Genomic DNA, 56476 nt, shown 5'->3' with positions numbered 1-56476 from the left:
GGGCGGGTGAGCCGGTGTCGTAGCGGTCCACCGCGAGGTAGTTGGGCTTCTTGCGGGCCGCGGGGGTGCAGAAGCTCTGGGCCCGGTTCTGGAGCTTGCCGTTGTCGGTGGCGGCCGTGGAGGCGATCGGGTAGTCCCGGAACTGGTTCATGACGAACAGCGGGTGGAAGGCGGCCGAGTCGGTGGTGAGGGGTCTGTCGGTGCCCCAGCGGCTGTAGCAGGACCAGTCGGAGTCGGCTATCCCGCCGCCCATGGACCAGTAGTTCTCCACGGTCCATTCGCGCTGGTACATCACGCCGAAGCCGTCCCGGGCGGCCCAGCCGTTCGCCGCGTCGCCCGCCCGGGTGCGGTCGCTGAAGATCAGCAGCTGCTTGCCGCGGGCGGCGAGGTCGGCCATCGTGGGCCACCCCTTGGCGGCGACGCCCTCCTGGTCCGGCCGGAACAGCACGTCGGAGAGGCCGTTGACCGAGGCCAGGGAGGACTTCAGCACGTCGGAGGAGGCGTAGTCCTCCAGGAAGACCGTGGCGAACTGGCCGGGACGGGCCTTGAGGAAGTCGACCATGCGCTGGAGGTCGGTGGCGAGCGGCACGGGGTTGCTCACGCCGTCGCAGCTGTTGTGGCAGAGCACGGCCCGGCCGGACACGGTGTAGTCGTCGAGCATGAAGCCGCGGACGCCGTCGGACAGCTGCCGGGCGATCCCGTAGTTCTGGTTGGGGAACAGGTTGACGGGGAACGAGGCGAAGTTGCCGTCCGAGCCGTTGGCGAACGCGTTGTGCGCGGTCAGGAAGGTGACCTGGTCCAGGGTGCGGGTGTCGGCGGAGGGCATCGCCGTGGTGGCGTAGGAGACCGGTGTCAGGTACCAGCGGGCGAGGTCGCCCGCGGAGCCGACCTGGACGGCTGCGGAGTCCGAGGCGGAACCGGTCAGGTACTGCGAGGTGCCGGGGACCGCCACGGTGTAGGTGCCGTCGGCGCCGGCCGTGATGCTCCAGGTGGTGCCGTCCGCACCGCACGCGGCGGTCACCGCGGCGCTGCCGTTGCGTCCCAGGCAGGTGCCGGACTCGTCGGCGTTCCTGAGCTGGTAGCCGCCGCCGGTCGCGACGGCCGTCCACTGCTGGTGGTCTTCGTTGCCCTTGGGGTTGTGGGCGGCCACGGTGCCGCCGCCGTCGGCCGCGTTCAGGCCGGTGACGGCGTTCTGCAGGTAGACCGAGGCGGCGGGCACGGCCGCCGAGGCGGTGCCCGGCAGCAGGGCGGGCACCGACACGGCGAGGACGGCGGAACAGCACAGGACGCGCAGGGGGCGCAGTCGCACGGGAATTCCCTTCACTCTGACACGAGGTACCGAAGCTGTCAGAGGCATGAGATATCCGGTGGGACCCGTGCCGCGCCAGAGGTTCCTGCTGAATTCCCCTCTAGGTGACCGGATATGACGAATAGTCAACGACCGATCGAGTGGTTTCGGGTCAACGGTCCGCGGCGCCCAGGATCCGTTCGGCGAGGGGGTCGCCCGCGAGGAACGCGGCCAGCTCCCCGCGGTCCGGCGCCGTGGCCGGGCCGCGCCGGGTCACCGCCACGGCCGCCGCCGCGTTGGCGCCGCGCGCCGCGCCCAGCGGGTCGAGCCCCTGGCTCAGCAGCGCGAGGAACGCCCCGACATGCGCGTCACCGGCGCCGTTGCTGTCGACCGCCGTGACCGGGAAACCCGGCACGCGCACGGCCGGACGGCCGGCGGCGGCCAGCCAGCAGCCGTCCTTGTCGGCCCGCACCAGCACACCCGCCCCGGGCGCGAGCCGCTCCCGCAGGGCCGCCGCCGCGGAGCGCGGATCCGCCAGGCCGCTCATCAGCCGCGCCTCACGGGCGTTGGCGCTGAGCCAGTCGGTCCTGGCCAGAACCGGTGCCAGCACGTCCTCGGGGATGTCGGCGACCAGCGGGCCCGGGTCGAGGCACAGGGTGATCCCGGCGGGCGCCGCGGCGGCGAGGCCGGACAGCAGCGGGCCGTTGCCGGGCAGCGCGAGCCCGTATCCGGAGAGCTGGAGCAGGTCACCGGGGCGCAGCTGGGCCGCGACGGCAGCCGTGTCGGCCGCCGCCAGCGTCGCCTCGGCCCCGAAACTGGTCACGAAGGTGCGCTCGCCGCCGGCGTCGACCAGGGCCACCGTGAAACCGGTGTCGTGGTCGGTGCGGGCGGGCAGCAGCGTCCCGACGTCCTCGGCGGCCAGCGCCGCGCGGACGAGGTCGCCGTGCGGCCCGGTGCCGTGCAGACCGGCGTACACGGCCTCGGTGCCGAGCCGGCGGGCCGCCACCAGCGCGTTGAAACCGCCGCCCGCGGTCGTCCAGGTCCGGGTGCCGACGACGTCGCCGCCGCGCTCGGGCAGCGCGGGCACCTCGATCACGAGATCGGCGATCACGTTCCCGGCGAGGACCACCCGCCCGCTCATCGGCCGGCTCCCTGCAGGCGCGTGGCGGCGGGTTCGCCTCCGCCGTGCGGAGCGGGGGAGCCCTTGCGGCCGAAGAGCGCGTACACCGCGGCGGCGACGGCCATGGAGACCGCCCAGCCCAGGCCGTTGACGCCGAGCCAGGTGCCGGAGAGCGGGCCCGCGAACCAGACGTCGCTCGCGCTGGTGGAGGCCTTGGTGAAGAGCAGGCCGGCCACGATGGCGAGGGCCCAGCCGAGCACGGCGGGCAGACGCACGCCGCCCGTGTACCAGTAGGCGCTGGAGCGGGTGGTGTCCATCAGGGCCCGCGGGTCGTACGTCCGCCCGCGCAGCGAGTCCACCACGACCACCCCGATCCAGGCCGAGATGGGCACGGCCAGCAGCGTCAGGAAGGTCGAGAACGGGCCGTAGAAGTCGTCGGCGATCAGCATGAAGTAGATGCCGCCGGCGAACATGACCACCACGTCGACGGCGACCGCCCAGGCGCGCGGCACCCGCAGCCCGAGGGTGATCATCGTGAGGCCCGCGGAGTACGTGGAGAGGTGGTTGGACATCAGCAGCCCGCCGAAGGCCGCGACGAGGTAGGGGATCGCCATCCAGGACGGCAGCATGGCGTTGATCGCCGCGACCGGGTCGGAGGACGTGGCCAGCGTGGGGTCGCCCGCGGAGAGCAGCGAGCCGAGCGAGATCAGCAGTACCAGCGGGATGCCGGCGCCGAAGGCCGAGGCCACCACGAGCCGCCGGCCCGGGATCGCACGCGGCAGGTAACGGGCGTAGTCCGCACCGGCGTTGGCCCAGCCGATGCCGGTGCCCGAGGCGATGAACCCGACACCGGCGACCACCGCGCTGGCCGGTCCGGCCGGGGCGTCGAGGACCTTGCTCCAGTCGACGGTGGAGATCAGGAAGCCCATCACGACGAGGTTGAGGATGCCGAAGACGACCGTGGCCCACTTGTTGATCCACATGATGGTGGCGTGGCCGAGGCCGCTGATGAGCAGCGTGCAGGCGATGAAGACCAGCAGGCACAGGAGGGTGAGGACGGTGTTCCTGCGGATGCCGAACGCCGCGTCGAGCAGGGCCAGCAGCGCGTAGGCCGCGGTGGTCGTGGAGATGGTCTCCCAGCCGACCCGGCTCAGCCAGGTGATCAGGGTCGGACCCGCGTTGCCGCGCTGTCCGAAGACCGCGCGGGACAGCGTGAGGGCCGGGGCACCGCCCTTCTTGCCCGCCAGACTCAGGGCTCCCACCAGGGCGAAGGAGCCGAACGATCCGAGGACGGCGACGAGCACCGACTGCCAGATGTCCAGGCCGCGGAAGGCCACCAGGGTGGCACCGAGCGGCAGTCCGAGGATGCTGATGTTGGCGGCGAACCAGGTCCAGAACATCTGGCCTGCGTGGCCGTGCCGTTCACTGTCGGGGACCGGTTCGATCCCGCGGGTCTCGATGGCACCGACGCGATCGTTCGTCTTCGAAACGGCCATGACGGAACCTCCTTGCAGGGTGCGGTGCGGAAGGGCGGGCGGGTCGGCCTCCGGGGCGGCGCGTACGGCGCTGTGCCCTGGCGGCCGTGGACGTCGGGGCGTCGGGCGGGTCAGCGGTGGGCGAGCAGGCGGGCCGTCAGGGGCTCCAGCTCCAGGGAGTTGACGGTGCGCAGGGTCCGTACGGCGTCGGCGGGCAGCGCGGCCAGACCGGCGACCGAGCCGGCCACCGCCGCGGCGATCGCGCCGATGGTGTCGCTGTCGCCGCCGAGGTTGGCGGCGAGCAGCGCGGTCCGCCAGGGATCGCCGTCCGCCAGGGTCAGCACCGCGAACGCGGCGGGCACCGACTCCTGGCTGGCCACGCTGGTGCCGACGAGCGCGACCACCCGGTCCAGGGCCTGCGCCTCCGGAAGGCCCCGCACCAGCCGGCACGCCCACTCGATCCGGGCGGCGATGTCGGCGCCGGCGATCCAGTGCCCGCGCCGGGCACCGGCGCGGGCGGCGGTCACGGCGGCGGCGACGGCCTCGTCGAGCGAACCGCCGTCCACGCCGGTGCTGACCGCGGCGGCCACCGCGGCGGCGCCCGCGATGCCGATCGTCGTGTCGTGGGTGACCTGGCAGGACTCCACGACCCGGTCGACGAAGGCATCGAGCGGGTCGGCGGCGAAGGCGATCCCCACCGGGGTGACGCGCATGGCCGCGCCGTTCGTCGTGCCGGTGCGGCCCGCCTCCGCCGGGGAGGCGCCGCGGGCCACCGCGTCCAGCGCGGCCTTGGTGGAGGGGCCGAGGAGGTCGAAGGACCCCTTGGCCTTCATCTCCTTCTCCCAGTCGAGCAGTTCGTGGGCCAGGCGCAGCGGGTCGATCCGTCCGCGGCCCTCGTCGATGAGCCGGGCGACGATGACGGCCTGCTCGGTGTCGTCGGTGACGGACCCGGCGGGCATGCCCGCGCTCACCGGGTTGTCGGGCCGGGCGGCCTCGAAGCCGGTGAGGGTGCCGTAGACGCGGACGACGTCCTCCCGCGACATCACCTGGGTGGGCATGCCGAGGGCGTCGCCGAGGGCGAGTCCGTAGAAGGCGCCGAGGGCGCGGTCGAGTCGGTCGGTCACGAGCGGCCTCCCTGGCCCGAGCGGACGTGCAGTTCGAAGTGGGCGGGATCGAGCAGGCTGGTGACCTGCTCGACCACCGAGCCGTCGGCGGCCCGGTACACCTGGTCCAGGCGGAGGAAGGACTCGCCGGGGGAGCGGTGCAGGACCTCGGCCTCGGCCGCGGTCAGCCCGCGCACCGAGACGACTCCCTCGCCGGAGTCGGTGACCCGGCCCGCCGCGATGAGCGCCCGGCTGAGCGAACCGCCGTCGAGGCCGCGCGCGGGGAGCCCGGCCAGGTCGCCGGTGGCCGGCACCCGACTGCGCTCCAGCGACACGCCGGATCCGCCCGGCAACCGTCTGACGCGGTCCAGCGCGACGAACGCGGGGGAGGCGAGCGCCAGCCGGGCGGCCAGCTCCTGGTCGGTCACCTCCTCGAAGCGGAGCGTCTCGGTGGTGAGTTCCGTGCCCTGCTCGGCCAGCGACCGGGTCCAGCCGAGCCGGTTGTCCATCGGTGTCCCGTCGAAGGTGACGAACGAGCCGATCCCGGCATGGGTGGCGATCAGGCCCTCTTCGCCGAGGGCCTGGAGGGCTTGCCGAAGGGTGGTCCGGCTGACGCCGAACCGCTCGGTGAGCGCGTGCTCCCCGGGGAGCCGGCTGCCGTCGGTGTGGACCCCGGCCCGGATCTCGTCGGCGAGGACGCGGGCGATGCGATGGTGCTTGTGAACCTGTCCAGGCATGTCTAGACAGTAGGTGAACAAGTTGCGGCGGTCCATACCCGCCGAACTATTTCTCCGCGTGGCGTGCCGGTCTAGATTTGACTCTGTCAAAACTGGCTGCCTAGGGTCGAAGGGCGTCAGGGGCCCGGCGACCACCGCGCACCCGGCCGTCCACCCCGCCTCGCGCGCCGAGGCGGGCCGTACTCCCCGGGAAGGCACCATGCACTGTTACGACTGCGCCCAGGACGGGCGCCAGGAGACCGCCGGGATCGGCGCCTGCACCCGCTGCGGCCTCTTCACCTGCGCCGATCACGCACAGATCCTCCGGGCGACCGTCCAGCGGCCGATCGGCGTGATCCCCATGACGAGCGTGCGCCCCGCCCGGCGGCTGGTCTGCGGCGCCTGCCGTACCGCGGAAGCGTCCTAGAACGGACCGAGTCAACTCTGGGTTGTATCGTGGGCCGCGCCGGAACCGCCGCCGCGTGCGCGCGGCGCCCGGAGGCGTGGAGGGAGTGACCGTGGAGACGCCGGTGGGCGACCTGCTCAAGGGCAAGGGGCTGCGCAGTACGGCTCAGCGCCGTGCGGTGCTGACCGCGCTGCGAGGCCGTCCGCACTCCACCGCCGCCGACCTGGAGACCCGCGTCGGCGCCGCGGGCGGACTCTCCCGGCAGGGCCTGTACAACGTCCTGGACGACCTGACGAAGGCGGAACTCGTCCGCTGCATCGAACCCGCCGGTTCGCCGGCCCGGTACGAACTGCGGGTCGGCGACAACCACCACCACCTCGTGTGCCGGAGCTGCGGCCGGATCGAGGACGTCGACTGCAGCGTCGGCGCGGCGCCGTGCCTCACGCCCGGCGACGACCGGGGTTTCGCCGTCGACGAGGCCGAGATCACCTGGTGGGGCCTGTGCGCGGAGTGCCGGCAGGCCACCGGCGCCTGACCCCGCCCGCCTCCCGCCGCCGTCCGTGACCCCGGCCGCGGCCGCCGTGACACAGCTCACCCCGCGGATCCGGCCGATCGCGGAATGCGCGACCGGTCCGTCTCGCTGCAACGTTCTCGGGGGTGTGCTGGGCAAGGGCGCTCGGCGCGACGGCCCGCGGAGGCCGCACGACACCTCCCGGTCCCGTCCCGCTCCCCGTCCCCCGGACCGCCGTCCCCGAAAGGTTCGCTCTCCCACCATGCCTCTGGCCCTGCTTGCCCTTGCCGTCGTCACCTTCGGAATCGGCACCACCGAGTTCGCCACCATGGGCCTGCTGCCCCAGATCGCGGACGGCGTCGGCGTCTCCGTACCGCACGCCGGCAACCTCGTCTCCGCCTACGCCCTCGGCGTCGTCGTCGGCGCGCCCCTGCTGACGGCCATCGGCGCCCGGGTGCCCCACAAGCGGCTGCTGCTCCTGCTGACCGGGCTGTTCGTGGTCGGCAACACGGCCTCCGCGCTGGCCCCGGACTTCGGGCTGCTCTTCGCCGCCCGCTTCCTTGCCGGACTGCCGCACGGCGCGCTGTTCGGCGTGGGCGCCGTCGTCGCCTCCCGGCTGGTGGCGCCCGAACGGGCGGCGCGCGCGGTCTCCAGCGTCTTCCTCGGACTCACCGTCGCGAACATCGTCGGCGTCCCCGCCGGCACCGCCCTCGGCCAGCATCTGGGCTGGCGGTACGCCTACTGCGCGGTCGCCGTCATCGGCCTGGTGGCGCTCGCCGCGCTCGCCCTGCTCGTGCCCCACCAGCCGCGCGGCCCGCAGGCGGGCGTCGGCCGGGAGCTGCGGGCGATGGGCAACCGGCAGGTCTTCATCGGCCTGGGCACCGCCGTCGTCGGCTTCGGCGGCTTCTTCGCCGTCTACAGCTACCTCGTCCCCATGCTGACGCACCTGACCGGCATCTCCGACTCCGCGACCACCTGGGTCCTCGCCCTGTACGGCGTCGGCATGACGCTGGGCACGCTGGCCGCCGGACCCCTCACCGACCGGGCCCTGCGCCCGACGCTGTACTCCGGGATCGTCCTGCTGGCGGCCGCGCTGGTGACGTTCTACTTCACCGTCCACAGCACCGTTCCGGCGCTGGTCACGGTCGTCTTCATCGGCGCGATGGGCGCGCTCATCACCACCCCGGTCCAGATGCTGCTGATGATCAACGCGAAGGACGCGCCGACCATGGCGGCGGCCTCCAACCACTCCGCCTTCAACCTCGCCAACGCCTCCGGTGCCTGGCTCGGCGGCCTGGTCATCTCGGCGGGCTGGGGCTGGGCGGCCCCCAACCTGGTCGGCGCCGCCCTCGCCATGGCCGGTCTGGCGCTCGCCGTCACCGGCGGTGTGCTGGACCGCGGCGACCGTCCCTCGAAGGTGGTCACCTCGCAGGACGGCCACGCCTCCCTGGCCATGACCGAGGACACCGGCGTCGGCGCCGTCGAGGACCGCCCGGCGAGCTGAGCCACGCCACTGAGGCGGGGCCGGCGGGTGAGGACGGAGTCCGGCCGCCGGCCCGGCCGGCCGAAGGGCGCGCCGACCATGTCGGCGCGCCCTTCGGCCGTGGCGCCCTCGGCCCCGCCGGTGACCGCGGCGCCCGGCCTGGCGGCCCGCCCGCCGGCGCGGCCCCCGCCTGGCCGCGCGGCGCCCGCTGCGGTGAGGCCGTGGTGGGTGCGGGCGGCGGATCGGTCGAGGGGGCCGCGGCCCGGCCGGTGCGGCTCTCGTCAGGCCTTGCGGCGCCCGGTGCGGTGAGGCCGTGGTGGGTGGGGGCGGCGGGCCGCCGAGGGTGGCTGCACCCGGCTGGCGTGGCCTTCGTCAGGCTTTGTGGCGCCCGCTGCGGTGGGGGGCGGGCGGCGGGCCGCCGGGAGGGGCCCGGCTCGGTCGGCGGGGTCGCGGCCTCACCGCGGCGCCGGCGGCCGGTTCGCCGCCGCCCGGGTCAGGCCGGGGTGTCGCGGAGTTCGGCCAGTGCGGACGCGGTCAGCCGGCGCGGTGCGTCCGCCGGGTCGACGAGGACGACCGTGCAGGTCGCCGCATGTGCGAGCGCGGTGGTGAGACTGCCGTCGGCGAACTGCGCGAGCGGACCGCGCGGCGAACGGCCGACGGCGACCGCACGGGCGTGGACGTCGGCCGCGTGCCGGGCCAGCACCCGGCCGGCGGCCGCGTGGTCGCCGACGCTGTCCAGGACCTGACCGGTGGCCGCGAACCCCTGGGCCGCGAGCCGGTCCAGGTGCGCGGTCACGGCGGCCCGCGCCTCCTCGGCGGTCTCCGTGTCCGCGGCCTGCTCCTCGACCACGGCGGTCCGCTGGACGTGCACCACCTCCAGCGGGCTGCCGGTGTCCCGCGCCAGCCGGGCGGCCGCGTCCACCGTGGCGGCGGCCCCTTCGTGGCCGCCGACCGCCACGACTACCGGCCCGGCCCCGGCCGTGACCCGGCGTCCGACCGGGGTCAGCGTCGGCGCGACCGGCTCCCCGCCGCCGAGACGGGACTCGGCGTCGCGCAGCAGCCGGTGCCCGCTGGCCAGGACCGGGATCGCCAGCAGGAAGGTGCCGGCACCCAGGTAGAACGGCACGCTCAGATCGGTGGCGTCGGCGAGCTTCCCGGCGACGTACGGGGCCAGACCGCCGCCGATGAACCGCAGGAAGCCGTACGCGGAGGAGGCCACCGGCCGTTCCACCGGCGAGACGACCATCACCGCCTGCGTGGTCAGGGTGTTGTTCACGCCGATGAAGATCCCGCTCGCGATGACGGCGACGATCACCACCGCGGGCGTGTCGACCCCGGCGGCGATGACGGCCATCACCGCGCCGAGGCCGACGAGGTTGGCGTACAGCACGGGCGCTGTGCCGAAGCGGGCCTGCAGGCGCGGCGCGAAGAAGACACTGAACGCGGCGACCAGCAGCCCCCAGCCGGTGAACACGAGCCCCAGCCGGTGCGCGTCCAGCTCCATCGGGTACGGCGCGTAGCCGAGCATCGTGAAGAAGCCCCAGTTGTACAGCAGGGCCATGATGCCCATCGTGAGCAGGCCGCGGTGGCGCAGCGCGCTGATCGGCGCCAGGGGCGAGGTCCGGCGCTCCGGTGTGGGCAGCGCGGGCACGAACGCCAGCGTCGCCAGGAGCGCGATGGCCATCAGGACGGCGACCCCGAAGAACGGCCCCCGCCAGCTGATCGCGCCCAGCTCGCCGCCGAGCAGCGGGCCGACGGCTATGCCGAGGCCCAGGGCGGTCTCGTAGAGGATGATCGCGCCGCCGAACCCGCCGCTCGCCGAGGCGACGATGACGGCCAGCGAGGTCGCGATGAACAGGGCGTTGCCCAGTCCCCAGCCGGCGCGGAAGCCGACGATGCCGTTGATCGAGCCGGACGTCCCGGCGAGGGCGGCGAACACCACGATGATCGCCAGGCCGGTGACCAGGGTGCGTTTGGCGCCGATCCTGCTGGAGACCCAGCCGACGATCAGCATCGCGACCGCGGTCACGATGAGGTAGCTGCTGAACAGCAGCGACACCTGGCTGGGGGAGGCGTGCAGGCTGGTGGCGAGGGCGGGCAGGATCGGATCCACGAGGCCGATGCCCATGAAGGAGATCACGCAGGCGAAGGCCACGGCCCACACGGCCTTCGGCTGCCTGAACGGGCTCGCGGTCCTCGGGTGCGGTGCGCTCATCAACGGTCCTCTCTCCGGATGCGGACGGACGGGACGGCCCTGGGGGAGGCGTCGCGGGGTTCAGTCGCGGGCCCGGCGCTCCTCGATCGCACGGGCCAGGGCGGGCAGCGCGAGCCGGACGGCCCGCTGCTCGGGCTCGGTCAGCTCCTCGATCAACTCCCGCAGGGCGTCGGCGCGTTCGGCGCGCCGCTGCCGGAAGACGGCGAGGCCGGTCGGGGTGATCTCCACCAGGACGCCGCGGCCGTCGGTGCGGTCGGCGCCGCGCGCCACCAGCCCCGCGCGCTCCAGCCGGCCCACGAGTTGGGTCATGCCCGGCTGCGACACGCCTTCCGCGCGGGCCAGTTCGGTCAGCCGCAGCGGACCCTCCCGGCCGAGCCGGGCCAGCGCGGAGGAGGCGGCGGTGCTCAGCCCGCCGGCCGTGGCGCTGTGCCGCACATGGCGCACCAGCTGTTCCACGGCGATCATCAGCTGCTCGGACGACCCCGCCGCACTCTCCATAACGGCATTATGCATCTAGGTGTAGCGTGAAACAAAGGCTTCCGGGAAGGGGATTCCGGCGGAGGGCGAGGCAGCCGGAAAGCCCGTCACAGGTCCACGCGCACGCCCCAGCCCTGTTCGACTGCCACCTCGTAGGCCACCCGGACCGCCGCGACGTCGAGCGCCGCGTGGCCGGTGGACTTGAAGACGGTCAGGGCGTCGGTGTCGCCGTCCCGTCCTGGCCGGGTGCCGTCCAGGACCGACCCGAGGAGGGTCAACGGCCGCCCGGGAGCGAGGTCCTGGAGTTCATGGGCGCCCGCGGGCGGGGGTGAGCCGGCCGCGCCGGGCCACTCGGCGAACAGGAGCGCGTCCCGCACGGTCGCCGCGTCCAGTTCGGGTCCCTGGGAGCCGCCGACCGACGAGACATGGGTGCCGGGAGCGAGCCACTCCCGGCGGACGACGGGTGCGGTGGCGCCGGTGCAGCAGAACACCACGTCGGCCGCGCGCACCGCGTCCTCGATGCCGGGGGCGACCCGTGCGCCGGGAAACAGGGCGGCCGCCGCGCGGACCCGCTCCGGATCACGGCCCGCCACCGTCACCCGCGCCCCCGGCAGCACCGCGGCGAGCAACGCCAGCTGGGCGCGTGCCTGCGCGCCCGTCCCGACCACCGCCACCCGGCCGAGACCGGGACGCACGGCCAGCGCCAGCGCGGCGCGGGTCGCGACCGCCGCGGTGCGGACCTCGGTCAGCGGCTCGCCGTCCACGAGCGCCAGCGCGCGTCCGTCGTGCTCGTCGAACAGCGCCACCAGACCCCGGTGGAAGCCGCGTCCGGGGTGGCCGGGGTCGGCGGTCACGGTCACCAGCTTCGCGGCCGCCCCGAGCCCCGGCACCCAGCCGGGCATCGCGCCCAGCAGCCCGTTCGGGGTCAGCGCGGCGATCCGCGGCGGCACGGAGGCCTCCTCGCGGGCGACGGCGACCAGGGCCCGGCCCACCGCGTCCAGGACGGCGTCCGGGCGCAGCGCGGCGGCCGTCTGGCGGCGGTCCAGCACCAGCATGCCGCTCACCTGCCCGCCTCCGTCGCCCCGGCGGTCAGCGCCGTCACCAGCTCGTCCGTGGCGGTGCGCAACTCCCGCTCCACGCGGGCGAGTCCCGGCCCGTCGAACTCGGCGTCCGGCCCCACCACCGTCACCGCGCACACCGGAGCGCCGGGGTCGGGCACCACGGCACGGCTGACGGAGGCGACCAGCTTGTCGTTACGGCCGTGCTCCACGGCCACACCGGTCCGCTCCACCTCGGCCACCTCGCGCTCCAGCCCGTCGGCTTCCTCCCCGAGCCCGTCCAGCCAGCGCGTCCGCGCCCCGGGTTCGAGGGCCGCGACCAGGGCCAGCGGCCCGGCGAACCGCCCCACCGGCAGCAGCTCGCCGCGCAAGTGACTGATCATCGCGAGCCGTTCGGGCCTGACCACGTCGACCACCCGGGCGCCGCCCTCCTCCAGCACCTGGAGGTTGACCATCATCGAGGTCGCCGCGGAGAGCCGGACCAGCACCGGGCGGGCCAGCGCGGTCAGCGAACCGCCCGCGGCCGAGGCGGACATCCGGAGCACGGCGGCACCCGGCAGATAGCGGTCACCGGCCCGCAGCACCCAGCCCCGCCGGACCAGGTCCAGCAGGATCCGGTAGGCCGTGGCGCGGTGCAGGTCCACCTCGGCCGCCAGATCGGTCAGCCGCACCGGATGCGGTGCGCGCGAGACGGCCTCGACCAGGTCGAGCGCCTTGTCCACCGCCGACCTGGGCGGCGGCGCGGTACGGGGTGCGACGGGCATGGCGGCGGCTCTTCCCTCTCGTCCACGGCGGATCCGGCATCCGCGCCGCATCCGGCGCGCCACGGCGGGTCCGGCCGGCGTTCGCCGCGCGTCCGGCCTCCACGGCGGGTCGGGCGCCGTGTCCGGTCCGGGTCCTTGCGGCGGTCCGCAGGTCACGGAGTACAGTACCTGCGTTTTCATCACACGATACATCTGTTGCGCTCGCTGTAACAGCGCACCGTCTCGCGGACCGAAGGTGACCATGACCGAACTGCCCCCGGGTGCTCCGACCCCCTGGGCCGCACCGCCCGCCGGAACCGTCACGGTCTACCGCGGCGCGACCCTCTTCGACGGCACCGGCGACCGGCACCGCCCGGGCACCACGATCGTCACGGACGGCGCCCGGATCCACACCGTCACCGGCGACGGCGACCCGCTGCCCCGGCTCGCGGCCGACGCGCCCCGTGTCGACCTCGACGGGCGGTTCGTGGTCCCCGGCCTGATCGACACCCACCAGCACCTGGCCACGCCGCCCGACCGGCCGGTGGCGGAGGCGGTGCTCCGGCGGCTGGTGCACAGCGGCGTCACCGCCGTCCGTGACATGGCCGACGACCTGCGGCAGATCGGCGACCTCGCCCGGGCCACCCTGGTCGGCGAGATCCCGGGGCCGGACATCCGCTACGCCGCGCTCATGGCCGGGCCCTCCTTCTTCGACGACCCGCGCACCCACGAGGTCTCCCGGGGCGCGGTACCCGGCGCCGTCCCGTGGATGCAGGCCGTCACCCCGGACACCGACCTCACGATCGCCGTCGCCCTGGCACGGGGCACCCACGCCACCGCGATCAAGGTGTACGCCGACCTCGACGCCGCGACCGTAGCCGCCGTCACCGCCGAGGCGCACCGGCAGGGCATCGCCGTCTGGGCGCACGCCACCGTCTTCCCGGCCGCGCCCGGCGAGGTCGTCGCCGCGGGCGTGGACAGCGTCTCCCACGTCACGCTGCTCGCCTTCGAGAACTCCGGCGCACCGCTGAGCAGTTACAAGACCAAGCCCCCCGTGGACCACGACCGGTTCGCCGCCGGCGACGACCCGGAACTCGCCGCGCTCTTCGCCGAGATGCGCCGCCGGGGCACCGTCCTCGACGCCACCGCGTCCATGTGGACCAGCGACGAACTCCGCGGGGACACCGCCGAGTCCGCCGACCATGCCCGCCGCACCACCGAACTGGCCGCCGCCGTCACCGCGCAGGCGTACCGCGCCGGGGTCGCGGTCTCGACCGGCACGGACTTCGAGACCGACCCCCGCGACCCCTTCCCGGCCCTGTTCGGCGAACTCGCCTTCCTCGCGGGCCGGTGCGGCATCCCCGCGGCCGAGGTCCTGCGCTCGGCGACCCTGATCGGTGCCAGGGCCGCCGGTGCCGAGGCGGACATGGGCAGTGTCGAGGCCGGGAAACTCGCGAACTTCGCCGTCCTGGACGAGGACCCGCTCCAGGACGTGGCCAACCTGCGCACCCTGACCCTCACCGTGAAGCGCGGCCACCGCTTCGACCGCGCCGACTTCGAGAAGGACACCGCGTGACCGCCACCGACTTCGTGATCGTCAACGCGCTGGGGCAGCTGGACAACCCCAACACGCCCGCCGCGCTGGCCGCCGCAGCACAGCTCAACCCCGCGGGCGGCGAACTCAGCGTCGACGCCCGGGCGATCGCCGAGGCCCACGCCTCCGGCCTGACCGCCGTCAACATCACCCTCGGCTACACGATGGGCGACCTGCCCCCGTACGAGCACACGCTCGAGGAGATAGCCGTCTGGGACGGCATCCTCGACGCCCACCCGGACGACCTGCTGAAGGTCCGCACGGCCGCCGACATCCGGCGCGCCCACCGCGAGCGGCGGATCGGCGTCATCTACGGCTTCCAGAACGCCGTCGCCGTCGGCGAGGACCCCGCCCTCGTCGACTCCCGCGTCGCCGGCTTCGCCGCCGCCGGTGTCCGCGTCGTCCAGCTCACCTACAACCAGGCCAACCATCTCGGCGACGGCTCCATGGCCACCGCCAACCGGGGTCTGACGCCTTTCGGGCGCCGGGTGGTCGACGCCCTCAACGACCACCGCCTGATGGTCGACCTCTCGCACAGCGGCGAGAACACCTGCCTGGACGCGGCCCGTTACTCCCGGCAGCCGGTCTCCGTCAACCACACCGGCTGCCGCGCGCTGGCCGACCTGCCGCGCAACAAGACGGACGAGGAACTGCGCCTGGTCGCGGAGCGCGGCGGGTTCGTCGGCATCTACTTCATGCCCTTCCTCGACCCCGACGGCCACGCCACCGCCGCCGACGTCGTGGACCACATCGTGCACGCGGTCGACGTCTGCGGCGAGGACGCCGTCGGCATCGGCACCGACGGCGGCACCACCGCGGTGGACGACCTCGGCACCTACCGCGCGGCACTCGCCGAGCACGTCGCCGCCCGCCGGGCCGCCGGTGTCGGCGCGGCCGGCGAACGGGCCGACACCTACCCCTTCGTCGTGGACCTGCGCGGCGTCGACCAGTTCCGCGACCTGGCCCGGCTCCTGGAGAAGCGCGGCTTCAGCTCCGACCGCATCGAGAAGATCCTCGGGCGCAACTTCCTCGACTACGCCGACCGCGTCTGGGCCGCCTGAGGCCCGGCCCGGACCGGAGCGCCGGGCCGCGGAGCCCGTGGTCAGCCGCGCACCGGCTCCGCGTCCCGTGCCCCCCGCGGGGAGCGGGCCGCGGGCGTGGCGAACACGGCGGCCACCACCAGGACGAGCACCAGGATCAGGGCGTGCCGCAGCCCGAAGTGCTCACCGAGGTAGCCGAGGGAGGGCGGACCCACCAGGAAGGCGACGTAGCCGACGGTCGCCGCGAGGGCGACCCGGGCGGCCGGGTCGGGGCCGGAGTCGCCGGCCGCGGAGAGCGCGACGGGAAACCCGAGCGAGGCCCCGAGGCCCCACAGGACGGCGGCGGCCGCCGCCACGGCCTGGTCGTCGACGAAGATGACCAGGGCCAGCCCCGCCGCGCCGACCAGCGCGCTCCCGCACAGCGCCGCGGCCCGTCCGAACCGGTCCACGAACCGTCCGCCGACGAAGCGTCCGACGGTCATGGCGGCGGCGAACACGGCGTACACGGCGGAGCCCAGCGCGGCGTCGAAGCCGTGCCCGTCCACCATGACCAGCGGCAGCCAGTCGTTCGCGGTGCCCTCGGCCATGGCGAGCGCCAGGATGACGCAGCCGATGAGCAGCAGCACCGGGTCCCTCCACACCGCACCGGTCCGTGCCGCGCCCGGCTCCCGGCGCTCGGCGGCGGTCCGCCGGCCCACCTCGGCGGGCACGCTCCGGATCACCAGCGCGAGCGCCGCCAGGACCACCGCCGCGACCGTGACGAGATGGACGAGCACCGGGAAGCCGACCGCCGTCAGACACATGCCGGCGAGCGCGCCGACGACGGTGCCGAGGCTGAAGAAGCCGTGCATGGCGGGCATCGTGGAGCGGCCGAGCAGCCGCTCCACCTCCGCGCCCTCCACGTTGAGGGCCACCTCGCCGCCGCCCATGCCGAGGCCGAAGAGGCCGAGGCCGAGGGCGACGCCCAGGTCCGTGCCGGTGCCCGCCCCGACCCCGATGAGCGCGGCACCGGCGGCGATGGCCGCCGTACCGGCGAGGACGACGAGCCGGGCGCCCCAGCGGGCCACCAGCGTGCCCGAGCACAGGATCCCGGCCATCGAGCCGACCGAGAGCCCGAACAGGATCAGACCCATCTGCGCGGTGGAGGCGTGGAGCAGGTCCCGCACGTCCGGGGTGCGGGTGACCCAGGAGGAGATGGTCAGGCCCGGCACGAAGAAGAGGACGAAGACGGCGGTACGGCGCCGGGAGAGGTCGGCGGTCATGGCGGGTGGCTCCAGATGTGCCCGAGAGGTCCGTGCAGAGTCTGTACGAATGTACACACTGATCTGTACGCCTGTACACACTCGGTTCCGGCCCGCCCGTGGCAGATTGAGGGCGTGACCGGCACACGACGCGAGATCCCCAACGACCCCGGACGCAAGGAGCGCATTCTGGATGCGGCCCTCGACGTGATCGCCGAGGGCGGGGTGCACACGACCACCCACCGCAGGATCGCGGCGCGGGCACAGGTGCCGCTCGGCTCGCTGACGTACTACTTCGACGGCATGGCGGACCTGCTGGCACAGGCCTTCGCCCGCCTGTCCGACACCATGTCCCGGCTGTACCGGCAGACCCTGCTGTCCGCCGCCTCCACGGCCGACGCCGAGGCGGCCGTCGTCGAGCTGATCTGCGGACCGGCGTACGCCACGGAACGCGACATGACGCTGATCTTCGAGATGTACGCCTACGCCAACCACAACGAGGCGGTCTCCGCGACCACCCGCACCTGGCTCGAACGCAGCCGCGACAGCCTCGCCCTGCACTTCACGCCCGGAGTCTCCCGCGCGCTCGACGCGCTGATCGAGGGCTGGCCCATGCACCGAGCCTTCGACGAGGCCCCGCTGGACCGGCGTCTGGTCACCGAGACCGTGCACGCGATCGTCACCGCCGCGCCGAGACTCACCGCCGACGGCCCCTGAACCCGCTCCCCGCCGCGGCTCAGTGCACGACGTCCGCGAGATGCGGGACCACGCGGGTCAGCCACACCACGCCCCAGGCGATCAGCCCGGCCCCCAGCACCTCGGGCAGCAGCCACCAGCCGGTGCGCACCGACTCGCCGAACAGCGCGACGCCCAGCAGCAGGCTGACCGCCGCGTCGCCGATCGTCAGCGCGGGCTGGGACGCGACGAGCGGACCGGCCTGCAGCGCGTTCTCCAGAAGCATCAGCGCCGCGATCCCGGCGAGCGCGAACCCGTAGGTCTGCCAGGTGGTGAGGAAGGCCGGCAGGCCCGCGTCGGCGAGCCGGCCGGTGGCCGACTTCATCAGCGCGGCCGTCAGCGCGTTGCCGACCGCCGCACCCGAGGCCAGGGCCGCCGCGCGGAACAGCGGCGACGACGAGGACCGTTCCAGCAGCACGGTGCCGGCGATCGCCCCCACGGTCAGGGCCAGGGCCGGGATCCAGCGCTGCATGGAGGCCTGTTCCCGGCCGCCGGACGGGGCCGCCGAGCCGAGCAGGATGGCCAGGCCCGCCACCACCACCCCGATCGCCCACCAGCCCTCAGGGCCGGGCCGCCGGTGCAGCAGCGGCACGGCGATGAGCAGGGCGAACGGCAGCTCCAGCATGAACAGCGGCTGGACCAGCGCCATCGGGCCGTTCACCAGGGCCAGCGCCTGGAACACCGCGGCCCCCGCGACACCGGCGATGCCGACGGCCCAGGCGGGCCGCCTGGCCAGGGCGCGCAGCAGGCGCAACCCGCCGCCGCCCGGCAGGGTGGCCGCGGCCTTGCGCTGGAAGGCCGTGCCCGTCGCATTGCTGACGGCACCCAGGACGGCGAAGAGCACGGCGAGCACCATCATGTCTCCAGCATGCCGTGAGCGGGCCGCGCGCTCTCCTCGAAGACACGGCGACGGCGACGGCCGGCCGCGCCCCGTCCCCCTCGCTCAGGCCACCTGGCCACCGTGCAGCGCGGTGTAGGCGCCGCCGCGGTGCAGCAGCTCCTCGTGGGTGCCGATCTCGCGGATCCGGCCGTCGTCCATCACCACGATGCGGTCGGCACCGCGCACCGTGGACAGCCGGTGGGCCACCACGAAGGTGGTACGGCCGCGCAGCAGGCGCGTCAGGGCCTGCTGCACCAGCGCCTCCGAGCGGGTGTCCAGCGCCGAGGTGGCCTCGTCCAGCACCAGGACCCGTGGATCACGGATCAGCGCCCGGGCGATGGCGAGGCGCTGGCGCTGGCCGCCGGAGAGCCGGGCGCCGCGCTCGCCGACCACGGTGTCCAGACCCAGGGGCAGCTCGTCCACGAACTCCAGCGCGTTGGCGTCGCGCAGCGCCGCGCGCACGGCCTGCTCGTCGGCCTCGTCCTCCATGCCGTAGGCGACGTTCTCCCGGACCGTGCCGTCGAAGAGGATCGACTCCTGCGGGACCACCGAGACGAACCGCCGGTAGGTGCGCAGGTCCAGGCCGCTCATGTCGGTGCCGTCCAGGAGCAGCCGGCCGGAGGTGGGCCGGATGAACCCTATGACGAGGTTGAGCACGGTGGACTTCCCGGCGCCCGAGGCGCCCACCAGGGCGACGGTCTCGCCCGGCGTCACGTCGAGGGTGAAGTCGGTGACGGCGGCGCGGCCGCCGTCCTCGTAGCCGAAGCCGACCCGGTCGAAGACGACCGCGCCGCGGACCGCGGTGACCTCGGCCCGGCCCTCGTTGTCCTCCAGTTCGGGGGCCTGGAGCACCTCGCCGACCGACCGCACCGACTCCAGCCCCTTGGTGACGACCGGCGCCAGACTCGTCAGGGTCGTCGTGGAGTTGGTGAGCGTGGTCAGGAAGGCGCTGAGCATGACGACGTCACCGGCGGAGACACCCCACACGCCGTAGTACGACACCAGAGCGGCGGCGGCCAGTACGGCGACGCCGATCACGTTGAGGACCACCCAGGCCAGCGAGCCGAAACGGCCGTTGACGAGGTCCAGGCGCATCCCGGAGGTGAGCAGCCGGCTCAGGGTGCCGTCCATGCGGCGCAGCGCCTTGCGCTCCAGACCGTGCGCGCGGGTGACGGGGATGAGCCGCGTCATCTCCGTCACCCGGGAGGACAGGGTCTCCACCTCGTGCCGGAAGTGCTCGTTGTGGCTGCGCAGCCGGGACCGCAGGCGGGCCACGAGCACGGTCGCGCCCGGCACCACCACCAGGAAGACGGGCAGGAACTCCGGCGTGCGGACGCCGATGATCACCAGCCCGCCGGCCAGCACGGTGAGCGCGCCCAGTCCCTGCTCGGCGGTCTGCTGGACCATCTGCTCCACGGTCTCCACGTCCCGCACGACCTTGGCCTGGAGGACACCGGCGCTGACCCGGGAGTGGTAGCCGATCGACAGCTGCTGCATGCGGGTGCACAGGGCGGAGCGCAGCGTGGTGCCCATGCGGCGGACGCTGCCGTACAGGAGCCGCACATAGAGCACGTGCAGCGGGTAGTTGAACAGCAGGATCGTCATGATGAACGCCACGGCCGTCCAGAGCCGGGCGACCGGTCCGTGCTGCACCACCGTGTCGACGACCGACGCGGTGATCAGCGGCAGCAGCCAGATCGGGCTGTGCTTGACCGTGAAGACCAGGACGGCGGCCACCAGGCTGCGGCGGTCGGCCCGCAGCAGGTACAGGAGCGTGCGGACGGGGTGTTCGCCCCGGTAACGGTGGTCGAGCGGTCGTTCCGACGTCGACGCCATCGGTGGTGGTCCTCCCTGCGCGCCCGGCTTGCGGCAACCGCTTTCCGCGGGTCACCGTACACACCCCGCGCCCCACGCCGACAGGGGGACGGCCGGACGGGCGATGCGTGCGGGGGCCGAGTGGGAGAAGGTGGGGGAGAGGGGCGACGGAACGGCGGGCGCCCCGGCACAGACGTGATCCACTCCGTCGTCCGGAAAGAGGCAGCCATGACGGGATCAGAGGCCGAGGCCGAGAAGCGGATACTCGGCCGCATCACGGAAATGATCAGCGAGGAGAAGGACCTCCGCGAGCGCCTGGCGCAGGAGGAGATCGACGGGACGACCGAGCACGCCCTGCTGGCGCACCTGGAGACCGAACTCGACCAGTGCTGGGACCTGCTCCGGCAGCGCCGGGCCAGGATCGCGGCGGGACAGGACCCCACGGAGGCGACGGTCCGCCCGGTGTCCGAGGTCGAGGGCTACCTGTCCTGACCGCCGCACGGGCCGTGGCCGAAGGGCGCGGCGCCCCACGCGTCGCGGCTCGGCGGTCCGGGCGGGCGGCCCCGCCGCACGGCGCCGCCCGCCCGCACCGCGCGCGGACGGATGCGCCGTGCGGGACTGGACTCTTCGGTCACAGGCGCCGATCGTGACGTTATGAACGATCACCGCACGGCACCGGCCGGCCGCACGGAGGCCGCCGAGGTCCACCGGTTCCGCGAACGCCTCGGGCTGCCCGGACTGGTCGACGTCCACACGCACTTCATGCCCGAACGTGTCCTGCACAAGGTCTGGAACTACTTCGACACCAACGGACCGCTGACCGGCGGACTGGAGTGGCCGATCGCCTACCGGCGGGAGGAGGCGGAACGCACCGCGCTGCTGCGGGAGTTCGGCGTCCTCGCCTTCACCGCCATGCTCTACCCGCACAAGCCCGGCATGGCGGCGTGGCTGAACGCGTGGGCGGCCGACTTCGCCCGGCGCACCCCGGACTGTCTGCACACCGCGACCCTGTACCCGGAGCCGGGCGTGGAGTCGTACGTCCGCGAGGCCGTCGAGGCGGGTGCCCGGGTCTTCAAGGCGCACGTCCAGGTGGGCGCGTACGACCCGGCCGACGAACTCCTCAGGCCCGCCTGGGGACTGCTGGCCGACGCCGGGATTCCGGTGGTGATCCACTGCGGTTCGGGTCCCGCGCCCGGCAAGCACACCGGTCCCGAGCCGATCGCCCGCGTACTGGCACGCCACCCGAGGCTGCGGCTGATCGTCGCCCACCTCGGGATGCCCGAGTACGAGGACTTCCTCGGCCTCGCCGAACGGTTCGAGGAGGTGCGGCTGGACACGACGATGGTGTTCACCGACTTCACCGAGGAGTTCATGCCGTTCCCGCGCGCCGCGCTGCCGCGGGTCGCCGCCCTGGGCGACCGTGTCCTGCTCGGCTCCGACTTCCCCAACATCCCCTATCCGTACGCCCACCAGCTGCACGCCCTGGAGCGCCTGGACCTCGGCGAGGACTGGCTGCGGGCGGTGTGCCACGACAACGCGGCGCGGCTGTTCGGGCTGTGACCCCGCGGCGGACGCCGGTCCCGGTCAGGCCGTCGGCGGCACGGGCGCGGCGACGACGGCGACGCCCGCCTCCCGCCTCTCCATGAGCGCGGCCGGCTCCGCCGGTGCGGCCGGGCCGCCGGCGTGGTCGATCAGGATGACGGGCTGATGGTGGCCGTCCCGTTCGGCCGGGACGAAGTCGGTGGGAACCTCCCGGGTCAGCAGGACGACGCGGTCGTCGTCGAACGGGTCGCGGGGGAGTCCGGCGAGGTGCTCCCGCAAGGACTCCGGGTGTCCGCCGAGATCGGCGGCGAGACTCCCGCGGTGGGTCAGCAGGCGGACGCGGAGCCGGTCCCCGGCCCGCTCGTACCGGGCCGAGAGATCTTCGGGCAGCAGGTGGAACACGCCTTCCTCGCCCTCGTGCCCGCGGTTCAGCAGCACGCGGACCAGGCGCTCGGCCGGGTCGGCCGACAGATGGTCGATGTCCAGGATCACTTCCCGGACGTCCGGGTCGAGCGCGGGGATCGTGCCGATCCACATGCGGGCGGAGCCGTCCATGCCGGCATTCAAGCACAGGGCTCCGCGCGGCCGGAGCGGCGGGCGGTGATCGAGAACAGGACAGCCGCCACGCGTCCCCGGCCGGAACCGGTGCCGCCCGATCGGTCAAGAACAGGTCCAGCGCCGGGCGGTTACCGCCTCAGGGCGATCACGAACCGATCGCATCCGATCGGCGCGCCGAACGCGCGTCCCCCACACAGACGCACTGTCCTCTCCCGTGGCTACTGTCCGTATTGGATCTAGAGCGATGGGTAATCATCCTCGTAGGGTCGAAGTGACGCCAAAGCCCCTGTACCGGAGGATTCGTGGCAAACTTCCGTATTCGTCTGACCCTGCTCGGCTCGGCCGCCGCTCTCGCCGCGGGCGCCCTCGCCCCGGCCCAGCTCGCCGGAGCGCAGCCCGCCGCCGCGGCCGACTACCAATGGGTCGCCCTGGGCGACTCGTACACCGCCGGGGTCATCCCGGCCGCAGGTGACGTCTTCGAGTACCCGCGCGACGGCTGCGAGCGCACCGACCAGTCCTACCCCCAGATCGTCGACCGCGATCTCGGCTCACTGCTCGACCTCACCAATGTCAGCTGCGGCGCCGCCACCATCGAGGACGTCACCTTCAGGGCGCAGGAGCCGATCGGCCGTCACCTGCCGCCCCTCTCCGAGGATCCGGACTACCCCTTCCCCCCGGTTCCTCCGCAGTCCGAGGCGGTCAGGCCCGGCACCGACGTGATCACCGTCGGCGTGGGCGGCAACACCCTCGGCTTCGCCGACATCCTCTTCCAGTGCCTGCAACTGGGCGCGGGCAGCGGCGGCACCGGCACGCCGTGCAAGGACGACCTCGCCGCCGGCGTCCCCGGCAGACTGGCGAAGGTGGGCCGGGAGTACGGCCAGATGCTCACCACGCTCCACGAGAAGGCCCCGCACGCCAAGATCCTGTCCATCGGCTACCCCACCGTCGTTCCCGCGGACACCTCCAAGTGCAAGTACAACAACCTGGAACAGTTCGGCTCGATCACCCAGGGCGACCTCGACTGGCTGCGCCGGGACGTCCTGGAGCCCCTCAACAGGACCATCGAGAAGTCGGCCGGCACCCACACCGCCGCCTCCTTCGTCGACCTGTACGACTCCTCCCGCAACCACAGTGTCTGTGACGCCGGGAAGTGGGTGGAGGGCATCTTCACCCGTGTCCCGGACCAGGCGGCCTTCGTCCACCCCAACGCCCGCGGTCATCGCAACGCCGCCGACCACGTCGAGTCCGAGATCCTGAACGTCCTTTCTCCCCGCTGACCCGCACGCGGCAGGACGAACCGCCTCCGGCCGGTGGGCCGGAGGCGGCTTCGCGCTGCCCGCACGGCTCGCGCGCGACCTGACGGACGGTCAGTGTCTGGTCGGACTAGGGAAGTTCGACCATGATCAGGCCGCGCAGCAGTTTGCGCAGATGGTCCGGCATGTCGATGGCGTCGGGGCTGAGCAGCCACTGGATCTGCAGTCCGTCGATGAACGCGATCAGGTCCGCGGCCAGTCCCGACGCGTCCACGTGGGGCCGCAGCAGGTCGCGGCGGACCAGGTCGTCGACGGCCAACTGCATCTGCCGGCGCGTGCGTTCGTAGCGTGCCACGAAGTACGGGCGGGCCGGGTGGTCCGCCGCCGTCGCCTCGCCCGACAGCACGGCGAACAGGCTCACGATCAGCGGGTTGGCCTGGTTGTGCGCGACGAGCCGGATCATGCTGGCGAAGTACTCCAGGCCGTCGCGGTTGACCGCGCCCGAGCCGAAGAAGTGGGCGTCGTCCTGCCGTTCCCGTTCCTCCAGGACCGCTTCGAGCAGAGACTCCTTCGTCGGGAAGTGGTGGAGCAGGCCCGCGCGCGAGACGTCGCAGGCCGCGGCGAGCTGGACCATGCTCGCGTTGCGGTACCCGACCTGCCCGAACGCGGTGAACGCGGCCTCGATGATCTGGGCGCGCCGGCGCTCCCCCTTGGGGTAGTTCCGTGGGGCCGTCCCCTGCCGCGCGCTCGTCTTTGCCATACGGAGATGTTAATCGCCCTCTAGAAACCAGCACCCCTGTCGGTATTCTGTTGTCCGGTCGTCCACCCCGAGAGGAGTCCACCATGTCGACACCGCGGATGTCGGTGCAGCTCTATTCCGTCCGGCACGCTCTGGAAGCCGACGAGGACGCGGCCCTGGGCCGCCTCGCCGCCCTGGGACTGCGCAACGTCGAGGCCTTCGGCTTCGTGCACCGCGCCGCCGAACTGGCCGACGCGCTCGACCGGCACGGCCTGTCCGCCCCGACCGGGCACGCCGGTTTCCTCTCCCCGGAACGCGCCACCGCCGAGGGGGAACCCGCACCCACCCTCGACGAGACCTTCCGTGCCGCCCGGCGGCTGGGCGTGGAGATCCTCTTCGACCCGTTCGTCCCCGCCGCCCGGTGGGCCGACGAGACCGAGATCGCCCGTACCGCCGGCCTGCTCAACGAGGCAGCCAAGCGCGCCGCCGACCACGGGCTGCGCGTCGGCTACCACAACCACTCGCAGGAGTTCGTCCACACCGTCGCCGGCGTCAACGCCTTCGACCGCTTCGCCGACCTGCTGGTACCCGAAGTCGCCCTGGAGATAGACCTGTTCTGGGCCTCGGCGGGCGGCTACGACGTCGTGTCGCTGCTCGGCCGGCTGGGTTCGCGGGTGCGGGCCCTGCACGTGAAGGACGGCCCGGTCATCGACGACCCGTTCACCTCCGGCGCCCCCTTCGACGCCGCCGACACCCGTCAGGTCCCCGCGGGCCGCGGGGAGATCGCGCTCGACGCCTCGCTGGCCGCGGCCCCGGACGCCGAGTACGCGATCATCGAGTTCGACCACTACGACGGTGACATCTTCGAAGGCATCGCGACGGGCGTCGCCTACCTCAACGGGAAGGGCATCGCCTGATGGCGGCAGAGCACCCGGTCGGCGTCGGCCTCATCGGCGCCGGCAACATCAGCGACCAGTACCTCACCAACCTCACCCGGTTCCCCGACCTGCACGTGGCCGTCGTGGGCGACCTCGACACCGGGCGCGCCGAGGCCCAGGCCCGCAAGTACGGCGTCGAGCAGTGGGGCACCGCCGGGGACGTCCTCGCCCACCCGGACGTCGACATCGTCGTCAACCTGACCGTCCCCGCCGTCCACGCCGAGGTCAGCTCCGCGGTCGTCGACGCCGGCAAGCACGTCTGGTCCGAGAAGCCCATCGCCGTCGAACGGGCCGACGCCCGCGACCTGCTCGACCGGGCCGCCGCCGCCGGACTCCGGGTCGGCGTCGCCCCCGACACCGTGCTCGGCCCCGGACTGCAGACCGCGCTGCGGGCCGTCACCCGCGGCGACATCGGCACCCCGCTGTCCGCGCAGACCGTCATGCAGTACGCCGGACCCGACCTGTGGCACCCCGACCCCGAGTTCCTGTTCGCCAAGGGCGCCGGCCCCCTCTTCGACATGGGGCCCTACTACATCACCGCCCTGGTCTGCCTGTTCGGCTCGGTCAGCCGGGTCGCCGCGGTCGGCTCCACCGCCCGGACGGTACGGACGGTCAGGAGCGGTCAGCGGGCCGGCGCCGAGTTCGCCGTCGCCGTACCCACCCACGTCTCCGCGCTCCTCCAGTTCGACGACGGCGGTGTCGGCCAGAGCGTGTTCAGCTTCGACTCCCCGCTCACCCGCACCGGGTTCGTCGAGATCACCGGCACCGAGGGGACGCTGGTGCTGCCCGACCCCAACACCTTCGCGGGAGAGGTACGGATCACCCGGATCCAGGAACGCGGCCAGGATCCCGTGTGGGAGACGGTCGCACCGGTCGGCGTCGAGAGCGGACGCGGACTCGGCGTCCTGGACATGGCCCGCGCCATCCGCGGCGGCGTCCCGCACATCGCCTCCGGAGACCTCGGCTACCACGTCCTGGACACCATGATCTGCGTCGACGAGTCGGTCACCTCCGGCGAGACGGTTGCCGTCGCCAGCACCGCCGGTGAGATACCGCTCGTCCCCGAGGACCGGGACCCCTTCGGAGCCACCCTGTGAACCGGCCCCTGCGGGCCGGGTTCATCGGCGGCGGCTTCATGGCGGCCGTGCACACCCGCGCCAGCCGGGCCGCCCGCGGCGTGCCCGCCGCCCTCGCCGGTTCGACGCCCGAGTCCGGCGAGCGGGCCGCCGCGGCACTCGGCGTGGAACGCGCCGAACCGGACGCCGACCGCCTCACCAAGGCCGGCGACCTCGACGTCGTCCACGTGTGCAGTCCCAACCGCCTGCACGCCGAACACACCCTGGCGGCCCTGGCCGCGGGCGCGCACGTCATCTGCGAGAAGCCCCTGGCCACCACCGCGGCCGACGCCGAGCGGCTGGTCCGCGCGGCACGGGAGGCCGGCCGGGTGGCGGCGGTGCCCTTCGTCTACCGCTACCACCCGATGGCCCGCCAGGCCCGCGCCCTGGTGGCGGAGGGACAGCTCGGCACCGTCCTCACCCTGGACGCCGGCTACCTCCAGGACTGGCTCCTGGATCCCGGCGACACCGACTGGCGTGCCGACCCGGAGGCCGGGGGCGCCTCCCGGGCGTTCGCCGACATCGGCTCGCACCTGTGCGACCTCGTCGAATTCGTCTCAGGACAGCGCATCCACCGGCTGTCCGCCCGCACCAGGACCGTCTTCCCGGAGCGCGGCGGCGTACCGGTCACCAACGAGGACACGGCCGCGCTCCTCGTCGAACTCGGCAACGGGGCGCTCGGCACCCTGCTCGTCAGCCAGCTCGCGCCGGGCCGCAAGAACAGCCTCACGCTCGAACTCCACGGCACCCGCAGGAGCGTGCGCTTCGAACAGGAGCGTCCCGAGGAACTGTGGATCGGCGAACGCGACGGATCGCGGCTGCTGCTCCGCGACCCCGCCGCAGCCGCCCCCGACGCGGCCCGCCTGTCGTTGCTGCCGCCCGGCCACGCCCTCGGCTACCAGGACGCCTTCACGGCGTTCGTCGCCGACGTCTACGCCGCCGTACAGGAGGGCAGCCACCCCGAGGGGATGCCGACGTTCGCCGACGGACTGCGCGCGGCCCGGCTCACCGAGGCCGTGCTGGCCTCCGCCGCCGGACGCGGCACCTGGATCGAGACCGCACCCGCCACGGAGGACCCCGCATGACCGCAGCCACCCACCCCGTCACCCTGTTCACCGGCCAGTGGGCCGACCTGCCCTTCGAGGAGGTGGCCCGCCTCGCCGCGCGGTGGGGCTACGACGGCCTGGAGATCGCCGCCTCGGGCGACCACCTCGACCTCAAGCGCGCCGACGAGGACGACGCCTACGCGGCGTCCCGCCTGGAGATCCTGGACCGGCACGGCCTCACGGTCCACGCCATCTCCAACCACCTGGCGGGGCAGGCCGTCTGCGACGCGCCCATCGACTTCCGCCACCAGGCGATCCTGCGCCCGTACGTGTGGGGCGACGGAGACGCCGAAGGGGTACGGCAGCGGGCCGCCGAGGACATGAAGCGCGCCGCCCGGGTGGCCCGCAAGCTGGGCGTCGACACCGTCGTCGGCTTCACCGGGTCCGCCATCTGGCCCTACGTCGCCATGTTCCCGCCGGTGCCGGCCGGCGTCATCGACGCCGGTTACGAGGACTTCGCCGCCCGCTGGAACCCGATCCTCGACGTGTTCGACGCGGAGGGAGTGCGCTTCGCCCACGAGGTGCACCCCGGCGAGATCGCGTACGACTACTGGACCAGCGTCCGCGCGCTGGAGGCGATCGGCCACCGCGAGGCCTTCGGCTTCAACTGGGACCCCAGCCACATGATGTGGCAGAACATCGACCCGGTCGGGTTCATCACCGACTTCAAGGACCGCATCTACCACGTCGACTGCAAGGACACCCGGCTGCGCCCGCGCAACGGCCGGGCCGGCGTCCTCGGCTCCCACCAGCCGTGGGGCGATCCGCGCCGGGGCTGGGACTTCGTCTCGACCGGCCACGGCGACGTCCCCTGGGAGGACGCCTTCCGGGCCCTGGAGTCCATCGGCTACGCCGGACCCATCTCCGTCGAGTGGGAGGACGCGGGCATGGACCGCCTGCACGGCGCCGCGGAGGCGGTGACCTTCGTCCGCTCCCTGCTGTGGCCCGTCCCGAAGGCGTCCTTCGACGCCGCGTTCACCAACCAGTAGGCACCGGGGGCGGCTGCCATTCGAGAAGCATGATCGTCGCGTCGTCCTTGAGCCGGCTGGTCTCCGCGTCGAGGATCGAGTGGATCAGCCGCCGCAGCGTCTCCGGGGCCAGTTCGCCGGCGGCGGTGGCCCGGATGACGTAGTCGGCGAACCGCTGGAGTCCGAACAGTTCACCGTCCGGCATGCGGGCCTCGGTGACCCCGTCCGTGTACAGCAGGACGCGGTCACCGGGCCGCAGGGTCGCCTCGTGGACCCTGCGCTCGCGGCCGGCCGGCAGGTGGGGCAGGCCGAGCGGCGGGTCCGGATCACGTTCCAGGGCGTCGGTCAGCAGCCGCTGGTCACGGATGAGGAGCGGCGCGGGGTGCCCGCAGTTGCACCACCGCAGCACCCCCGTGTCGAGGTCGAGCTGGGCCAGGACGGCGGTGCAGAACTGCTCCGGAAGCCATTCGGCCAGGGCCTCGTCGACGGTCCGTACCAGTTCGGGCAGCTCGGCTCCGACCCGGCGCGCGTTGCGGCAGGCCGCCAGCGACAGGGCGCTGGTGAGCCCGGAGGCGAGGTCGTGGCCCATCGAGTCGAGGACGCCGACGTGCAGCGCCGTCTCGGTCAGCGCGTGGTCGAAGGCGTCGCCGCCGATCTCGTAGGCGGGTTCGAGGACGGCCGTGGAGACCACGCGGGCGTCGCCGATCGTCCGCGGCGGCAGGAACGCGCGGAGCAGTTCGGACGGCAGCCGCATCCGTTCGGTGCGGGTACGCCGGACGAAGGAGTCCTTGTAGGCGCGCCGCGAGGTGAGCATCATCGCCACCAGCGTGGCCACGGCCCGGCCCCGGGCCAGCGAGACGGCGGACAGGGCGGGCGTGTGCACGGCCAGGACGCCCAGCCGCTCGGCGCCGTCGATCAGCGGGAACCAGGCGGTCACCATCCCGCTCCCGTCCGCCTCGACCCGCAGCGACTGCGTGCGGTACGACCAGCCGGCCGGCGAGTCGTCGATGGGCAGGGCCGGGGTCACGTCCGTGAGCGGGATCAGGTGCCGTTGCTGGATGTCGGCGAGATAGGCGACCGCGTGATGCAGCCCGAGCGCCTTGGCGCAGCGGGACAGGGCGGGGGCGAGGTCCGCGGTCCTGCTGACCGCTTCGGCCAGGAACTCCTGCAACGCGTCGTCACCGGCATCCGACGTCACCACCGGCCCTCGCCTCCTCGTGTCCGGAGGAGCGGCGCCCGCGGTCCCCGGCGATCAGCAGTCTCACATCCGGTTCGGGCGCCCGCACTCCGTGCGACGCCGGCCGGCGGCTCGCGGAGCGCGACGCACGGGGCCGGGGGTCTCCCCGCCGTCCGGTGGCCCGGTCGCCGCCCCTGGGCGGAGACCGGGCCACCGAGGGAGGAGACCCCCGGCCCGCACGCGCCTCAGCTCAGGCCGAACTTCTGGGCGGCGGCGCCGTTGCAGTCCCAGATCTGCAGGCGTGTGCCGTTGGCGGTGGCGCCGTCGGGGGAGTCGAGGCAGCGTCCGGACTGGGGGTTGAGGAGGGAGCCGTCGGCCTGCTGGACCCATTTCTGGCCGCCGACCCCGTTGCAGTCCCACAGCTCCACCTTGGTGCCGGCCGCCGTGCCGTTCCCGACGACGTCCAGGCAACGCCCCAGCGTGCGCAGTGAGTTGTCGGAGCCGTGGTACCAGTGCTGGTCGACCGCGTACGACTGGCAGCCCCACAGCTGGACGGCGGCGCCGTTGCCGCCGCTGTCGTCGGCGGCGACGTCCACGCACGAGCCGCCAGGACCCTTGACCGGCCCTCCGCCGTTCACCGAGAACTTCTGGGCGGCGGCGCCGTTGCAGTCCCAGATCTGCAGGCGTGTGCCGTTGGCGGTGGCGCCGCTGGGGGAGTCGAGGCAGCGTCCGGACTGGGGGTTGAGGAGGGAGCCGTCGGCCTGCTGGACCCATTTCTGGCCGCCGACCCCGTTGCAGTCCCAGAGTTCGAGCTTGGCCCCGCCCGCGGTGCCGTTGTTCTCGATGTCCAGGCAGCGGCCCAGCGTGGACAGCGAGCCGTCGGGGTTGTGCGTCCAGTGCTGGTCCTCGGCGTACGTCTGGCAGTCCCACAGCTGTACGGCCGCGCCGTTGACCCCGGTGTCGTCCGCCGCGACGTCCACGCACTTGCCGCCGGGGCCGGTGACCGTGCCCTGCGGGCCGTTCGGCACGTCCGTCTGGCCGCTGTAGCCGACGGAGACGATGTTCGCCTGCACGGCGTTCTCGGCGGCGTCGGTGGGATAGCCGGAGACCATCACGCCCTCGAAGAAGGTGCCCCGGTTCCAGTTGCTGTTGTCGCCGCCGATGCCCAGGATGATGCCGCCCTCCTGGTGCATGGGCTGGTAGCCGCCCCGGGTCGGCAGCGCCCCGTCCCACCAGGTGCTCAGCCCGCCGGTCTGGGAGTTCCCGCCCTTGAGCGCGTACCGGGTCTGCCCGTTGTTCTTCAGGACGGCGGTGACGAAGGTGCTCTTGTTGCCCTGGTTGGCGGTGTTGGAGCCGTTGTCGCCCTGGAACATGCCGTTCTCCAGGTCGGCCTCGACCCAGGGTCCGGTTCCGGTGCACGGCGCGAAGTAGCAGGTGGTGGCGATGGAGACCGCGTCCATGTGCCCGTTGCCGGTGTCGGCCGGGGTGCTCTCCGCGTTGCCGTAGTCGAAGCAGCAGGCGGAGCCGACGTGGGTGCCGCTGGCCACCATGTACGCGCCCTCGGCCTGGCCGTTCACGGCGACCCCGGAGGCGACTCCGGTGTAGCGGTAGCCGACGCCCGGCGAGATCCAGACGCCGTACACCTTGTGGCCGCCCGCGGTGACGGAGATCTCCGAGGCGTCGGCGCCCCGGTCGTTGCCCATGCCGGCGGTGCCGGCGGGTCCGGGCGTCAGGTCGTTGTGGCGGCCGCTCTGGTCGTAGATCTTCGTGATCCGGCAGCCTCCGCTGTTCGCGCAGAAGGCGTCCTGGGCCGCCGCGTCGGCGTACCCGCCCTGCTGCCCGATGTCGGCGGCGGCGCCGTCGGAGACGCGGGTGACCCGGTAGAGCGGGCCGGTGTAGGAGGAGAGCAGGGCGCGGGTGACGCTGTGCGCGGCGACGCACGGGGTGCCGGCCGCGGCGTAGATGTCGCAGGGCAGCGAGCCCGCGGCCTGTGACGTGGACGGCAGCCCGAGCAGGAGCCCGAGAGCGAGTCCGAGGGCGCCCAGTACGGCCACGGCCCGCGACCGCAGCGTCCGGGGTCCGGTCCGTAATCTTGGTGAGTTCATGACATTCCAGAGGGGCAGGGCAGCACGCATGGCACATCCCTTCGGGGCCGGGGTGGGGGAGGGTCTGTCGGCTCGGCCCGGAACCTACGCACCCTGTTCGACCGCGTCAATATTTGTTTCCTTTTTGGTTCGTACCAAGTTCGAGAGCGTGGGCTGCTGTCGGGGTATGGGGGAATCGGAGGCGCCCAGGACGCTCCCGGCCGGTCCGGCCCGACCCCGCCCGTTGCGGGAGCACAGTTCACGCGTGTGAACCAGTCGTTCCGGGGCAGCCGGTTCTCGTGCGAGATGTTCGCACCTGTCACACAATTCGCTTCAGCGAAAGAGCTGACCGCGCGGTGACGGTGAACGAAGAACAGGAAAGGGGGCGGCAGCGTGGCCGGAGTCGTGACCGACGAACTCTCCGAACTGCCCCGGCAGGTCCGGGACGAACTCACCCGCAGGATGCGCCGGAACGAGCGGGCCTTCCGCAGCGGTGACGTCCAGGTCGTGGAGCGCCCGCTGCTGCGGCGCGCGGTCGGCGCGTCGGCGCTCGGCAACTGCATGGAGTGGTTCGACTTCGGCGTCTACAGCTACCTGGCCGCCACCATCGGCAAGGTCTTCTTCCCGGGCGCCTCGCCCGGCGCCCAGGTGATCTCCTCGTTCGCCACCTTCGCCGCCGCCTTCGTCGTACGGCCCCTCGGCGGGCTCTTCTTCGGCCCGCTCGGCGACCGCGTCGGCCGGCAGAAGGTGCTCGCCACCACCATGATCATGATGGCGCTCGGCACCTTCGCCATCGGGCTCATCCCGAGCTTCGCCACGATCGGCATCGCCGCGCCGGTCCTGCTCCTGCTCGCCCGGATGGTGCAGGGCTTCTCCACCGGCGGCGAGTACGGCGGCGCGACCACCTTCGTCGCCGAGTACTCACCCGACCGGCGCCGCGGCTTCCTGTCCAGCTGGCTCGACTTCGGCACCTTCGTCGGCTACGCCCTGGGCTCGGCCCTGGTGACCGTGCTGAACCTGCTGCTCACCGACGCCCAGATGCTCAGCTGGGGCTGGCGCCTGCCGTTCCTGATCGCCGGCCCGCTGGGCGTGATCGGCCTGTACATGCGGCTCAAGCTGGAGGAGTCGCCGGCCTTCCAGCAGCAGCTGGACGATCACGAGAAGAGCCTCGCGCAGGCCTCGGCGGGCGGCGAACTGAAGAACGTCGTCACCCGCTACTGGCGCCCGCTGCTCATCTGCATGGGCCTGGTGCTGCTGTACAACGTCACCAACTACATGGTCACCGGGTTCCTGCCGACCTACCAGACGGAGACGCTGCACCGGTCCAGCGGTTCCGCCGACGTGCTGGTGCTGATCGGCATGGTCTGGATCGTCCTGCTGATCACCTTCATCGGCCGGCTCAGCGACCGGGTGGGGCGCCGTCCCGTCTACGGGGTCTCCGCGGCCGCCATGATCCTGCTCGCGGTCCCGTCCTTCGAGCTGATCAAGATGGACGGGACCTGGCCGCCCGTCCTCGGCGTACTGATCCTCGCCACCCTGCTGGCCTGCTTCGCCGCGCCCAGCGCCGCCACCCTGCCGGCCCTCTTCCCGACGGCCGTGCGGTACGCCGCGATGGGCATCGGCTTCAACATCGCGGTCGCCGCGTTCGGCGGCACCACGCCCCTGGTCACCGAGGCACTGGTGAACGTCACCGGCGACGACCTGATGCCCGCGTACTACCTGATGCTGGCCGGCGTGATCGGCCTGGTGACCGTGCGGTTCCTGCCGGAGACCGCGCAGGTCCCGCTCAGCGGATCCCGCCCGATGGTGGGCTCCCGCGCCGAGCAGCGGGAGCTGATCACCACCTCGAGGGAGCTGTACGTCGCCTGCCTGCGGGAGTCGGACGGCGGACCGCATCCGGTCTCCTCGCCCCGCCCGCCCAGGCGCTGACGCGGGCCGGTCAGCCGACGCGGTCGAGGCGGGACGGGGAACCGGCGGTCTGACTGCCCTCGTCGCCGAGTCTGAGCGCGTCGGCTCCGTCCGCGGTCAGGATGTAGACGTTGCCCGGTGCGCACAGCCCGCCGGTCGAGGGGTCCGTGGGCGTACTGGTGACCGCCTGGAAGACCATGGACGTCGTCCGCGTCTCCTGCAGGAGCAGCGTCTCGGTGCAGCCGATGTCCCGGCCGGTGCCCGCCTGCGTCACATGGCTGACCTGCCGGCCCACGCGCTCGCCCCGCCGCGCCGCGTGCAGGGTGAGCGTCACGGACACGGCCGTCGTACGGAACGTCGTCACGCCGTCGGCCGACGGGTTGCCGGGGCCGGTGCCCTTCCAGGTGCCGACCCAGGAGGCGGGCAGCGCGTCCGTCGCCGACGCGGACGCGGAGTGCGTCGCCGGCGGCGAGGTGCGCTCCGAGGCCCGGCCGTCCCAGGCCCCGCTCGTCCAGACGGCCACGGCGACGGCCACCGCGACGGCGAGCGCACCGCCGGCCACCACCGCGGTCCGCGTCCTGGCCGACGCGCGCGGGGCCGGGGCCGGTGCGCCGGGCGCGAACGACGGGCCGGAGGGGAGCGCGGGCGGCGGGCCGGAGGGGAGCGCGGGCGGCGGCCCGGAGGGGAGCGCGGGCGGCGGCCCGGATCCCAGCGTGGGTGCCGGCGGCACGGGCGTGGGCGGAGCCGCGGCCGCGGCCGGGCCCGCCAGCAGGTCCTGCAGCTCGGACTCGCGGGCCGCGAGGTCCGCGGCCAGTCCCGTCGGCGGGACGGCGGCCCACGCCGGGGCGCCGGCCCCGAGCCGCTCCAGCAGCTGGGCCGCCGTGGGACGGGACTGCGGCGCCTTGTCCAGGCAGGCCGCCAGGACCGGCGCCAGCGACGGCGGCACGTCGTCGAGACGGGCCTCCTCGTGCACGATCCGGTAGAGCAGCTGGGCCGCGGACGGCTCCTCCCCGCGGAGCAGGAAGGGGCCCCGGCCGGTCGCCGCGTACACCAGGACGGCGGCCAGTGCGAAGACGTCCCCGGGTTCCGCCGCGGCCCCGCCGGTGATCTGCTCGGGGGCCATGTAGCCGGGGGAGCCGATGACACCGCCCGTGCGGGTGTGCCGGGTGTCGTCGGCGGCGCGGGCGATGCCGAAGTCGATGAGCAGCGGATGGCGGCCGGCGAGCAGCACGTTGGACGGCTTGACGTCCCGGTGCGCGAGTCCCGCCCGGTGCACCGCCTGGAGCCCTTCGGCTAGTTCCGCCCCCAGGGCCCGCACGGCGGCCTCGGGCAGCGGACCGTGCCGGACCACCCAGTCGGCGAGGGTGGGCGCCGCCACGTACTCGGTGGCGAGCCACTGCGGCCGCTGTCCCGGCGGGCTGTAGTCGAGGACCGAGACCGTCCACGGCGACCGGACCCGGTCACTGCTGGCTATCTCCCGCGCGAACCGCTCCTCGAACCCCGGATCGAGACCGAACTCGCCGCGCACGGTCTTGAGCGCCAGCGGCCGGCCGGAGGGCGTGCGGGAGAGGAAGACCTGCCCCATCCCTCCCTCGCCGAGCCGGGCCAGCAGCGGGTAGCCGCCGACGGCCGGCGGATCCGTGGGATCGAGACCTCTCATGAACGTCTCCGGGGCGTTGAGCGCGTCACCGCCCGGCGGACCGCCCCATGTCGGCGGAGCCCCCTCGGCATCCGCGCGGACGTGGCCTGCGGTGATTATTCATATCAGTTGGTGCGTGTCGGGTGTACACGACCGTGCCACGGGCCGAGCGGATCGCTCGGCCCGTGGCACGGCCGGTGTTCCCTTGTCGCGTCCGATTGTCCGGAGGCCGTCAGCCCTCCTTGGCCCGGACGCCGTCGGCGATGCGCTTGCCGATCGTCTCGTCGATGTTCGTCCAGTACGTGAAGGCCCGCTGCAGCACGGGCTCGCTCACGCCATCGAGGAGGTGCCCCACGACGTTGTCGACCAGACGGTCCCGGGCGGCGTCGTCCAGCACCTCCCGCACCAGCGTGCCGGGCTGGCCCCAGTCGTCGTCCTCGGCGTGGGAGACGTACGCGGAGCGGGTGATCTCGCCGTCGGCCGTCCAGGTGGGCGGCGGTCCGAACCGGGCGGGGTCGGCCTTGGGGCCGCCCTTGGAGTTCGGGGCGTACACCGGGTCGGAGGTCTTCCGGTAGGCCATCGCCCCGTCCTTGGAGTACGTGTGGACGTCGACGACGGGCGCGTTCACCGGAAGCTGCTGGTAGTTGGCGCCGACCCGGTGCCGGTGGGCGTCCGCGTAGGAGAACAGCCGCGCCAGCAGCATCCGGTCCGGGCTGGGGCCGATGCCGGGGACGAAGTTGTTCGGCTGGAAGGCCGCCTGCTCGATCTCGGCGTGGTTGTCGGTGGGGTTGCGGTCCAGCGTCATCCTGCCGACCGGGATCAGCGGATAGTCGCTGTGCGGCCACACCTTGGTGAGGTCGAACGGGTTGAACCGGTAGCCCGCGGCGTCCGCGTACGGCATGAGCTGCACGTGCAGCGTCCAGCTCGGGAAGTCGCCGTCCCGGATGTGGTCGAAGAGATCACGCATGTGGTAGTCGGAGTCGGTGCCCGCGAGCCGGTCGGCCTCCTGCTGCGTGAGGAAGTCGATCCCCTGGTCCGTCTTGAAGTGGTACTTCACCCAGAACCGCTCGCCCTGCGCGTTGATCCACATGTACGTGTGGGAGGTGTAGCCGTTCATGTGGCGCCAGCTCCGCGGGATGCCCCGGTCGCCCATCAGCCAGGTGACCTGGTGCGCGGACTCCGGTGAGAGCGTCCAGAAGTCCCACTGCATGTCGTGGTCGCGCAGGTTGCTGTCCGCGCGGCGCTTCTGGGAGCGGATGAAGTGCTGGAACTTCATCGGGTCCTTGATGAAGAACACCGGCGTGTTGTTGCCGACCATGTCGTAGTTGCCCTCGCTGGTGTAGAACTTCACCGCGAAGCCGCGAGGGTCGCGCCAGGTGTCGGGGCTGCCCCGCTCACCGGCGACCGTCGAGAAGCGGATGACCAGGTCGGTACGGGTGCCGGGCTGGAAGAGACCGGCCATGGTGTAGGCGCTGACGTCCTCGGTCACCTCGAAGTGGCCGAAGGCGCCGCTTCCCTTGGCATGCGGCTGGCGCTCGGGGATGCGCTCGCGGTTGAACTGCGCCATCTGCTCGATCAGGTAGGCGTCCTGCAGCAGGACCGGCCCCCCGGGTCCCACGGTCAGCGAGTGCTCGTCACTCTCGACGGGGGCACCGGAGTCGGTGGTGGTGGGGGGTGGTATCTCCGTCATGACTCTGCCTTTCTCCGCACGGATCAGGCGAGCGCCGGTCCTCGTGGTGTCCCGGGCCGGCCCTCGCACCCGCGGTCGTGCCACGGGAGGAGGCCGTACGGATGTGCTCGCGTCCTTCGCTTCCGGAGTCTTCGGGCTCCTGCAAGAGCGGGTGACCCCGCGCGTGCCGGGCAAACACCGTTCGCCCGGTGCCCTGCGACCCGGTTCGGCGCGGTACGGCCGGGCTGTCCGGCATCCAGCGTGGTCCCACCGGGCTTCTGCCGCCACTCGGGGACGCCGTTCCCCGAGACCCCGAAGGCCCTGTGGCACTCGGCTCAGGACGTCGGACGGGCGCCCGTGAACATGGCGATCAGGCCGTGCGGGGTGTCGTCGCCGAACATCAGTTCGTGGAGCTGGGCGGCGTCCTCGTACTCCGCGGCGCCGCGGGCGAACATGGCCTCCTCGAACTCCGTGAGCGCGGCCTCGGTGTCGTCGGGGTGCGCGGCCAGGGCCTTGCCGAGTTCGGCGCCGTCGTACATGGCCAGGTTGGCGCCCTCGCCGTTCGGGATCATGAGATGGGCGGCGTCGCCGAGCAGCGTCACTCCCGGCACCCGGTCCCAGCGGTGCCCGCCGGGCAGGGTGTGCAGGGGACGGAGCACGGGAGCGGTCTCGCCGTCGGTGATCAGCGCGGTGAGTTCGGGTGCCCAGCCGTCGAACTCCGCCGCGATCCGCGCGGCCGCCGCCGGGGCGTCGGTGAAGTCGACGCCGGCGAACCAGTCCAGGGTCCTGCGCAGCGCCACGTAGGTGTGCAGGGTCCCGCCGGTCTCCCGGTGGGCCTGGATCCCCTTGCCCGGCGCGAGCGCGAACATCGCGCCGTCGCCGACCGCCTTCGCGGCGGCCGGGTGCCGGGTCCCGGCGTCGAAGAGACAGGTCTCGACGAACGAGGTGCCGGTGTACTCGGGCACCGCGCCGGACAGCAGCGGCCGGACCCTGGACCACGCGCCGTCCGCGCCCACCAGGAGGCTCGTGGTGACGGTGCTGCCGTCGGAGAACGTCACCTCGTGGCGGCCGTCGCCGAGGGCGCGGACCCGGTCCGCCTTCCGGCCCCAGTGGACGGTGCCGGGCGGCAGCGAGTCGAGCAGGATCCGCCGCAGCTCTCCGCGCAGCACCTCGGGGCGGCCGCCGGTGCCGTCGTCGGGCTCCTCGTACAGCACCGTGCCGTCCGGTGCGAGGGCCCGGCTCGCCTCGCGGCCCGGCAGGACGAGGGCGCGGAACTCCTCGGTCAGGCCCGCCGCCGCCAGGGCGGGCTGCCCGTTGTGCTCATGGATGTCGAGCATCCCGCCCTGGGCCCGCGCCGCCGGGGAGGCCTCCGCCTCGTGGACGGTGACCGGGATTCCGTGCACGTGCAGGACCCGGGCGAGCGTGAGGCCGCCGAGTCCGGCGCCGATGATCGTGACGTGCGTGCGCATGACGTTCTCCTTCGTCTCTCTGGTACGCCGTTCCAGCATGGAACGACGCTCCATGCTGGAACGTCGCTCCAGATGTGTCAAGATGAGGGCATGGCAACGCGGACGCGCCGCTCGCAGCGGCGCACGGAGGCGCTCTCGCGGGAGCGCATCGTCGAGGCCGCCGTCGAGCTGCTCGACGCGGCCGGGGAGGGCGGGCTCACCTTCCGGGCGCTCACCGAGCGCCTCGCCACCGGCCCCGGAGCGGTCTACTGGCATGTCGCGAACAAGGACGAGCTGCTGGCCGCCGCCACCGAGGGCGTCGTCACCGCCGCCCTGACCGAGGCCGCCGCGCCCCCCGAGGACTCGCCGCGGGACGGCGTCCGCGCCGTGGCGCTCGGCCTGTCCGGCGCCGTCGAGGAACATCCCTGGCTGGCCACCCAGCTCGCCCTGCAGCTCGCCCGCAACCCCTGGGGGACGGTGACGGCACCGATCTTCGAGAGCCTCGGCCGCCGGGTCCGCGCGCTCGGCGTGCCCGAGAGCGGCTGGTTCACGGCGACCTCGGCGCTGCTCCACTACATCCTCGGCGCCGCCGGGCAGAACGCCGCCAACGCCACCGCCCCCGGAACCCCCACCGGACGCGCGGAGTTCCTCGGTGCCGTCTCCGCGGCCTGGAAGGACCTGGACCCGGACGACTATCCGTTCACCCGGGCCGTCGCCGACCAGGTGCGCGAGCACGACGACCGCGAGCAGTTCCTCGCCGGGATCGACTTCGTCCTCACCGGCATCACCACGCTCCATCCGCCCGGCGCACCGCCGCGGACCCCGCCCGCCGGGACCTGACCCGCACGCGGGAAGGGGCCGGGCCGGGACCCCGCGGTCCCGGCCCGGCCCCTTCCCGTACGTCTCAGACCGCGTGCACGGTTCCCGCGTACCGCTGCGCGAACCGCGTCCCGGTCGCCGCCGTCACCGTGAAGTCGTACCGGCCCTCGTCGGTGCGCCAGGTCAGCCGGGAGCGGCCGCCCGCCTTGACCCACACGGTCCGCTCCGTGCCGGCGAAGTCGTTCGGGGTGATGGTGAAGGCCGCCTCGGCGCCGCCGGCGTTGCGCAGCTCCACCTCGATCCTGGCGTCGTCGGGGTGCGTGGCGTGCGTCAGCGTGGCGGTGACCGACGGCACCGCGACGTCGTCCTGGCCGTCGCGCACGACCGTCCCGGCGAAGCGGCGGACGAACCCGTCCGCGCCGTGCACCGAGAAGTCGTAGCGTCCGTCGGTCGCCGACGCGTCCCACACGTAGCTGCGCGAGGAGCCCGCCGGGACGGTGAACGGCACCCCGGTGAAGGGCGGTTCGGCGTTCGGCAGCACGGTGAAGTGGTAGCCGACGGTGCCGTCGTTGACGAGCGAGCAGGTGACCTTGCCGGTGGTGCGGTCGACGGTGACATCGGCCCACGGACGGTAGGGCAGCGGGCGGTGCGGGCGCCGGCCCGGTTCCTGCGCCGGCATGGACTGCTGGTCGGGTATCTTCACCGCCGGCAGCGCGCTGCCCGCGTCGGCCCTCGCCATCAGCGCGACCGTGTCCGGCAGCCGCGGGATGCTGTAGTCGGGCCGGGTGAAGTCGAAGCAGCTGGTCAGGTCGCCGCAGACGGTGCGCCGCCACTCGGAGATGTTGGGCTCGCGCACCCCGGTGACCCGCTCCAGGAACCGCAGCACCGACGTGTGGTCGAAGACCTGCGAGTCGACCCAGCCGCCGCGCGACCACGGCGAGACCGCCCACAGCGGCACCCGGCTGCCCAGCCCGATCGGCTTGCCGTCCGCGAACTCGTCCTTGGTGCCCGGCTCCGGCGACGGCGGGATGACGTGGTCGAAGTACCCGTCGTTCTCGTCGTACATGAGCAGGAACACGGTGTGCTTCCACACCTCGGGGTTGGCGAACAGCGACTGGAGCGCGGTGTCCACCCAGTGCGCGCCGTAGTCGGGGCTGGCCGCCGGGTGCTCGCAGAACAGGTACGGCGCCACCAGCCAGGAGACGGTCGGCAGGGTGCCGTCCTTGCAGTGCCGGTCGAACGCCGTGAGGTCGAACTTCGTCATGGCGTTGACGTACCGCGGGTCGTCCTTGGGGAAGGCGTGGAACTGCTTGAAGTACGACAGCGCGTTGTCGTCGTAGTCGCCGTAACGGTCGTCCGAGCCGTCGGGGTTGTGGTAGACCCGCCAGCTCACACCGGCCTGCTCCAGGCGTTCGGCGTACGTCGTCCAGTCCGCCACCGGGTTGTCGGTGACCGGGGTGTTGTCGGTCCACGGGCCCGTGGTGCCGTCGACGCCGGGGCCCGCGGTGCCGGTCCACAGGTAGAGACGGTTGGGGTCGGTGGGGCCGTTGAGCGAGCAGTGGTAGCCGTCGCACAGGGTGAACGCGTCGGCCAGCGCGTACTGGTAGGGGATGTCCTCGCGGGTGAAGTAGCCCATGGTCCGCTCGCCCTTGGCGGACACCCACTTGTCCATGGCACCGCCGTCCACGGCGGTGTGCCCGGTGTCCCAGTCGTGCGGCAGGCCCCCGGCGTTCTGCGCGTTGTACTTGGTGGTGTCCATGCGGAAGGGCAGCAGGTAGCCCTCCTTGCGGCCCCTGTCGGGCTGGCGGAACACCGGGTCGCCGTTGGCCAGCACGCTGGCCTGCCGGTCGCCGAAGCCCCGGACGCCGCTCAGGGTCCCGAAGTAGTGGTCGAAGCTGCGGTTCTCCTGCATCAGGATCACCACGTGCCTGACGTCGTCGATGCTGCCGCGGGTCTTGTCGCGCTGCGCCGCCTCCGCGGTGCCGGGCAGTCCGGCGGTGGCGGCGACGGCGGCCGTCGCGGCGGTGGTGCCGATGAAGGTGCGGCGGCTGATCTCGGTCATGGGAGGAAGTCCTTCGGGTCGTTCGGGTCAGCCGCGGCGGGACAGGGAGAAGGTGACGACGGCGGCCGCGTGGTCGGAGGGCCAGCCGTTGGCGGCGGTGTCCGGCACCGGCCGAGGCCAGCCGGTGACCAGGCTGTGGGCCTCCAGCACCCGCAGCTTGCCGGCGTACTGGACCTGGTCGATCCGGTCCTGCGGTTCCGTACCGCCGCCCTCGTGCCGCGGCCTGACGGGGGACCAGGTGATGCCGGGATCCTTCGCCGGGTTCGAGCGGACCTCGCGGAAGGCGTCGACCAGGCCGGCCGCCTCCAGGGCCTCGGTGACCGGCCAGCGCACCCGGCCGACGCCCTGGTGCGCGGACGCGGTCCGGTCCGTCCAGTCGTGGTGCGAGGGCGAGGCGAGACCGGCCGCCAGCACGACGGGCGCACGGGCGTCGAGGTCCGGGCGCATCGCCGCCACCAGGGCGCGGACCTGCGCGTAACGGGCCGTGGCACGCTCCGCGCTCTCGATCTGAGCGGCGGTCCTGCCCGCCGCCAGCGCGTAGGGGCCGTAGTCCGCCTCGTCCAGCTGGGCGGCCCAGATCCGTACGGTCCGGTCGCCGGGCAGGTGCAGCGTCGCCGCGGCGGCCGGCAGCGCGCCGGTCGGAGCGACCGTGTCGGTCAGCGGGTGACGGCTGACGATGCCGAGACCGCCGGCCTGGTGGGCGTGCCAGCCGAGCGCCGCCGCGAGGTCGGCGGCTCCCTTCGCACCGCACTCCTGGAGGGCCACGACGTCCAGGTCCTGGGTGAGCACCAGCCGGACCTGCTTCTCCAGGAACCCGTCGGCATGGCTGCCGCCGTCCCACAGGTTCAGCGTGGCGGCCTTGAGCCGGAGCCGGTCCCGCAAGGCGCGCACCGGTACCTGGACGGTCACGGTGTCGCGGCCCACGGCGCTGTCGGTCACCGAGACCACCACCCGGCCGGGCGTGCGCTGCCCGAGAACCGGCACCCGGCCGCTGACGGTGCCGTCCGCCGCCACCGACAGCCACGGGTCGCCTGCGGTACGGCGGAAGGTCGCCGCGCCGGCCGCGTTGCCCTCCGGCCGGATCCACAGACCGCCCAGGGACACCGAGAAGGAGGTGCCCGCGGTCTGCGCAGCGGTGGTCACGGCGTCCACGGCCGCGTGCGGGCGGGGGATGACGGGACGGACCGCGAAGGTGAACGGCGGCGTCCTGGCGAGGATGCCGTAGCCGTCCTTGGCCAGCAGGTAGGCGGTGTACTGCCCGGCGGCGAGCCCGGAGGTGTCCAGGGTGACGTCGCCGGAACCGGCCGGGGTGTACTGCCAGGCCAGTGAGGAACCCACGCCGGGCTGCCGGTCGCCGTCGTAGACGCCGATCCAGTTCTTCGCGTCGGGCGCCGACGTCGTCCAGTGGAAGGAGACCTTGTCGCCCTCGTGCGGATCGGGCGTCGTCAGCTCGACCGAGTCTCCGGCGTCCGTCCCGGCGAAGGTGAACGGCGCCGACTGGGCGAGGATGCCGTAGCCGTCCTTGGCCAGCAGGTAGGCGGTGTACGGTCCCGCGCCCAGCCCGGAGGTGTCGAGGGTGGTCTGCCCGGAGGTGCCGGGGACGTAGGCCCACACGAGGGAGCCGCCGCCGCTGCCGGGGCGCCGGTCGCCGTCGTAGACGCCGATCCAGTTCTTCGGGTCGGGCGCGTCGGTCGTCCAGTCGAAGGTCAGCCGGTCGCCGCGGTGCGGGGACGTCGGCGAGCCGACGCGGATGCCGCTGCCGGCCGCGGCGACCTGTGAGAGGGGTTGCACGGTGTTGGTCCTCTCCGCCCCGGACGCCGCAACGACGACGCCCAGGTGAGCAAAGTTGTCTATATAACTTCGCTCCACAGCAAGCCGGTCCACGGCGACGGCCACATGAACGACGGATGGCCGTCACCGGGGGATCAGACGGCATTCTGCACGGCTGCCGCAGGCGGTGAACACTCGATCGCCCATCAGAAAACGGCGGTTGACCTGCTGTCTCTCCAACTTCCCGAGCCGCGTCCGGCGTCGCGGCGCCGACCCGGCGCCGCTTCCGGGCAGCCGCCCTGCCGGTCCGTGACGCCGCCAGCCGACGGTCGCGCCGCCCCGGCTGCTGTGCACAGCAGCCGGGGCGGACGGATGGTGTTCCGGGTCAGTGCCGTCCGGGCGGAGGGTTGCCGGCGGCGTCCGCGTCCCGGCCGTGCGCGTCGGTGGCGTTCCAGGAGGCGAGGAGCGTGAGCGCGTCCTCGGCGGGAGTGCCGGCGGGTGCGCTGTAGACGACGACGCTCAGGCCGCTCCCGTCCGGCAACGCCATGGTCTCCTGGTCGAGTTCGAGGCCGCCGACCACGGGATGCACCAGCCGCTTGGTGCTCTGCCGGAAGACGTGCACTTCGTGGGAGCCCCACATGACCCGGAACGGGTCGCTGCGCGTGGACAGTTCGCCGATCAGGTCGGACAGCTCCCGGTCGTGCGGATCGCGGGCCGCCTCGACGCGCAGCGCGCCCACGGCGAAGCGTGCCATCACCTCCCAGTCCTGGTAGAAGCGGGTGGCCCCGGGGCTGAGGAAGGCGAACCGGGCGACGTTGCCCCGGCAGGCCGGGTCGGCGTACATCGGCGCGTACAGGGCCCGCCCCAGGTCGTTGGCGGCCAGGGTGTCCAGGCGGCCGTTCATGACGTACGCGGGCAGCCCCGGCATGCCCGCCACGATCCGCAGCACGCTCGGACGTACCGTCGGCCGGGCCGTCCGCCGCCGGGTCCGGGTGCCGGGCACCGGGCCGGCGGCGCGGGCGAGGTCGTGGAGGTAGGCGCGCTCGGTGTCGTCGAGCCGGAGCGCGCGGGCGAGCGCGTCCAGCACGCCGTCGGAGACGCCGCGGAGGCTGCCGCGTTCGAGGCGCGTGTAGTACTCGACGCTCACCCCGGCGAGCGCGGCGACCTCGCCGCGGCGCAGTCCGGGCACCCGCCGCGGACCGTAGGCGGGCAGTCCCGCCTGCTCGGGGGTGATCTTCTCGCGGCGTGAGCGGAGGAAGGCGCTGACCGCGTCCCGGTTGTCCATGCGGTCAGCCTAGGCAGGCTCGGCGCGCCGTGGGGGTCCCTGCCGGTACCCCTCACGGCAGGGGCTCCTCCGCGACGGCCGCGGGGCGTTGCATGGGGCGTGCCCCGAGCCGTCGGGGCACCGGACGAACCCGAGAGGACACGCGATGAACAGCGAGCAGACCAGGACGACGGCCGAACGCCCCGCCGATGTGGTGACCGGCCTCTACGCGGCGCTCGGCCGCGGGGACGTGGCGGGCGTCCTCGCGCACCTCGCTCCCGAGGTCGTCGTCGACGAGCCGGCCCCGCTGCCCTGGGGCGGTGTGCACCAGGGCAGTGAGGTGTTCGTGGGGTCGGTGCTGGGCGCGATGATGAGCTACGCGGCGGTGGCCGTCACGGAAGCCGAGGTGTTCGAGGGGCCGACCGGTGTGGTCGGGGTGCTCACCGGCACCCTCACCGCGCACACGACGGGCGAGGCCTTCCCCCTGACCATGGTCGAGCGCCACGAGGTCGCGGACGGTCTGGTGCGCAGGATCGACGTCTACACCAAGAACCCCCAGGAGCTCGCGGCCTTCTTCGCCCGCTCGGAACCCGGGATCGCCCGGTAGGCGGGCGACAGGCGTAGCGCAAAAACTTGCGCTACTTGCGTTCGCTTGCGGTTTGGTGACGCAAGCGTGTGGCGCGCACGCGAGGGACGGGCCGGGGTGTCCGGTGGTGTGAAGTACGCCTGGATGCTCGCCCTTTGACCACCCTTTGACCGCCCGTCCCGCCGGGTCGTGAGCGTTTCTGGTGAAACTTGTGCCGTCCTGCCTGTGGACCGACTCACAGGTCTCTGCAATATTTCGATGAAACAACGCAATATCCTGCGCACGTTCTCCGTGCGTGTACCCGCACCTTTCTGCCCCACTCCGCCAGGAACGAGCCGCCCTCGCCGCCCCATCGGCGCGCGAGCCTCCGCAGAAAGCGACCCCCGCATGACTCGACACAAGCCGAGATCCTTCAGGCGGCGAGCGGCGACCGCCGCGATCGCCTCCGCCGTCATGGTTCTGGGCCTGCCCGCCGTCGGCGCGCACGCGGCCGGCGGGCCCAACACCGCCGCGGACGCCAGGACCAAGGCGGGCAGCGCCCGCGCCGCACACGCGGCCGCCAACATCACCGACGGCGACACCGACACCTACTGGCAGGCCGGCAAGAAGTCCGCCCAGTGGGTCCAGACCGACCTCGGCCGGACCGAACGCGTCCGGCAGGTCGTGCTGCGGCTGCCCGAGAAGTGGCAGACCCGCAAGCAGACCCTGGCCCTCCAGGTCAGCGCCGACGGAACGAGCTTCGCCACCCTCAAGTCGTCGGCCCAGTACGTCTTCAGCCCCGGCAACGGCAACACGGTGAAGGTCTCGGTCCCCGGGACCCTCGCCCGCTACGTCCGGGCCGACTTCAGCGCCAACTCGGTGGCCGGCACCGGCCAGCTCGCCGAGATGCAGGTCCTCACGGCCGCCGCCTCGACCCCCAACCTCGCCCAGGGCAAGACCTTCACCGAGAGCGGCCACGCCGACGTTTACGGCGCGGCCAACGCCGGTGACGGCAACCGCAACACCTACTGGGAGAGCACCAACAACGCCTTCCCGCAGTGGCTCCAGGTCGACCTCGGTTCCTCGGTCAAGATCAACCAGGTGACGCTGCGGCTGCCCAGCGGCTGGCCGAGCCGCAGTCAGACGCTGAAGATCCAGGGCTCGACCGACAACCAGAACTTCACCGACCTGACGGCCTCGAAGGCGTACACCTTCGACAGCTCCAACGACCAGTCGGCGACCATCGCCCTCGACACGACCACCACGCGCTACGTCCGCGCGCTGATCACCGCAAACAGCGGCTGGCCCGCCGGGCAGGTGTCCGAGCTGGAGGTCTACGGCCCGGCGACCGGCGACACCCAGGCGCCCACCGCCCCGGCCAATCTGGCCTACACCGAGCCCGCCACCGGCCAGATCAAGCTGACCTGGAGCGCGGCCACCGACGACACCGCCGTCACCGGCTACGACGTCTACGCCAACGGCCAGTTGCGGGCGAGCGTCGCGGGCAACGTCCTGACCTACACCGACACCCAGCCGGCCGGCAGCGACATCACCTACTTCGTGCGGGCCAAGGACGCGGCGGGCAACGTCTCCGCCAACAGCAACAGCGTCACCCGCAAGGGCGCGAGCGGCGACACCCAGGCACCCACGGCGCCCGGCAACCTCGCCTACACCCAGTCCGGCAGCGACGTGAAGCTCACCTGGCAGGCGTCCAGCGACAACGTCCAGGTCACCGGCTACGACGTCTACGCCAACGGCCAGCTCCTCAAGTCCGTCGCGGGCACCGTCACGACGTACACCGACACCCCGTCGGCGGCGGCCACGGTCACCTACTACGTGAAGGCCAAGGACGCCGCGGGCAACGTCTCGGTGGCGAGCAACAGCGTCACCCGGGCCGGCTCCGGCGGAGGCTCCGACCTCGCCCAGGGCAAGCCCATCGACGCCTCCTCGTACACCTTCACCTACGTCGCGGCCAACGCCAACGACGGCCAGGTCGGCACCTACTGGGAGAGCGCCGGCGGTTCCTACCCGGCGACCCTCACCACCAAGCTGGGCGCCAACGCCGACCTCTCCCAGGTCGTCGTCAAGCTCAATCCGGACGCCGCCTGGTCGACCCGCACCCAGAACATCCAGGTGCTCGGCCGCGACCAGGACGCCACGGCCTTCACCAGCCTCGCCGCGGCGAAGGACTACACGTTCAACCCGTCGACCGGCAACACCGTGACCATCCCGGTCTCCGGCGCCGCCGCCGACATCCAGCTGAAGTTCACGTCCAACACCGGTGCCCCGGGCGCGCAGGTGGCCGAGGTGCAGGTGATCGGCACCCCGGCGGCCAACCCGGACCTCAAGGTCACCGGGATCACCAACTCGCCCTCCGCTCCGGTCGAGTCGGACGCCATCAGCCTGACGGCGACCGTCACCAACAGCGGCAGCAAGGCCTCCAAGGCCACCGACCTGAACTTCACGCTCGGCGGCACCAAGGTCGCCACGGCCGACGTGCCCGCCCTCGCGGCCGGCGCGTCGACGACGGTCACCGCGAGCATCGGCAGCCGGGACGCGGGCAGTTACCCGGTCGGCGCCGAGGTGGACCCGTCGAACAAGGTCATCGAGCAGAACGAGGCGAACAACGTCTTCACCCGCTCGGAAGCCCTGGTCGTCAAGCCGGTCTCCAGCTCGGACCTGGTGGCGGCGCCGGTCGCCTGGACGCCGTCCAGCGCCTCGGCGGGCGACTCGGTCGCCTTCACCGTCGCCCTCAAGAACCAGGGAACCGTGGCCTCGGCCTCCGGCGCCCACGGCGTCACCCTGACCGTCCTGGACGCCAACGGCGCCACGGTCAAGACGCTCAGCGGCTCCTACAGCGGCGCGATCGCGTCCGGTCAGACCACCGCGCCGATCTCGCTCGGCTCCTGGACGGCCGTCAACGGCAAGTACACCGTCAAGACGGTCATCGCCGACGACGCCAACGAACTGCCGGTCAAGCGCACCAACAACACCACCACGCAGACCCTGTTCGTCGGCCGCGGCGCGGACATGCCGTACGACATGTACGAGGCCGAGGACGGCACGGTCGGCGGCGGCGCCCAGGTCGTCGGTCCCAACCGGACCATCGGCGACATCGCGGGCGAGGCGAGCGGACGCAAGGCGGTGACGCTCAACAGCACCGGCCAGTACGTCGAGTGGACCACCCGCGCGGCGACCAACACCCTGGTCACCCGCTTCTCGATCCCGGACGGCACCAACACCACCCTGAACGTCTACGTCGACGGCCAGTTCCTCAAGGCCATCGACCTCACCTCGAAGTACGCCTGGCTCTACGGCAGCGAGACCGCGCCCGGCAACTCGCCCGGCTCCGGTGCCCAGCGCCACATCTACGACGAGGCCAACCTGCTGCTCGGCAAGACCGTGCCGGCCGGTTCCAAGATCCGCCTCCAGAAGGACGCGGCCAACACCTCCACCTACGCCATCGACTTCATCAACCTCGAACAGGCCACGCAGATCGCGAACCCGGACCCGGCCGCGTACACGGTCCCGGCCGGCTTCACGCAGCAGGACGTGCAGAACGCCCTGGACAAGGTCCGCATGGACACCACGGGCAAGCTCGTCGGCGTCTACCTGCCGGCCGGTGACTACGAGACCTCCAGCAAGTTCCAGGTCTACGGCAAGGCCGTCAAGGTCGTCGGGGCCGGACCGTGGTTCACCCGCTTCCGTGCCCCCTCCTCGCAGGAGAACACGGACGTCGGCTTCCGCGCCGAGTCCACCGCCAACGGCTCGACCTTCTCCGGCTTCGCCTACTTCGGCAACTACACGTCCCGGATCGACGGCCCGGGCAAGGTGTTCGACTTCTCCAACGTCGCCAACATCACGATCGACAACATCTGGGCCGAGCACATGGTGTGCCTCTACTGGGGCGCCAACACCGACAACATGACCATCTCCAACACCCGTATCCGGGACACGTTCGCCGACGGCATCAACATGACGAACGGCTCCACGGACAACCACGTCGTCAACAACGACGCCCGCGCCACGGGCGACGACAGCTTCGCGCTCTTCTCGGCCATCGACGCCGGCGGCGCCGACGAGAAGAACAACCTCTACGAGAACCTGACGTCCACGCTCACCTGGCGGGCCGCGGGCATCGCCGTGTACGGCGGCTACAACAACACCTTCCGCAACATCCGGGTCGCCGACACGCTCGTCTACTCCGGCATCACGATCTCCTCGCTGGACTTCGGCTACCCGATGAACGGCTTCGGCACCGATCCGACGACGATCGAGAACGTCTCCCTGGACCGCACGGGCGGCCACTTCTGGGGCTCCCAGGTCTTCCCCGCCATCTGGGCGTTCTCCGCCTCGAAGGTCTTCCAGGGCATCAGGGTCAACGACGTGGACATCGACTCCTCCACCTACGGAGGCGTGATGTTCCAGACCAACTACGTCGGCGGCCAGCCGCAGTTCCCGGTGAAGGACACCATCTTCACCGACATCTCCATCACCAACTCCAAGAAGAGCGGAGACGCCTTCGACGCCAAGTCCGGCTTCGGCATCTGGGCCAACGAACTGCCCGAGCCCGGTCAGGGTCCGGCGGTCGGCGAGGCCACCTTCCGCAACCTGCGGATGAGCGGCAACGCCCAGGACGTCAAGAACACGACCAGCACCTTCAAGATCAACATCCAGTAGGCCCCGGAGGGCCATGACGGGAAGGGGCGTCCCCGGCGGGGGCGCCCCTTCCTTCCGTGTCTCCTCAGCGCGAGGAGGGACGCGGCGGCGGCCCGGTGAGGAGGTGGTGCTCGTGCGCCTCGTAACGGCCGCGCTCCCGGGCGGTGGCCCGCCGCCCGGACAGGACCGTGGTCAGCCAGCCGGCCAGGAAGCCCGCGGGTACGGAGACGAGCGCGGTCGTGTTGTACGGGAACCAGGCGAAGTCGGCCTCCGGGAAGGCCGACAGCGGTGTCCCCGACACCAGGGTGGTGCCGGGAGCCAGGGCCAGGACGCTCAGCGAGCCCACGATGAGCGTGGCCAGGAGCGCGGGGCGCGTGTAGCGGCGCCAGAACAGCGTGTAGAGGAGCGCGGGCGCGATGGCCGAGGCGCCGAGGGTGAAGGAGACGGTCGCCAGCGGCTGCAGGCTGCGGTGCTGGGCGAGGACGGCCAGCAGGATGGTCGGGATGCCCACGGCCAGCGCGCTGAACCGGGCGATCGCCAACTCCCGTGCCGGAGCGGGAGGCTTGGCGCGGGACGCGGTCAGGTCGTGGGCGAGGGTGTTGGCGCAGGCGAGCGTCATGCTGGCCACGGAGGCGAGGAGGGTGAGGAAGACGGCGGTGGTGACGGTGGCGAAGAGCAGGCTCTCCGGACGCGACAGCGTCGTCCCGAACGCGGCTCGGGCGCCCAGCAGATAGGCGGTCGTGCCGTGCGTGTCCGCCTCGGCGATCCGTTCACGGCCGAGGAGCGCGGTCGCGCCGACGCAGATCAGGGTGAGCATCAGGATGAACAGCGTCACCGAGGAGACCGCCCACGACATGGCGCGGCGGACCTGGCGCGGGGTGCCGGCGGTGTACATCCGCATGGTGACGTGCGGCAGGCAGGCGCCGCCGAGCACGATCGCGCACTGGGTGCTGGCCATGTCCAGCGCGGGATGCGGACTGCTGGAGTACTGCAGGCCCCACCGCAGATAGGCGGGCCCCGCGCCGCTCCGCCCGGCCGCCGCATGGAACAGCGCCTGGGGCTGCCAGTCGAACAGCCGCAGCATCAGGACGCTCACCACCAGCCCGGAGCCGAGCAGCACCACGGTCTTGATGATCTGGACCAGCGCGGTGCCGGGCATCCCGCCCAGCGCCGCATACGTGATCATGAGGACGCCGGCCCCGGCCACGCACCCGTTCTTCATGCCGGGATCGGTGAACCCGAGGACGTACGCGAGGAGTTCGCCGACCCCGGCGAGCTGGACGACCATCATCGGGACGAGCGCGGCCAGGGTGACCAGGCAGGCCGTCACGCGCACCGAGCGCGCCGGGTGACGCTGGGCCAGCGCGTCTCCCATGGTGTAACGGCCGGTGTTGTGGAGGGGTTCGGCCAGCAGGAACATCAGCAGCAACAGGGACAGCAGGGCGCTCAGGGCCAGGACGATGCCGTCGTAGCCGCACAGGGCGATGATCCCCCCGATGGTGAGGACGGTGGCGGCGGATATGTAGTCGCCCGCGACCGCGAGGCCGTTGCGGATCGGTGAGAGCGACCGGTAGCCGGTGTAGAACTCGGCGAGGTCGTCCGCCTCCGGTCCGGTGAGGACGCACAGCAGCAGGGTGAGGGCGACGACGGTGCAGAACGCGACGAGGGACCAGGACTGTGCGGAGCCGCTGAACTCGGTCACGGTGCCTGCTCCCGGTCCGCGACGGCCACCCGCAGCTGGCGCCGGGCCCGGCGGGCCAGGGGATCCACGAAGCGGTGCGCGGCGGCCTCGTAGAGCAGGACCGCGAGCCAGGTGACCGGGATCTGGACCAGGGCCAGCACCAGCCCGGTCGGCAGACCGCCGGGGCCGGGCCTGGCCATCAGGGCGGGCGCCTTGACGGTCAGGGTGAGGAAGGCGGCGAAGTATCCGAGCGCGGTGATGGTCGCCACCCGCCGCTGCCATCGGTAGGCGCGCCGCAGCAGGCGCAGGGTGCGGTGGGCGCCGGAGTGCGGGTCCGGCGAACGGACCTCCAGGAGCACCGGCTCATCGGTCGACCAGGCGGGGGAGGGGCGGTCGTACGGGGGCCGGTCCGAGGGTAACTCGGGCAGATCATGCGACATTTCGGCAACTCCTCGTAGGAGACCCGGCCCCGTGTGCGGGGGACCGTGAGCGCGGAGAGCGGTTCGGGTGACCGCACGCCGTGCGGCCGGAAGGTCGAGCGATGGCACCGGTCGTCCGGGACGTCGTGTCGTACGTCGCGATCGTGTGAACAGGGCGCCATGGTCTCCGGCGGGGGAGGTGATCCGCCAGAGGCGCGGTCGCGGTCGGCAGGGGCGGTCCGCGGTGTGCGGAGCTGACCGTGGAATCTCTGCCCAGGAGTGATGAAGCATTAACGGAGCGCGAGGTGGCGCGAAATCTTCCAAGAGTGCGCCGTCGCACACCTCATGAGCCCCAGGACGCTCACGGACGCCGCTCCGGCCCGCAGGACCACGTCCGGATCCCGCCAGCGCCCCGGCCGGGCCCGCGCCACCCTGAACACATGACCTCGCCCTTCCCGCCCCGGCCCATCCCGTCCACGACCCTGAGGGAACTCCGCGGCCACGACGACGCCGGTGCCCCGATGCGCCCCTACCCGGACGACGAAGGGGGCGCGCCGCTGCGCTGCTGCCTGCGCTCCAGCACCCGGGGCGAGCTGATCGCCCTCGTCTGCTACGCCCCGCTGCGCCGCTGGGCGGCGGAGACCGACGCCGATCCCGGGGCGTACGACGAGCAGGGGCCGGTCTTCATCCACGCCGAGGACTGCGGCGGCCCGGCCGGCGAGAGCACCAGCTATCCGTGGGCGCGGCCCGGCGCCCTGCGCGTCCTGCGCCGCTACGACCGCCGGGGCCGCATCACGGGCGGCCGCATGCTCCAGCTCCCCGACGACCCGCACGCCGCCTTCGACAACGCCCTCGCGGAGGCCTTCGCCGATCCCGCGACCGACCAGGTGCACGTACGCGCCGTCGAGTACGGCTGCTTCCACTTCCGCGTCGACCGCCCCCGGACCCCTGCGGCGGCGACACCGGACCGGTAGGGTCGCGGGCACCATGCGCATCCTCTCCGAGACGTCCCGCGACGGAGTCCGCGAACAGCTCTTCGTCCTCGACGAGATCCCCGGCGTCCTGTGGACACCGGACGGCGCCGCCGGGACCCGTCCCCTCGTCGTGCTGGGACACGGCGGCGGCCGGCACAAGCGGGCCCCCGAGATCGTGGACCGGGCGCGCCGTCTCGTGACCGGTTTGGGCTTCGCCGTGGCGGCGGCCGACGTCCCCAACCACGGCGACCGGCCCCTGGACGAGACGTACGACCGGATCGCGGCGGAGAACCAGGCGCGGGTGGCGGCCGGCGAGGAACTCGCGCCGCTTCTCGCGCGGTTCCAGGCGCTCGTGGCCCGGCAGACCGTCCCGGAGTGGCGGGCGGTGGTCTCCGCGGTCCAGCGGCTCGGGCACGTGGGCGAGGGCCCGGTGGGCTACTGGGGAGTGTCGCTGGGCTGCGGCCTCGGCGTGCCCTTCGTCGCCGCCGAACCCCGGGTCCGCGCGGCGGTGCTGGGCCTCGGCGGCGTGACGGCCTCGGGCCAGGACGCGGCGCGGATCACGGTTCCGGTGGAGTTCCTGGTGCAGTGGGACGACGAGCGCGTGCCGCGTGACCAGTGCCTCGCGCTGTTCGATGCCTTCGGGTCGGCCGAGAAGAGCCTCCGGGCCCATCCGGGCCGCCACGCGGACCTCCCGTCCTTCGAACAGGAGACCACGGCCGCGTTCCTCGCCCGCCACTTCACCTGACCCGGCCGGCGTCAGTACGCGTGGTGGACCTGCCAGAACGCCCAGGCCTGGCAGGGGCTGCCGTAGGCGCTGTTCATGTAGTTGAGGCCCCACTTGATCTGGGTGGCCGGGTTGGTCTGCCAGTCGGCGGCGACCGTGGCCATCTTGGAGCCCGGCAGCGCCTGCACGAGGCCGTAGGCGCCGGAGGAGGGGTTGACGGCGAGGTAGTTCCAGGTGGACTCGTGGTCCACGATGTTGCTGAAGCACTGGAACTGGCCGCTGCCCACGATCTGGGCGGCCATCGCCTTGAGCTGCGCCACGGTGTACGAACTCCGCACGGCGAAGGTGGCGGTGGGATCGCCGGCCGCGGCACGCTCCTCGGCGGCCTTGTCGGCCGCGGCCTTCTTGGCCTCCGCGGTCCTGGCCGCCGCCGTCCGGGCCGCGTGCTCGGCGTCCTTCCGGGCGCTCGCGTCGGCCTGCACGGCCACGGCGTCGGCCTGCCGGGTCAGCGACGCGGTCTGCACCTGCGCCTGCTGACCCGCGGGCAGGTCCGCGAGGAGGGTGGCATCGGTCGCCGGCTGGGCGTCGTTGTTCTGCGCGCTGCTGCCCGAGGCGACGCCGACGACGCTTCCGACCGCGGTGACCGCCGTGGCCGAGGCCACCGCCAGTCCTCTCAACGGCATGGGGCTCATCCGCATCGCATCCTCTTCGCCGGTGCCACGCTGTGCGGTGCCCGACGACGTGACGGTTCGCTTGCCGGGGCGGGCGGTCGGAACACTCTTGCGCGCGAGACCGGCCGGCGCAATCCCGGGCGTTGTGCCGCTCCTCACATTCCGCGAGGGGCCGGGCTGGGTGAGCACGTTCAACGGCCGCGCGGGGCCGGGCCGGTGCCTCGCCGGAGCGGGCGCAGGGGCCGGAGGGCCGCCGTCCTAGCGGTCCGGCTCGTCGTCCCGGTAGAAGGCGGCGAGTGCCGCGTTGCGGAGGACGGCCTCGGCGCGGTCCCAGGTCCAGCCGCTGTCGGTCACGAGGGACCGCCAGCCGGCGGGGCCGAACCAGTGCCAGAGCAGGTCGCCCGTCTCCGCGACGGAGTGGACCGGCGGCGGGGACAGAGTGTGCAGATGGCGGGCCGCGGTCCGCAGCGCGTCCCGGTAGTCCGCGGTGGCGCGCTCCCACAGCGCCTCGCCGTCCTCGTGGACCGGCAGCGCCTTGCGGATCGCCTCGTGCACGGTGAACTGGCCCTCGTTGCCGGCCCGGGTGCCGTGGGCCAGCGTGCGCAGCACCGACTCCGGCGTGCGCTCCGCGAGGATCGCCGCCATGGCCCGTTCGTAGCCGGAGGCGTCCACGCCCCGGTCGACGATCCGGTTCAGGATGTCGCTCTTGCTGCCGACGCTCGCGAAGACGGTCTTGGCGGCCACGCCCGCCGCCGCGGCGATGTCGGCCACGGTCACCCGCCCGTAGCCGCGCTCGGCGAACAGCTCCGTCGCCCGGACCAGGATCAGTTCACGGGTCCGCGCGGCGGCCTGCTCGCGCAGCGGGGAGACGTAGGAACGCTTGGCCTGCATGATCGCACTCTATCGCGATGAATTCATTAGGCGTGATGTAACCTCAATCTCCGATCGCCGCGATCGCACGGCCGACGAGAGGCAGCCCCGCCATGGGAATGGAACCCGCAGAACTGGCCCACGGACTCTTCCGGGTCCTCGAGACGGGAGATCCGGCGCTCGCCGCCGAGGTCGTCCACGAGGAGTTCCACAACCGGGAGGCGGCCGTGGCACCCGCGGCGTGCGCCCGGCCCGGCCCGGCCGGGGTCCTCGCCTCCGGCGCGTGGATGCGCTCCGCCTTCACCGGCCTGCACTTCCCGGTCCTGGCCACCGCGCTCGGCGACGACGAGGTCTGGGTGCGGCTGCGGATGCGGGGCCGCCACACGGGCGCCTTCGTCCGCTACCGCGACGGCGCCCTCGACCAGGCGATACCGCCCACCGGACGGGAGATCGACTTCGAGCAGATCCACGTGCTCGGCCTGCGGGACGGCAAGGTGGTCCGCCACGAGGCCGTACGCGACGACGTCACCATGCTCGGACAGCTCGGCGTCTTCCCGCCGGCGCCGCTCACGGCCCTGCGCATGGTCGCCTGGCGCCTCACCGGACGGGCGGCCCGCGCCGCCGCCCTGGTGACCGCGGAGGCGGCCGAGGCGGCCCTGGCGTCGCAGCAGGACACGGAAGGGAGCCGCTGAGGCTTCACCCGGCAGTGTGAACTCCCCGGCGCGCGGCGGGCGTTCCGCGCATCGTACGCACTGGGGCGATGCCCCGTACGGCGCTGTCCCGATCGTGTCGTCCCCTGCCCGGCCGCGCTCCAGGATGTGGGCATGGCGTGGATGAGACGGGACGAAGAGACTTCTTTCATCGGCCGGGCGGCGGAGCTCGACCTGATCGGCACGGCGATGGGCGCGAGCCGGCTGGTCACGCTCACCGGGCCGGGCGGGGTGGGCAAGACCCGTCTCGCCCGGCGTGCCGTGTCCCTGGTGAAGGACGGCGACGCCGGGGCCGCCTGGGTGGACCTGGCGTCCCTGCGCAACGGGCGGTTCCTGGCGGCCACGGTCGCGGGGGCGCTCGGGCTGTCCGACCACACGTCCCGGCAGCCCGCCGACGCCCTCTGCGCCTGGATCGGCGACCGCAGGACCCTGCTCGTCCTGGACTCGTGCGAGCACCTGCCGGCCGAGTGCCGCTACCTGGTCGGCGACCTGCTGACGGCCTGCCCGAACCTGCGGGTCGTGGCCACCAGCAGGGAGCCGCTGCGGGTCCGCGCGGAGCGGGTCGTCCAGGTCGCGCCCCTCTCCTCGTCACGGGAGGCCGTCGCCCTGTTCGCCGACCGGGCCGCCGCGGCGGGCAGGCCGCTGGTGGCCGACAGCGACCTCAAGCTCGCCGCCGGCCTGTGCGATCAGCTGGACCGGCTGCCGCTGGCCCTGGAGCTGGCGGCCGCGCAGCTGCGGAGCATGTCGCTCGCGGACCTCTGCGCCGGCCCGTACGCGGCGGTGGACCTGCCCGTCCCGGCGGCGCGCACCCGGCCCTCCCGGCACGCGGCCCTGCGCACCACCATCGGCTGGAGCCACGAACTGTGCACCCCGCTGGAACGCCTGCTGTGGGCCAGGCTGTCCTACCTGCCCGCCGGTTTCGACGGCGAGACGGCGCGGCGGCTGGCCGGCGGCGGACCGCTCGCGCCGGGCCGGGTCGCGCGGACCCTGGCGGCGCTGTGCGAGAAGTCGGTCGTCGTGCGGAAGGCCGGAACGTACCTGATGCTGGACGCCGTACGGGAGTACGGCCGGATGTGGCTGTCCGAGCTGGGCGGCGGACCGGAGCTGGCCGGCCGGCACGCCGCGTACGTGCTGGCCCAGACCCGGCAGGCCCACGACGAGTGGTTCGGCCCGGCCCAGCGGAGCTGGTACCGGCGGATCGGATCCCTCCACGCCGACATCCGGCTGGCGGCCGACCACCTCCT

Annotated in this window: 47 protein-coding genes (2 of these 47 only partly in view); 21 read left to right on the top strand and 26 right to left on the bottom strand. The window is 73.0% G+C overall.

Annotated elements, in window-relative coordinates:
• The 5 genes from ACIQOE_RS40520 to ACIQOE_RS40500 all read right to left on the bottom strand — a co-directional run.
• Positions 1 to 1357, bottom strand: the 5' portion of a protein-coding gene (locus ACIQOE_RS40520; protein ID WP_401417098.1) for an RICIN domain-containing protein. 53 nt of this gene lie to the left of the window's left edge; 1357 of the gene's 1410 nt are visible here — the first part of the coding sequence; the start codon lies at positions 1355 to 1357; the stop codon falls past the left edge of the window.
• Positions 1358 to 1460: 103 nt separating this feature from the next.
• Positions 1461 to 2429, bottom strand: coding sequence for a PfkB family carbohydrate kinase (locus tag ACIQOE_RS40515; RefSeq protein ID WP_401417097.1), 969 nt, complete (start codon positions 2427 to 2429; stop codon positions 1461 to 1463).
• Complete coding sequence (locus tag ACIQOE_RS40510) at positions 2426 to 3904, bottom strand: cytosine permease (RefSeq protein ID WP_362643441.1); 1479 nt, start codon at positions 3902 to 3904, stop codon at positions 2426 to 2428. The genes ACIQOE_RS40515 and ACIQOE_RS40510 overlap by 4 nt, the downstream gene beginning before the upstream one ends.
• A gap of 110 nt (positions 3905 to 4014) precedes the next feature.
• Entirely contained in the window at positions 4015 to 5007 is a 993-nt protein-coding gene (locus ACIQOE_RS40505) for an ADP-ribosylglycohydrolase family protein (protein ID WP_351328487.1), read from the bottom strand.
• Positions 5004 to 5723: a GntR family transcriptional regulator gene (locus ACIQOE_RS40500; RefSeq protein ID WP_351328489.1), complete on the bottom strand. Its 720-nt coding sequence runs from the start codon at positions 5721 to 5723 to the stop codon at positions 5004 to 5006. The genes ACIQOE_RS40505 and ACIQOE_RS40500 overlap by 4 nt, the downstream gene beginning before the upstream one ends.
• 199 nt (positions 5724 to 5922) lie before the next feature.
• On the opposite strand from ACIQOE_RS40500, the gene ACIQOE_RS40495 reads away from it, so the two are divergent.
• From ACIQOE_RS40495 to ACIQOE_RS40485, 3 genes are all read left to right on the top strand, one after another.
• The gene (locus ACIQOE_RS40495) at positions 5923 to 6129 is read left to right on the top strand and encodes a DUF2180 family protein (protein ID WP_365572421.1); all 207 of its coding nucleotides are present in this window, start codon (positions 5923 to 5925) and stop codon (positions 6127 to 6129) included.
• A gap of 85 nt (positions 6130 to 6214) precedes the next feature.
• On the top strand, positions 6215 to 6643 hold the full coding sequence (locus ACIQOE_RS40490; RefSeq protein ID WP_399009564.1) for a Fur family transcriptional regulator: 429 nt from the start codon (positions 6215 to 6217) through the stop codon (positions 6641 to 6643).
• Between the two features lie 238 nt (positions 6644 to 6881).
• Positions 6882 to 8123, top strand: a complete 1242-nt coding sequence (locus tag ACIQOE_RS40485; RefSeq protein WP_351328495.1) for an MFS transporter — start codon at positions 6882 to 6884, stop codon at positions 8121 to 8123.
• Between the two features lie 472 nt (positions 8124 to 8595).
• On the opposite strand, the gene ACIQOE_RS40480 is transcribed toward ACIQOE_RS40485, so the two are convergent.
• From ACIQOE_RS40480 to ACIQOE_RS40465, 4 genes are all read right to left on the bottom strand, one after another.
• Positions 8596 to 10317 carry an MFS transporter gene (locus ACIQOE_RS40480; RefSeq protein WP_401417095.1) on the bottom strand — a complete coding sequence of 574 codons (1722 nt, stop codon included), beginning with the start codon at positions 10315 to 10317 and terminating at the stop codon, positions 8596 to 8598.
• Between the two features lie 60 nt (positions 10318 to 10377).
• Positions 10378 to 10815: a MarR family transcriptional regulator gene (locus ACIQOE_RS40475; protein WP_351328498.1), complete on the bottom strand. Its 438-nt coding sequence runs from the start codon at positions 10813 to 10815 to the stop codon at positions 10378 to 10380.
• 86 nt (positions 10816 to 10901) lie between these two features.
• A complete protein-coding gene (locus ACIQOE_RS40470) occupies positions 10902 to 11849 on the bottom strand; it encodes an ornithine cyclodeaminase family protein (RefSeq protein WP_401417107.1) in 948 nt (315 codons plus the stop codon).
• A gap of 5 nt (positions 11850 to 11854) precedes the next feature.
• Entirely contained in the window at positions 11855 to 12616 is a 762-nt protein-coding gene (locus ACIQOE_RS40465) for a helix-turn-helix domain-containing protein (protein ID WP_365561936.1), read from the bottom strand.
• 241 nt (positions 12617 to 12857) lie between these two features.
• Between ACIQOE_RS40465 and ACIQOE_RS40460 the strand changes: the two genes are divergently transcribed.
• Together ACIQOE_RS40460 and ACIQOE_RS40455 are read left to right on the top strand one after the other, a co-directional pair.
• Positions 12858 to 14171 (top strand): amidohydrolase family protein, encoded by a 1314-nt coding sequence (locus tag ACIQOE_RS40460; RefSeq protein WP_401417094.1) that lies wholly within the window; start codon positions 12858 to 12860, stop codon positions 14169 to 14171.
• Positions 14168 to 15250 (top strand): dipeptidase, encoded by a 1083-nt coding sequence (locus ACIQOE_RS40455; protein WP_401417092.1) that lies wholly within the window; start codon positions 14168 to 14170, stop codon positions 15248 to 15250. Before ACIQOE_RS40460 ends, ACIQOE_RS40455 begins: the two co-directional genes overlap by 4 nt.
• 41 nt (positions 15251 to 15291) lie before the next feature.
• Here the strand turns inward: ACIQOE_RS40455 and ACIQOE_RS40450 are convergent, their stop codons facing one another.
• Positions 15292 to 16491 (bottom strand): MFS transporter, encoded by a 1200-nt coding sequence (locus tag ACIQOE_RS40450; protein ID WP_401417091.1) that lies wholly within the window; start codon positions 16489 to 16491, stop codon positions 15292 to 15294.
• Positions 16492 to 16605: 114 nt separating this feature from the next.
• Here ACIQOE_RS40450 and ACIQOE_RS40445 point away from each other — a divergent pair, with 114 nt between their 5' ends.
• Positions 16606 to 17187: a TetR family transcriptional regulator gene (locus tag ACIQOE_RS40445; RefSeq protein WP_351328507.1), complete on the top strand. Its 582-nt coding sequence runs from the start codon at positions 16606 to 16608 to the stop codon at positions 17185 to 17187.
• Between the two features lie 19 nt (positions 17188 to 17206).
• On the opposite strand, the gene ACIQOE_RS40440 is transcribed toward ACIQOE_RS40445, so the two are convergent.
• Together ACIQOE_RS40440 and ACIQOE_RS40435 are read right to left on the bottom strand one after the other, a co-directional pair.
• On the bottom strand, positions 17207 to 18064 hold the full coding sequence (locus ACIQOE_RS40440; protein ID WP_401417089.1) for a DMT family transporter: 858 nt from the start codon (positions 18062 to 18064) through the stop codon (positions 17207 to 17209).
• Between the two features lie 84 nt (positions 18065 to 18148).
• Positions 18149 to 19921, bottom strand: a complete 1773-nt coding sequence (locus ACIQOE_RS40435; protein ID WP_401417088.1) for an ABC transporter ATP-binding protein — start codon at positions 19919 to 19921, stop codon at positions 18149 to 18151.
• Between the two features lie 207 nt (positions 19922 to 20128).
• Here ACIQOE_RS40435 and ACIQOE_RS40430 point away from each other — a divergent pair, with 207 nt between their 5' ends.
• Both ACIQOE_RS40430 and ACIQOE_RS40425 read left to right on the top strand, forming a co-directional pair.
• Positions 20129 to 20392, top strand: a complete 264-nt coding sequence (locus ACIQOE_RS40430) for a DUF2630 family protein (RefSeq protein ID WP_351328514.1) — start codon at positions 20129 to 20131, stop codon at positions 20390 to 20392.
• A 162-nt stretch (positions 20393 to 20554) separates the two neighbouring features.
• The gene (locus tag ACIQOE_RS40425) at positions 20555 to 21460 is read left to right on the top strand and encodes an amidohydrolase family protein (protein ID WP_365572447.1); all 906 of its coding nucleotides are present in this window, start codon (positions 20555 to 20557) and stop codon (positions 21458 to 21460) included.
• Between the two features lie 24 nt (positions 21461 to 21484).
• On the opposite strand, the gene ACIQOE_RS40420 is transcribed toward ACIQOE_RS40425, so the two are convergent.
• A complete protein-coding gene (locus tag ACIQOE_RS40420; protein WP_401417086.1) occupies positions 21485 to 21997 on the bottom strand; it encodes a hypothetical protein in 513 nt (170 codons plus the stop codon).
• 305 nt (positions 21998 to 22302) lie between these two features.
• On the opposite strand from ACIQOE_RS40420, the gene ACIQOE_RS40415 reads away from it, so the two are divergent.
• Complete coding sequence (locus ACIQOE_RS40415; RefSeq protein WP_401417084.1) at positions 22303 to 23277, top strand: SGNH/GDSL hydrolase family protein; 975 nt, start codon at positions 22303 to 22305, stop codon at positions 23275 to 23277.
• 106 nt (positions 23278 to 23383) lie between these two features.
• On the opposite strand, the gene ACIQOE_RS40410 is transcribed toward ACIQOE_RS40415, so the two are convergent.
• A complete protein-coding gene (locus ACIQOE_RS40410; RefSeq protein WP_401417082.1) occupies positions 23384 to 24013 on the bottom strand; it encodes a TetR/AcrR family transcriptional regulator in 630 nt (209 codons plus the stop codon).
• 83 nt (positions 24014 to 24096) lie between these two features.
• On the opposite strand from ACIQOE_RS40410, the gene ACIQOE_RS40405 reads away from it, so the two are divergent.
• From ACIQOE_RS40405 to ACIQOE_RS40390, 4 genes are read left to right on the top strand one after another with little or no spacing between them, the layout of a single operon-like run.
• Entirely contained in the window at positions 24097 to 24909 is an 813-nt protein-coding gene (locus ACIQOE_RS40405) for a sugar phosphate isomerase/epimerase family protein (RefSeq protein ID WP_401417080.1), read from the top strand.
• On the top strand, positions 24909 to 26027 hold the full coding sequence (locus ACIQOE_RS40400) for a Gfo/Idh/MocA family oxidoreductase (protein ID WP_362651161.1): 1119 nt from the start codon (positions 24909 to 24911) through the stop codon (positions 26025 to 26027). Before ACIQOE_RS40405 ends, ACIQOE_RS40400 begins: the two co-directional genes overlap by 1 nt.
• Positions 26024 to 27130: a Gfo/Idh/MocA family protein gene (locus tag ACIQOE_RS40395; RefSeq protein ID WP_401417078.1), complete on the top strand. Its 1107-nt coding sequence runs from the start codon at positions 26024 to 26026 to the stop codon at positions 27128 to 27130. Before ACIQOE_RS40400 ends, ACIQOE_RS40395 begins: the two co-directional genes overlap by 4 nt.
• Positions 27127 to 28140: a sugar phosphate isomerase/epimerase family protein gene (locus ACIQOE_RS40390; protein WP_401417076.1), complete on the top strand. Its 1014-nt coding sequence runs from the start codon at positions 27127 to 27129 to the stop codon at positions 28138 to 28140. Before ACIQOE_RS40395 ends, ACIQOE_RS40390 begins: the two co-directional genes overlap by 4 nt.
• On the opposite strand, the gene ACIQOE_RS40385 is transcribed toward ACIQOE_RS40390, so the two are convergent.
• A complete protein-coding gene (locus ACIQOE_RS40385) occupies positions 28127 to 29320 on the bottom strand; it encodes a PP2C family protein-serine/threonine phosphatase (protein WP_365561967.1) in 1194 nt (397 codons plus the stop codon). The genes ACIQOE_RS40390 and ACIQOE_RS40385 overlap by 14 nt on opposite strands.
• A gap of 221 nt (positions 29321 to 29541) precedes the next feature.
• Positions 29542 to 31350, bottom strand: a complete 1809-nt coding sequence (locus tag ACIQOE_RS40380) for an arabinofuranosidase catalytic domain-containing protein (RefSeq protein ID WP_401417075.1) — start codon at positions 31348 to 31350, stop codon at positions 29542 to 29544.
• Between the two features lie 492 nt (positions 31351 to 31842).
• Between ACIQOE_RS40380 and ACIQOE_RS40375 the strand changes: the two genes are divergently transcribed.
• The gene (locus ACIQOE_RS40375) at positions 31843 to 33309 is read left to right on the top strand and encodes an MFS transporter (RefSeq protein ID WP_351328566.1); all 1467 of its coding nucleotides are present in this window, start codon (positions 31843 to 31845) and stop codon (positions 33307 to 33309) included.
• 10 nt (positions 33310 to 33319) lie between these two features.
• Here ACIQOE_RS40375 and ACIQOE_RS40370 read toward each other — a convergent pair whose 3' ends face one another.
• The 3 genes from ACIQOE_RS40370 to ACIQOE_RS40360 form a co-directional block, all read right to left on the bottom strand.
• The gene (locus ACIQOE_RS40370; protein WP_401417073.1) at positions 33320 to 34948 is read right to left on the bottom strand and encodes a serine/threonine-protein kinase; all 1629 of its coding nucleotides are present in this window, start codon (positions 34946 to 34948) and stop codon (positions 33320 to 33322) included.
• A gap of 211 nt (positions 34949 to 35159) precedes the next feature.
• A complete protein-coding gene (locus ACIQOE_RS40365; RefSeq protein ID WP_365561973.1) occupies positions 35160 to 36617 on the bottom strand; it encodes a catalase in 1458 nt (485 codons plus the stop codon).
• A 314-nt stretch (positions 36618 to 36931) separates the two neighbouring features.
• On the bottom strand, positions 36932 to 38065 hold the full coding sequence (locus ACIQOE_RS40360; protein ID WP_401417072.1) for an FAD-dependent oxidoreductase: 1134 nt from the start codon (positions 38063 to 38065) through the stop codon (positions 36932 to 36934).
• Positions 38066 to 38155: 90 nt separating this feature from the next.
• Between ACIQOE_RS40360 and ACIQOE_RS40355 the strand changes: the two genes are divergently transcribed.
• Positions 38156 to 38884, top strand: coding sequence for a TetR/AcrR family transcriptional regulator (locus tag ACIQOE_RS40355; protein WP_401417070.1), 729 nt, complete (start codon positions 38156 to 38158; stop codon positions 38882 to 38884).
• Between the two features lie 64 nt (positions 38885 to 38948).
• Here ACIQOE_RS40355 and ACIQOE_RS40350 read toward each other — a convergent pair whose 3' ends face one another.
• From ACIQOE_RS40350 to ACIQOE_RS40340, 3 genes are all read right to left on the bottom strand, one after another.
• The gene (locus ACIQOE_RS40350; RefSeq protein ID WP_401417069.1) at positions 38949 to 40925 is read right to left on the bottom strand and encodes a phosphocholine-specific phospholipase C; all 1977 of its coding nucleotides are present in this window, start codon (positions 40923 to 40925) and stop codon (positions 38949 to 38951) included.
• Between the two features lie 27 nt (positions 40926 to 40952).
• Positions 40953 to 42716, bottom strand: coding sequence for an endonuclease/exonuclease/phosphatase family protein (locus ACIQOE_RS40345; RefSeq protein ID WP_401417067.1), 1764 nt, complete (start codon positions 42714 to 42716; stop codon positions 40953 to 40955).
• 364 nt (positions 42717 to 43080) lie between these two features.
• Complete coding sequence (locus ACIQOE_RS40340; protein WP_401417065.1) at positions 43081 to 43980, bottom strand: helix-turn-helix transcriptional regulator; 900 nt, start codon at positions 43978 to 43980, stop codon at positions 43081 to 43083.
• Between the two features lie 145 nt (positions 43981 to 44125).
• Here ACIQOE_RS40340 and ACIQOE_RS40335 point away from each other — a divergent pair, with 145 nt between their 5' ends.
• Together ACIQOE_RS40335 and ACIQOE_RS40330 are read left to right on the top strand one after the other, a co-directional pair.
• On the top strand, positions 44126 to 44566 hold the full coding sequence (locus tag ACIQOE_RS40335; protein WP_351328546.1) for a nuclear transport factor 2 family protein: 441 nt from the start codon (positions 44126 to 44128) through the stop codon (positions 44564 to 44566).
• Positions 44567 to 44932: 366 nt separating this feature from the next.
• On the top strand, positions 44933 to 49204 hold the full coding sequence (locus tag ACIQOE_RS40330) for a discoidin domain-containing protein (RefSeq protein ID WP_401417063.1): 4272 nt from the start codon (positions 44933 to 44935) through the stop codon (positions 49202 to 49204).
• A 64-nt stretch (positions 49205 to 49268) separates the two neighbouring features.
• On the opposite strand, the gene ACIQOE_RS40325 is transcribed toward ACIQOE_RS40330, so the two are convergent.
• Entirely contained in the window at positions 49269 to 50885 is a 1617-nt protein-coding gene (locus tag ACIQOE_RS40325; RefSeq protein WP_365561991.1) for a cation acetate symporter, read from the bottom strand.
• Complete coding sequence (locus tag ACIQOE_RS40320) at positions 50882 to 51304, bottom strand: DUF485 domain-containing protein (protein ID WP_351328552.1); 423 nt, start codon at positions 51302 to 51304, stop codon at positions 50882 to 50884. The genes ACIQOE_RS40325 and ACIQOE_RS40320 overlap by 4 nt, the downstream gene beginning before the upstream one ends.
• A 419-nt stretch (positions 51305 to 51723) precedes the next feature.
• Here ACIQOE_RS40320 and ACIQOE_RS40315 point away from each other — a divergent pair, with 419 nt between their 5' ends.
• Positions 51724 to 52257 carry a DUF1203 domain-containing protein gene (locus ACIQOE_RS40315; RefSeq protein ID WP_401417062.1) on the top strand — a complete coding sequence of 178 codons (534 nt, stop codon included), beginning with the start codon at positions 51724 to 51726 and terminating at the stop codon, positions 52255 to 52257.
• A 13-nt stretch (positions 52258 to 52270) separates the two neighbouring features.
• Positions 52271 to 53002, top strand: a complete 732-nt coding sequence (locus tag ACIQOE_RS40310) for a dienelactone hydrolase family protein (protein WP_401417060.1) — start codon at positions 52271 to 52273, stop codon at positions 53000 to 53002.
• Positions 53003 to 53013: 11 nt separating this feature from the next.
• On the opposite strand, the gene ACIQOE_RS40305 is transcribed toward ACIQOE_RS40310, so the two are convergent.
• Positions 53014 to 53673 carry a transglycosylase SLT domain-containing protein gene (locus tag ACIQOE_RS40305; protein ID WP_351328559.1) on the bottom strand — a complete coding sequence of 220 codons (660 nt, stop codon included), beginning with the start codon at positions 53671 to 53673 and terminating at the stop codon, positions 53014 to 53016.
• 237 nt (positions 53674 to 53910) lie between these two features.
• A complete protein-coding gene (locus tag ACIQOE_RS40300; protein ID WP_401417059.1) occupies positions 53911 to 54543 on the bottom strand; it encodes a TetR/AcrR family transcriptional regulator in 633 nt (210 codons plus the stop codon).
• A 92-nt stretch (positions 54544 to 54635) separates the two neighbouring features.
• Between ACIQOE_RS40300 and ACIQOE_RS40295 the strand changes: the two genes are divergently transcribed.
• Both ACIQOE_RS40295 and ACIQOE_RS40290 read left to right on the top strand, forming a co-directional pair.
• Positions 54636 to 55214, top strand: a complete 579-nt coding sequence (locus ACIQOE_RS40295; protein WP_401417058.1) for an ester cyclase — start codon at positions 54636 to 54638, stop codon at positions 55212 to 55214.
• Positions 55215 to 55346: 132 nt separating this feature from the next.
• A protein-coding gene (locus tag ACIQOE_RS40290; RefSeq protein WP_401417057.1) for an ATP-binding protein crosses the window boundary here: on the top strand, positions 55347 to 56476 show its 5' portion. Its footprint extends 907 nt past the window's final position; the window shows 1130 of its 2037 coding nt (coding positions 1-1130); its start codon is at positions 55347 to 55349; its stop codon lies off the right edge, out of view.

It is taken from the genome of Streptomyces sp. NPDC091282, from assembly GCF_044757385.1.
GTDB lineage: Bacteria > Actinomycetota > Actinomycetes > Streptomycetales > Streptomycetaceae > Streptomyces > Streptomyces gramineus.
Note: the sequence above shows the minus strand (reverse complement) of the source record. Positions and strands in the feature narration are given on the sequence as shown.

Bases quoted from the DNA above. Each gene is read 5' to 3' on its own strand.
- ACIQOE_RS40515 (WP_401417097.1), bottom strand. From the start codon at position 2,429: ATGAGCGGGCGGGTGGTCCTCGCCGGGAACGTGATCGCCGATCTCGTG.
- ACIQOE_RS40510 (WP_362643441.1), bottom strand. From the start codon at position 3,904: ATGGCCGTTTCGAAGACGAACGATCGCGTCGGTGCCATCGAGACCCGC.
- ACIQOE_RS40500 (WP_351328489.1), bottom strand. From the start codon at position 5,723: ATGCCTGGACAGGTTCACAAGCACCATCGCATCGCCCGCGTCCTCGCC.
- ACIQOE_RS40495 (WP_365572421.1), top strand. From the start codon at position 5,923: ATGCACTGTTACGACTGCGCCCAGGACGGGCGCCAGGAGACCGCCGGG.
- ACIQOE_RS40485 (WP_351328495.1), top strand. From the start codon at position 6,882: ATGCCTCTGGCCCTGCTTGCCCTTGCCGTCGTCACCTTCGGAATCGGC.
- ACIQOE_RS40480 (WP_401417095.1), bottom strand. From the start codon at position 10,317: ATGAGCGCACCGCACCCGAGGACCGCGAGCCCGTTCAGGCAGCCGAAG.
- ACIQOE_RS40475 (WP_351328498.1), bottom strand. From the start codon at position 10,815: ATGGAGAGTGCGGCGGGGTCGTCCGAGCAGCTGATGATCGCCGTGGAA.
- ACIQOE_RS40470 (WP_401417107.1), bottom strand. From the start codon at position 11,849: ATGCTGGTGCTGGACCGCCGCCAGACGGCCGCCGCGCTGCGCCCGGAC.
- ACIQOE_RS40465 (WP_365561936.1), bottom strand. From the start codon at position 12,616: ATGCCCGTCGCACCCCGTACCGCGCCGCCGCCCAGGTCGGCGGTGGAC.
- ACIQOE_RS40460 (WP_401417094.1), top strand. From the start codon at position 12,858: ATGACCGAACTGCCCCCGGGTGCTCCGACCCCCTGGGCCGCACCGCCC.
- ACIQOE_RS40450 (WP_401417091.1), bottom strand. From the start codon at position 16,491: ATGACCGCCGACCTCTCCCGGCGCCGTACCGCCGTCTTCGTCCTCTTC.
- ACIQOE_RS40440 (WP_401417089.1), bottom strand. From the start codon at position 18,064: ATGATGGTGCTCGCCGTGCTCTTCGCCGTCCTGGGTGCCGTCAGCAAT.
- ACIQOE_RS40435 (WP_401417088.1), bottom strand. From the start codon at position 19,921: ATGGCGTCGACGTCGGAACGACCGCTCGACCACCGTTACCGGGGCGAA.
- ACIQOE_RS40430 (WP_351328514.1), top strand. From the start codon at position 20,129: ATGACGGGATCAGAGGCCGAGGCCGAGAAGCGGATACTCGGCCGCATC.
- ACIQOE_RS40425 (WP_365572447.1), top strand. From the start codon at position 20,555: ATGAACGATCACCGCACGGCACCGGCCGGCCGCACGGAGGCCGCCGAG.
- ACIQOE_RS40420 (WP_401417086.1), bottom strand. From the start codon at position 21,997: ATGGACGGCTCCGCCCGCATGTGGATCGGCACGATCCCCGCGCTCGAC.
- ACIQOE_RS40410 (WP_401417082.1), bottom strand. From the start codon at position 24,013: ATGGCAAAGACGAGCGCGCGGCAGGGGACGGCCCCACGGAACTACCCC.
- ACIQOE_RS40405 (WP_401417080.1), top strand. From the start codon at position 24,097: ATGTCGACACCGCGGATGTCGGTGCAGCTCTATTCCGTCCGGCACGCT.
- ACIQOE_RS40400 (WP_362651161.1), top strand. From the start codon at position 24,909: ATGGCGGCAGAGCACCCGGTCGGCGTCGGCCTCATCGGCGCCGGCAAC.
- ACIQOE_RS40390 (WP_401417076.1), top strand. From the start codon at position 27,127: ATGACCGCAGCCACCCACCCCGTCACCCTGTTCACCGGCCAGTGGGCC.
- ACIQOE_RS40375 (WP_351328566.1), top strand. From the start codon at position 31,843: ATGCGCCGGAACGAGCGGGCCTTCCGCAGCGGTGACGTCCAGGTCGTG.
- ACIQOE_RS40370 (WP_401417073.1), bottom strand. From the start codon at position 34,948: ATGAGAGGTCTCGATCCCACGGATCCGCCGGCCGTCGGCGGCTACCCG.
- ACIQOE_RS40365 (WP_365561973.1), bottom strand. From the start codon at position 36,617: ATGACGGAGATACCACCCCCCACCACCACCGACTCCGGTGCCCCCGTC.
- ACIQOE_RS40360 (WP_401417072.1), bottom strand. From the start codon at position 38,065: ATGCGCACGCACGTCACGATCATCGGCGCCGGACTCGGCGGCCTCACG.
- ACIQOE_RS40355 (WP_401417070.1), top strand. From the start codon at position 38,156: ATGGCAACGCGGACGCGCCGCTCGCAGCGGCGCACGGAGGCGCTCTCG.
- ACIQOE_RS40350 (WP_401417069.1), bottom strand. From the start codon at position 40,925: ATGACCGAGATCAGCCGCCGCACCTTCATCGGCACCACCGCCGCGACG.
- ACIQOE_RS40340 (WP_401417065.1), bottom strand. From the start codon at position 43,980: ATGGACAACCGGGACGCGGTCAGCGCCTTCCTCCGCTCACGCCGCGAG.
- ACIQOE_RS40335 (WP_351328546.1), top strand. From the start codon at position 44,126: ATGAACAGCGAGCAGACCAGGACGACGGCCGAACGCCCCGCCGATGTG.
- ACIQOE_RS40330 (WP_401417063.1), top strand. From the start codon at position 44,933: ATGACTCGACACAAGCCGAGATCCTTCAGGCGGCGAGCGGCGACCGCC.
- ACIQOE_RS40320 (WP_351328552.1), bottom strand. From the start codon at position 51,304: ATGTCGCATGATCTGCCCGAGTTACCCTCGGACCGGCCCCCGTACGAC.
- ACIQOE_RS40315 (WP_401417062.1), top strand. From the start codon at position 51,724: ATGACCTCGCCCTTCCCGCCCCGGCCCATCCCGTCCACGACCCTGAGG.
- ACIQOE_RS40310 (WP_401417060.1), top strand. From the start codon at position 52,271: ATGCGCATCCTCTCCGAGACGTCCCGCGACGGAGTCCGCGAACAGCTC.
- ACIQOE_RS40305 (WP_351328559.1), bottom strand. From the start codon at position 53,673: ATGAGCCCCATGCCGTTGAGAGGACTGGCGGTGGCCTCGGCCACGGCG.
- ACIQOE_RS40300 (WP_401417059.1), bottom strand. From the start codon at position 54,543: ATGCAGGCCAAGCGTTCCTACGTCTCCCCGCTGCGCGAGCAGGCCGCC.
- ACIQOE_RS40295 (WP_401417058.1), top strand. From the start codon at position 54,636: ATGGGAATGGAACCCGCAGAACTGGCCCACGGACTCTTCCGGGTCCTC.